General features: G+C 55.1%; 61 protein-coding genes and 1 pseudogene (1 of these 62 running past the window's edge). 20 read left to right on the forward strand and 42 right to left on the reverse strand.

Going from position 1 to position 55,885, the window contains the following annotated elements; all coding sequences use genetic code 11:
• Positions 1-91 precede the first annotated feature (91 nt).
• Positions 92-1,033: a metallophosphoesterase family protein gene (locus EV586_RS08620; protein ID WP_132944697.1), complete on the forward strand. Its 942-nt coding sequence runs from the start codon at positions 92-94 to the stop codon at positions 1,031-1,033.
• A gap of 27 nt (positions 1,034-1,060) precedes the next feature.
• Here EV586_RS08620 and EV586_RS08625 read toward each other — a convergent pair whose 3' ends face one another.
• Entirely contained in the window at positions 1,061-2,017 is a 957-nt protein-coding gene (locus EV586_RS08625) for an MBL fold metallo-hydrolase (protein WP_132944698.1), read from the reverse strand.
• Between the two features lie 167 nt (positions 2,018-2,184).
• Here EV586_RS08625 and EV586_RS08630 point away from each other — a divergent pair, with 167 nt between their 5' ends.
• Complete coding sequence (locus tag EV586_RS08630; RefSeq protein WP_132944699.1) at positions 2,185-2,550, forward strand: group I truncated hemoglobin; 366 nt, start codon at positions 2,185-2,187, stop codon at positions 2,548-2,550.
• A gap of 75 nt (positions 2,551-2,625) precedes the next feature.
• Entirely contained in the window at positions 2,626-2,808 is a 183-nt protein-coding gene (locus EV586_RS08635) for a hypothetical protein (protein ID WP_132944700.1), read from the forward strand.
• A 64-nt stretch (positions 2,809-2,872) separates the two neighbouring features.
• On the opposite strand, the gene EV586_RS08640 is transcribed toward EV586_RS08635, so the two are convergent.
• Entirely contained in the window at positions 2,873-3,082 is a 210-nt protein-coding gene (locus EV586_RS08640; RefSeq protein ID WP_132944701.1) for a hypothetical protein, read from the reverse strand.
• Between the two features lie 101 nt (positions 3,083-3,183).
• On the opposite strand from EV586_RS08640, the gene EV586_RS08645 reads away from it, so the two are divergent.
• Both EV586_RS08645 and EV586_RS08650 read left to right on the forward strand, forming a co-directional pair.
• Positions 3,184-4,989, forward strand: coding sequence for an AMP-dependent synthetase/ligase (locus EV586_RS08645; RefSeq protein ID WP_132944702.1), 1,806 nt, complete (start codon positions 3,184-3,186; stop codon positions 4,987-4,989).
• 54 nt (positions 4,990-5,043) lie between these two features.
• On the forward strand, positions 5,044-6,264 hold the full coding sequence (locus EV586_RS08650) for an MFS transporter (protein ID WP_132944703.1): 1,221 nt from the start codon (positions 5,044-5,046) through the stop codon (positions 6,262-6,264).
• A 52-nt stretch (positions 6,265-6,316) separates the two neighbouring features.
• On the opposite strand, the gene pepF is transcribed toward EV586_RS08650, so the two are convergent.
• Both pepF and EV586_RS08660 read right to left on the reverse strand, forming a co-directional pair.
• A complete protein-coding gene (pepF, locus tag EV586_RS08655; protein ID WP_207893876.1) occupies positions 6,317-8,125 on the reverse strand; it encodes an oligoendopeptidase F in 1,809 nt (602 codons plus the stop codon).
• 27 nt (positions 8,126-8,152) lie between these two features.
• Positions 8,153-8,359 (reverse strand): DUF3906 family protein, encoded by a 207-nt coding sequence (locus EV586_RS08660; RefSeq protein WP_132944704.1) that lies wholly within the window; start codon positions 8,357-8,359, stop codon positions 8,153-8,155.
• Between the two features lie 147 nt (positions 8,360-8,506).
• Here EV586_RS08660 and EV586_RS08665 point away from each other — a divergent pair, with 147 nt between their 5' ends.
• Entirely contained in the window at positions 8,507-9,862 is a 1,356-nt protein-coding gene (locus tag EV586_RS08665) for an MFS transporter (protein WP_132944705.1), read from the forward strand.
• A gap of 77 nt (positions 9,863-9,939) precedes the next feature.
• Here the strand turns inward: EV586_RS08665 and EV586_RS08670 are convergent, their stop codons facing one another.
• From EV586_RS08670 to EV586_RS08695, 6 genes are all read right to left on the reverse strand, one after another.
• Positions 9,940-10,368, reverse strand: coding sequence for a DUF6232 family protein (locus EV586_RS08670; protein WP_132944706.1), 429 nt, complete (start codon positions 10,366-10,368; stop codon positions 9,940-9,942).
• A gap of 146 nt (positions 10,369-10,514) precedes the next feature.
• A complete protein-coding gene (plsY, locus tag EV586_RS08675) occupies positions 10,515-11,096 on the reverse strand; it encodes a glycerol-3-phosphate 1-O-acyltransferase PlsY (protein WP_132944707.1) in 582 nt (193 codons plus the stop codon).
• A 137-nt stretch (positions 11,097-11,233) separates the two neighbouring features.
• On the reverse strand, positions 11,234-12,130 hold the full coding sequence (locus EV586_RS21305) for a C40 family peptidase (protein ID WP_207893877.1): 897 nt from the start codon (positions 12,128-12,130) through the stop codon (positions 11,234-11,236).
• Positions 12,131-12,266: 136 nt separating this feature from the next.
• Positions 12,267-12,701, reverse strand: coding sequence for a GNAT family N-acetyltransferase (locus EV586_RS08685; protein WP_132944708.1), 435 nt, complete (start codon positions 12,699-12,701; stop codon positions 12,267-12,269).
• A 12-nt stretch (positions 12,702-12,713) separates the two neighbouring features.
• A complete protein-coding gene (gene greA / locus EV586_RS08690; RefSeq protein WP_087457229.1) occupies positions 12,714-13,187 on the reverse strand; it encodes a transcription elongation factor GreA in 474 nt (157 codons plus the stop codon).
• Positions 13,188-13,279: 92 nt separating this feature from the next.
• Entirely contained in the window at positions 13,280-14,272 is a 993-nt protein-coding gene (locus EV586_RS08695) for a GNAT family N-acetyltransferase (protein ID WP_132944709.1), read from the reverse strand.
• A gap of 133 nt (positions 14,273-14,405) precedes the next feature.
• Between EV586_RS08695 and EV586_RS08700 the strand changes: the two genes are divergently transcribed.
• Genes EV586_RS08700 through EV586_RS08710 form a run of 3 tightly spaced genes read left to right on the forward strand, consistent with a single transcriptional unit; the run spans position 14,406 to position 15,487 of the window.
• Positions 14,406-14,633, forward strand: a complete 228-nt coding sequence (locus tag EV586_RS08700; protein ID WP_132944710.1) for a spore coat associated protein CotJA — start codon at positions 14,406-14,408, stop codon at positions 14,631-14,633.
• Positions 14,630-14,902, forward strand: a complete 273-nt coding sequence (locus EV586_RS08705; protein WP_132944711.1) for a spore coat protein CotJB — start codon at positions 14,630-14,632, stop codon at positions 14,900-14,902. Before EV586_RS08700 ends, EV586_RS08705 begins: the two co-directional genes overlap by 4 nt.
• Before the next feature lie 15 nt (positions 14,903-14,917).
• Positions 14,918-15,487: a manganese catalase family protein gene (locus EV586_RS08710; RefSeq protein ID WP_132944712.1), complete on the forward strand. Its 570-nt coding sequence runs from the start codon at positions 14,918-14,920 to the stop codon at positions 15,485-15,487.
• Positions 15,488-15,508: 21 nt separating this feature from the next.
• On the opposite strand, the gene EV586_RS08715 is transcribed toward EV586_RS08710, so the two are convergent.
• Complete coding sequence (locus EV586_RS08715) at positions 15,509-15,979, reverse strand: MauE/DoxX family redox-associated membrane protein (protein ID WP_165898446.1); 471 nt, start codon at positions 15,977-15,979, stop codon at positions 15,509-15,511.
• On the reverse strand, positions 15,930-16,418 hold the full coding sequence (locus EV586_RS08720; protein WP_165898448.1) for a thioredoxin family protein: 489 nt from the start codon (positions 16,416-16,418) through the stop codon (positions 15,930-15,932). The genes EV586_RS08715 and EV586_RS08720 overlap by 50 nt, the downstream gene beginning before the upstream one ends.
• Positions 16,419-16,621: 203 nt before the next feature.
• Here EV586_RS08720 and EV586_RS08725 point away from each other — a divergent pair, with 203 nt between their 5' ends.
• The 4 genes from EV586_RS08725 (at position 16,622) to EV586_RS08740 (ending at position 20,646) form a co-directional block, all read left to right on the forward strand.
• The gene (locus tag EV586_RS08725; protein ID WP_243652989.1) at positions 16,622-17,956 is read left to right on the forward strand and encodes a cytochrome ubiquinol oxidase subunit I; all 1,335 of its coding nucleotides are present in this window, start codon (positions 16,622-16,624) and stop codon (positions 17,954-17,956) included.
• The gene (locus EV586_RS08730; RefSeq protein ID WP_132944715.1) at positions 17,953-18,981 is read left to right on the forward strand and encodes a cytochrome d ubiquinol oxidase subunit II; all 1,029 of its coding nucleotides are present in this window, start codon (positions 17,953-17,955) and stop codon (positions 18,979-18,981) included. Before EV586_RS08725 ends, EV586_RS08730 begins: the two co-directional genes overlap by 4 nt.
• A gap of 173 nt (positions 18,982-19,154) precedes the next feature.
• On the forward strand, positions 19,155-20,033 hold the full coding sequence (locus tag EV586_RS08735) for a bifunctional 5,10-methylenetetrahydrofolate dehydrogenase/5,10-methenyltetrahydrofolate cyclohydrolase (protein WP_132944716.1): 879 nt from the start codon (positions 19,155-19,157) through the stop codon (positions 20,031-20,033).
• Positions 20,020-20,646: a cyclodeaminase/cyclohydrolase family protein gene (locus EV586_RS08740; RefSeq protein ID WP_132944717.1), complete on the forward strand. Its 627-nt coding sequence runs from the start codon at positions 20,020-20,022 to the stop codon at positions 20,644-20,646. Before EV586_RS08735 ends, EV586_RS08740 begins: the two co-directional genes overlap by 14 nt.
• A gap of 45 nt (positions 20,647-20,691) precedes the next feature.
• Here the strand turns inward: EV586_RS08740 and EV586_RS08745 are convergent, their stop codons facing one another.
• The 7 genes from EV586_RS08745 to EV586_RS08775 form a co-directional block, all read right to left on the reverse strand.
• On the reverse strand, positions 20,692-21,459 hold the full coding sequence (locus EV586_RS08745) for a hypothetical protein (RefSeq protein ID WP_132944718.1): 768 nt from the start codon (positions 21,457-21,459) through the stop codon (positions 20,692-20,694).
• 21 nt (positions 21,460-21,480) lie between these two features.
• The gene (locus tag EV586_RS08750) at positions 21,481-22,263 is read right to left on the reverse strand and encodes a hypothetical protein (protein ID WP_132944719.1); all 783 of its coding nucleotides are present in this window, start codon (positions 22,261-22,263) and stop codon (positions 21,481-21,483) included.
• 131 nt (positions 22,264-22,394) lie between these two features.
• Positions 22,395-22,625, reverse strand: coding sequence for a hypothetical protein (locus tag EV586_RS08755; protein ID WP_132944720.1), 231 nt, complete (start codon positions 22,623-22,625; stop codon positions 22,395-22,397).
• Positions 22,626-22,741: 116 nt separating this feature from the next.
• On the reverse strand, positions 22,742-22,954 hold the full coding sequence (locus EV586_RS08760; protein WP_132944721.1) for a hypothetical protein: 213 nt from the start codon (positions 22,952-22,954) through the stop codon (positions 22,742-22,744).
• A gap of 44 nt (positions 22,955-22,998) precedes the next feature.
• Complete coding sequence (locus tag EV586_RS08765; RefSeq protein WP_165898450.1) at positions 22,999-23,316, reverse strand: DUF4870 domain-containing protein; 318 nt, start codon at positions 23,314-23,316, stop codon at positions 22,999-23,001.
• A 101-nt stretch (positions 23,317-23,417) separates the two neighbouring features.
• Positions 23,418-24,797, reverse strand: a complete 1,380-nt coding sequence (locus EV586_RS08770; RefSeq protein ID WP_132944723.1) for a tryptophanase — start codon at positions 24,795-24,797, stop codon at positions 23,418-23,420.
• 151 nt (positions 24,798-24,948) lie between these two features.
• Complete coding sequence (locus EV586_RS08775) at positions 24,949-26,313, reverse strand: sigma-54 interaction domain-containing protein (protein ID WP_132944724.1); 1,365 nt, start codon at positions 26,311-26,313, stop codon at positions 24,949-24,951.
• Between the two features lie 105 nt (positions 26,314-26,418).
• Between EV586_RS08775 and EV586_RS08780 the strand changes: the two genes are divergently transcribed.
• Positions 26,419-26,688, forward strand: a complete 270-nt coding sequence (locus EV586_RS08780; RefSeq protein ID WP_132944725.1) for a hypothetical protein — start codon at positions 26,419-26,421, stop codon at positions 26,686-26,688.
• A complete protein-coding gene (locus EV586_RS08785; protein ID WP_132944726.1) occupies positions 26,661-27,485 on the forward strand; it encodes a Cof-type HAD-IIB family hydrolase in 825 nt (274 codons plus the stop codon). Before EV586_RS08780 ends, EV586_RS08785 begins: the two co-directional genes overlap by 28 nt.
• Positions 27,486-27,549: 64 nt before the next feature.
• Here the strand turns inward: EV586_RS08785 and EV586_RS08790 are convergent, their stop codons facing one another.
• The 5 genes from EV586_RS08790 to EV586_RS08810 all read right to left on the reverse strand — a co-directional run bounded on the left by EV586_RS08790 (position 27,550) and on the right by EV586_RS08810 (position 31,731).
• Complete coding sequence (locus tag EV586_RS08790) at positions 27,550-29,370, reverse strand: ATP-binding protein (protein WP_165898452.1); 1,821 nt, start codon at positions 29,368-29,370, stop codon at positions 27,550-27,552.
• Positions 29,371-29,490: 120 nt separating this feature from the next.
• Positions 29,491-30,573 carry a 5'-3' exonuclease H3TH domain-containing protein gene (locus EV586_RS08795; RefSeq protein WP_132944728.1) on the reverse strand — a complete coding sequence of 361 codons (1,083 nt, stop codon included), beginning with the start codon at positions 30,571-30,573 and terminating at the stop codon, positions 29,491-29,493.
• A 17-nt stretch (positions 30,574-30,590) separates the two neighbouring features.
• Positions 30,591-30,896: a hypothetical protein gene (locus EV586_RS08800; protein ID WP_132944729.1), complete on the reverse strand. Its 306-nt coding sequence runs from the start codon at positions 30,894-30,896 to the stop codon at positions 30,591-30,593.
• Between the two features lie 118 nt (positions 30,897-31,014).
• Positions 31,015-31,374 (reverse strand): hypothetical protein, encoded by a 360-nt coding sequence (locus EV586_RS08805; RefSeq protein WP_207893878.1) that lies wholly within the window; start codon positions 31,372-31,374, stop codon positions 31,015-31,017.
• An 18-nt stretch (positions 31,375-31,392) separates the two neighbouring features.
• Positions 31,393-31,731, reverse strand: coding sequence for a hypothetical protein (locus EV586_RS08810; protein WP_132944730.1), 339 nt, complete (start codon positions 31,729-31,731; stop codon positions 31,393-31,395).
• A 115-nt stretch (positions 31,732-31,846) separates the two neighbouring features.
• Between EV586_RS08810 and EV586_RS08815 the strand changes: the two genes are divergently transcribed.
• Positions 31,847-33,421 carry an amidohydrolase gene (locus EV586_RS08815; RefSeq protein WP_243652990.1) on the forward strand — a complete coding sequence of 525 codons (1,575 nt, stop codon included), beginning with the start codon at positions 31,847-31,849 and terminating at the stop codon, positions 33,419-33,421.
• 43 nt (positions 33,422-33,464) lie between these two features.
• Here the strand turns inward: EV586_RS08815 and EV586_RS08820 are convergent, their stop codons facing one another.
• Complete coding sequence (locus tag EV586_RS08820) at positions 33,465-33,992, reverse strand: acyl-CoA thioesterase (protein WP_132944731.1); 528 nt, start codon at positions 33,990-33,992, stop codon at positions 33,465-33,467.
• A gap of 182 nt (positions 33,993-34,174) precedes the next feature.
• Here EV586_RS08820 and EV586_RS08825 point away from each other — a divergent pair, with 182 nt between their 5' ends.
• Complete coding sequence (locus EV586_RS08825) at positions 34,175-35,707, forward strand: N-acetylmuramoyl-L-alanine amidase (protein WP_132944732.1); 1,533 nt, start codon at positions 34,175-34,177, stop codon at positions 35,705-35,707.
• Positions 35,708-35,823: 116 nt separating this feature from the next.
• Here EV586_RS08825 and EV586_RS08830 read toward each other — a convergent pair whose 3' ends face one another.
• Entirely contained in the window at positions 35,824-36,216 is a 393-nt protein-coding gene (locus EV586_RS08830; RefSeq protein WP_132944733.1) for a VOC family protein, read from the reverse strand.
• Between the two features lie 156 nt (positions 36,217-36,372).
• Between EV586_RS08830 and EV586_RS08835 the strand changes: the two genes are divergently transcribed.
• Positions 36,373-37,077: a Type 1 glutamine amidotransferase-like domain-containing protein gene (locus tag EV586_RS08835; protein ID WP_132945276.1), complete on the forward strand. Its 705-nt coding sequence runs from the start codon at positions 36,373-36,375 to the stop codon at positions 37,075-37,077.
• 51 nt (positions 37,078-37,128) lie between these two features.
• Here the strand turns inward: EV586_RS08835 and EV586_RS08840 are convergent, their stop codons facing one another.
• The 3 genes from EV586_RS08840 to EV586_RS08850 are packed head-to-tail and all read right to left on the reverse strand — an operon-like array spanning position 37,129 to position 39,228.
• Positions 37,129-37,692, reverse strand: coding sequence for a GNAT family N-acetyltransferase (locus tag EV586_RS08840; RefSeq protein ID WP_165898454.1), 564 nt, complete (start codon positions 37,690-37,692; stop codon positions 37,129-37,131).
• Position 37,693: 1 nt separating this feature from the next.
• Positions 37,694-38,305: a hypothetical protein gene (locus tag EV586_RS08845; RefSeq protein ID WP_165898456.1), complete on the reverse strand. Its 612-nt coding sequence runs from the start codon at positions 38,303-38,305 to the stop codon at positions 37,694-37,696.
• Between the two features lie 50 nt (positions 38,306-38,355).
• Complete coding sequence (locus tag EV586_RS08850) at positions 38,356-39,228, reverse strand: LysR family transcriptional regulator (protein WP_132944736.1); 873 nt, start codon at positions 39,226-39,228, stop codon at positions 38,356-38,358.
• Positions 39,229-39,345: 117 nt separating this feature from the next.
• Between EV586_RS08850 and EV586_RS08855 the strand changes: the two genes are divergently transcribed.
• On the forward strand, positions 39,346-39,705 hold the full coding sequence (locus EV586_RS08855; protein WP_243652991.1) for a rhodanese-like domain-containing protein: 360 nt from the start codon (positions 39,346-39,348) through the stop codon (positions 39,703-39,705).
• Positions 39,706-39,752: 47 nt separating this feature from the next.
• On the opposite strand, the gene EV586_RS08860 is transcribed toward EV586_RS08855, so the two are convergent.
• The 5 genes from EV586_RS08860 to EV586_RS08880 form a co-directional block, all read right to left on the reverse strand.
• Positions 39,753-40,067, reverse strand: coding sequence for a rhodanese-like domain-containing protein (locus tag EV586_RS08860; RefSeq protein WP_243652992.1), 315 nt, complete (start codon positions 40,065-40,067; stop codon positions 39,753-39,755).
• A gap of 173 nt (positions 40,068-40,240) precedes the next feature.
• Positions 40,241-41,770 (reverse strand): protein O-GlcNAcase, encoded by a 1,530-nt coding sequence (locus EV586_RS08865; RefSeq protein ID WP_132944738.1) that lies wholly within the window; start codon positions 41,768-41,770, stop codon positions 40,241-40,243.
• Positions 41,771-41,859: 89 nt separating this feature from the next.
• Positions 41,860-42,453, reverse strand: coding sequence for an HD domain-containing protein (locus EV586_RS08870; protein ID WP_132944739.1), 594 nt, complete (start codon positions 42,451-42,453; stop codon positions 41,860-41,862).
• 145 nt (positions 42,454-42,598) lie between these two features.
• A complete protein-coding gene (locus EV586_RS08875; protein WP_132944740.1) occupies positions 42,599-44,284 on the reverse strand; it encodes a methyl-accepting chemotaxis protein in 1,686 nt (561 codons plus the stop codon).
• A 142-nt stretch (positions 44,285-44,426) separates the two neighbouring features.
• Positions 44,427-45,704 carry a helix-turn-helix domain-containing protein gene (locus tag EV586_RS08880; protein WP_132944741.1) on the reverse strand — a complete coding sequence of 426 codons (1,278 nt, stop codon included), beginning with the start codon at positions 45,702-45,704 and terminating at the stop codon, positions 44,427-44,429.
• A gap of 251 nt (positions 45,705-45,955) precedes the next feature.
• Here EV586_RS08880 and EV586_RS08885 point away from each other — a divergent pair, with 251 nt between their 5' ends.
• Positions 45,956-47,227, forward strand: coding sequence for a helix-turn-helix domain-containing protein (locus EV586_RS08885; RefSeq protein WP_132944742.1), 1,272 nt, complete (start codon positions 45,956-45,958; stop codon positions 47,225-47,227).
• A gap of 708 nt (positions 47,228-47,935) precedes the next feature.
• Here the strand turns inward: EV586_RS08885 and EV586_RS08890 are convergent.
• The 8 genes and pseudogenes from EV586_RS08890 to istB all read right to left on the reverse strand — a co-directional run.
• Complete coding sequence (locus EV586_RS08890) at positions 47,936-48,811, reverse strand: copper amine oxidase N-terminal domain-containing protein (protein WP_132944743.1); 876 nt, start codon at positions 48,809-48,811, stop codon at positions 47,936-47,938.
• Between the two features lie 365 nt (positions 48,812-49,176).
• A complete protein-coding gene (locus tag EV586_RS08895) occupies positions 49,177-49,368 on the reverse strand; it encodes a hypothetical protein (protein WP_132944744.1) in 192 nt (63 codons plus the stop codon).
• Between the two features lie 582 nt (positions 49,369-49,950).
• Positions 49,951-50,412, reverse strand: coding sequence for a hypothetical protein (locus EV586_RS08900; protein WP_132944745.1), 462 nt, complete (start codon positions 50,410-50,412; stop codon positions 49,951-49,953).
• Positions 50,413-50,538: 126 nt separating this feature from the next.
• Complete coding sequence (locus tag EV586_RS08905) at positions 50,539-51,402, reverse strand: hypothetical protein (protein WP_132944746.1); 864 nt, start codon at positions 51,400-51,402, stop codon at positions 50,539-50,541.
• Between the two features lie 234 nt (positions 51,403-51,636).
• A pseudogene (locus EV586_RS08910) lies at positions 51,637-51,864 on the reverse strand (acireductone dioxygenase); the annotation flags it as partial.
• A gap of 259 nt (positions 51,865-52,123) precedes the next feature.
• Entirely contained in the window at positions 52,124-54,415 is a 2,292-nt protein-coding gene (locus tag EV586_RS08915; protein ID WP_132944748.1) for an nSTAND3 domain-containing NTPase, read from the reverse strand.
• Between the two features lie 187 nt (positions 54,416-54,602).
• Positions 54,603-55,145, reverse strand: a complete 543-nt coding sequence (locus EV586_RS08920) for a site-specific integrase (protein ID WP_132944749.1) — start codon at positions 55,143-55,145, stop codon at positions 54,603-54,605.
• Between the two features lie 415 nt (positions 55,146-55,560).
• Positions 55,561-55,885, reverse strand: partial view of an IS21-like element helper ATPase IstB gene (gene istB / locus EV586_RS08925; protein WP_132944750.1) — the 3' portion only. Its footprint extends 455 nt past the window's final position; 325 of the gene's 780 nt are visible here — the last part of the coding sequence; the start codon falls outside the window, past its right edge; the stop codon is at positions 55,561-55,563.

Genomic DNA, 55,885 nt, shown 5'->3' on the forward strand with positions numbered 1-55,885 from the left:
ACTCTTCTCCTCTGAGTGTAACATACTCCCTGTCAGATCGTGGCATACTAGCGGAAACTTTTTTTGCCGCGATCGAGGAGGGAACGGGAGGATGAGACAGTATTTCGCTTTTGCGCTCTGCATGCTGCTGATGGCTGTGCTCCTGATTCCGGGCACAGGCTTTGCCGGCCCCAGGCAGTTGGAGGAGCCGCTGCTGCAATTTGCAGTGTTCTCCGACGTGCATGTGATGGCCGAATGGAGCATCGACCACTACAAAAGCACCTTCAAGTTCACGCACGCCTTGCGAGACATTGCGCCGCTGAAGCCCGATTTTCTCGTCATCAACGGCGATCTGAGCAACGGCCGGCCGAAAGACCTCGAACTGGTGCGAAAGCTCCTCAAGGCAAACGGCAACTTCAAGCTCTACCCCACCATGGGCAATCACGAATACTACTACCAATGGGAGATGCCGGACTGGAATGATGACCGGGCCAAAGCGGTGTTCCGGAAAACGTTCGGGCTCGGCAAGCTCTACTATGACCATGTTGAGCAAGGAGCGCACTTCATACACCTGTCGCCGGAGCAATACATGGCCAAGCAAAAGGAGATCGGCGAAGCGGCCTGGCTGTCCGATGAGCAGCTCCGCTGGTTTGAAAAAACGCTCCTCGGTTCCAAAGCTCCCACTTTCGTCTTCCTCCATCAGCCGCTCGACAGGACGGTGGGCAAAACGGATCGCGGCATCTCCGCCGTCCAGACCCGGCAACTGCTCGCCATCGCCCAAAAACACCCGCAGGTGGTCTGGTTCTCCGGCCACTCCCACGTTTCCATCACAGCACCCACCGAGTTTCTCCGGCAGGACAACATCACGTTCGTCGGCCTCGGCTCCGTCTACCAGCCGATCGTCGGCATGAGCGCCGACCATTTCAAAAGCGAATCCCGCTTCGTCGAACTCTACCGCGACCGCATCGTCATCCGCGACCGCTTACACCACAAAAACAGTTTTGGCGCCGCGTACACGATCCCGATCAGCGACAAAAGCCTCCTCACACCTTGAGGAGGCTATCTGCTGTTCATGCCGTTGTTAGCGAAATACCCATACGCCCTGCTCGTTCAGTTCCCGCGTGATCTTGCCTTCTGCCGTCATCCAGTCGAGCTGACCGAGCGTCTCCGACATCACAAGCGGCAGAAGATTCATCGATTTCGGGAACAGAGTCTGGCAGATCTCGATCCCGGTGCGCTTGCCCGCCTTCACCGCTTCGACCGCGCGTGCGGCCCGCTTTTCCTGTGCGGCGAAACGCTTGTCGATCAGTTCCCTGTATTCGCGGATCTCCTCAAAATGGCCTGGCAAACCGACCTTCCACTCCATGTCATACACTTTGCGCAGCGCGTCGCGGTAGATCATCAGCGTCTTCGGACGCTCCTCCCCTTCGACGGCCGGCGGCTCGATAAAAGCGTTCGACGAGATGTTCTGCAACAGATGGTCGCCAAGCACCAGCACGCCGTCTTCCTCCCGATACAAGGACAGATGGTCCTGTGAGTGGCCCGGCGTGTAGATCACGCGCCATTTTTCATGCCCCGGCAGCAGATCGCCTTCCTGCAGCACCACATCGACACCGGCGCGGCCCATGTCGTCCTGATAGCCTTTGACCTCGGCGACGATCTGGCTGCGCGGCCCGGCATCGACCAGCCCCATGCGCAGATAGATCTCGTCAAAAAACGCCGCCCGCTTCTGCAACCCTGCCTCCGTCGGCAAGATCAGGTCGTGGGTCAGCGGATGCGCATACACCTTCGCGCCACTGCGCGCGACCAGCCGCTCCAAGAGCCCGGCGTGATCGGCGTGAAAATGGGTCAGCACGATCTGCGACAAGTCTTCCACCCGTACGCCGACCTCCGCCAGTCCCAGCTCCAGCGCCCGCTCTCCCACCCGGCTCTTCGTGCCGGTATCGACGAGCGTCAAACGATCGCCGTCGCCCAGCAAGTACACATTGACATCCCCGATCGCAAACGGTGTCGGGAGGGCGATCTTATATATGTTCATGTCTTCACTTCCTTTAGCACTTTTCCATGTTGCACTTCAACGCTTTGCACTCACGAGTCAGTTTCTTCTGACAAAATCGTATCACAGTGTGATATTTATCACAATATAAATCCGCAACATCGGGTATCCTGTTCCTGTACACAACATTTGGAGAGGATGATTATTCGATGCAACAAACCCAATCCCTTTACGAAAAGCTCGGCGGCCAAGACGCGATCGCTGCCGTTGTCGATAACTTCTATGACCGCATGATGAAAGACGACACCGTCAACGACTTCTTCAAGAACACCGACATGGAGAAACAGCGCCGCCACCAAGCCCAGTTCATCTCCTTCGCGCTTGGCGGTCCGAACCAATACTCCGGCAAAAGCATGGAGAAAGCGCACGAAGGCATGAACCTGCAGATGGAGCACTTCATGGCCGTCGCCAACCATCTGTCGGCCGCCCTGCGCGACTTTAACGTCTCCGAAGAGGACATCGACGCGGTGGTCAACCACCTGCTGACGCTGAAAGATGCCGTTCTTGGGAAGTAATAACCGAAATTGGACACAGTAAAACCTAGACCCCTGTCTGCGGGTCTGGGTTTTATTTATTGGGAGGTGGAAGGAATGAGTGTCGACGTGGAAGAGTTGAACAGCATGGGTGTCAAAGAGGTTCAGGCGCTCGCCAAACGGCTGCGAATTCATCCGTCCTACAAAGTCGGCGGGCTGCGCGTCCGCAAAAACAAAGCCGAACTGCTGCGCGACATCAGACGCCAAGTGGCAGGCACGGACAACGAAGTCGCGCAGTAACCCTTCCTTTTAAAGAGGAAAGACGGCGATGTGCGATCGCCGTCTTTCCTCCCCCACTCTGCTCCTACACGTTCAAATGGACCTGATACACGCCCGCTTCCGTCTCCTCCAGCCGCCGCGTCTGAATCAGCGCCCGCTGCTCGGGCTCGGACAGGCCCGCCTGGGACAGCTCCTCGGCCGTCACCACCTTGCCTTTCGCTCCGTGCAGCCGGACCAGCGTCCGCAAGACGTGCGGCGTGATGATCTCCAGCAATTCCGCTCGTGAAAAACGCATGTGCTCCGTCCTCCTTTTCCACTATCTATCATACGTACAAACCCTCGCGGCGTAAACATGAATCACCACACCTGCACCTCGGAAAAGGAGGACGTGAATTCATGCGCAATCTGCCCGCCATGCTTCATGAAACGGTATCCTCATACCACAACCGCGACGCTTTGCTCTGGAAAGAAGACGGCATCTGGCACCGCATGACGTACAGCGTGTTTTGGCAGCGCATCCAGTCGCTCGCATACGGCCTGCAAAAGCTCGGCATCCAAGCGCAAAGCAAAGTCGCCATCCTCTCCAACAACCGCCCGGACTGGACGATCGCCGACTACGCGATCCTGACGCTTGGCGCGATCTCGGTCCCGATCTACCCGACGCTGACCGAAGCGCAGATCGGCTACATCCTCGACAACGGCGACGTCGAGATCGTCTTCGCCGAAACGCCTGAGCTCGCCGAAAAAGTCCGCTCCGCCGCCACCGACAAACTGCGCTACATCATCCTCTTCCAGCCCGGTCCGCTCGCGAACAACACCAGCGTCCTCGCCTACCGCGACGTGCTGGAGACCGGCTATCAACTGCTGGAAGCCCAGGGACAGCTGGACACGTGGCAGGAAGTCGAGGAACAGGACATCGCCACGATCTGCTACACGTCAGGCACGACCGGCAACCCCAAAGGGGTGATGCTCACCCACGGCAATCTGATCACCAACATCGTGGAGACCGGCAAATACATCCCCATCACCACCGGCGACACCAAGCTTTCGCATCTGCCCCTGTCCCACATCTTCGAACGCACCTGCGGCCAGTTCACCGCCACGCTATCCGGCGCGACCATCGCCTACGCGGAAGACATCTCCACCGTTGCCGCGAACATCGTGGAAGTCAAACCGACCCTGCTCATGTCCGTCCCGCGCTTTTACGAAAAAGTCTATGCCGGCGTGATGAAAACTGTTCAGGACTCCTCCGGCTTCAAGCGCTGGCTGTTCCGCACCGCCATCCGGTCGGGCGTCAAGCATTCGCAAAAGCCAACGCTCGGCACCCGGCTGTTTCGCCCGCTGTTCGACAAGCTCGTCTACTCGAAAGTCCGCGCGAAGATGGGCGGCAACCTGCGCCTGCTCGTCTCCGGCGGTGCTGCCCTGTCCCCGTACATCGCCGAGTTCTTCCACGCGATCGGCCTGTCCGTCTCCGAAGGCTACGGACTGACCGAAACGTCGCCCGTCATCTCGACCAACCCGCTCGACGCGATCCGCATCGGCACCGTCGGACGGCCGATCCCCGGGCTTGAGATCAAGACGGAGGAAGACGGCGAAATTCTCGTCAAAGGGCCGAGCATCATGACCGGCTACTACAAGGACCCGCAGGCGACCGCAGAAGCGTTTGACGAAGCGGGCTGGTTCCGCACCGGGGACATCGGCGCGCTCCAAGACGGCTACCTGCGCATCGTTGAGCGCAAGAAAAACATCCTCGTCCTCACCACCGGCAAAAACGTCGCCCCGTTCCCGATCGAATCGGCGCTGTCCAGAAGCCCCTACATCTCGCAGGCGATCCTGTTCGGCGACCGCCGCAAATACGTGACGGCGCTGATCGTGCCCGATTTTCCCGCCTTGAGCGAGTGGGCCGACCGGCAGAGCCTGCCGCCCGGCAGACACAAGATGCTGCAGCAGCAGGCGGTGACCGAACTGTACAGCCGCGAGATCGAGCGAACGCTGCAAGACTTCGCCCCTTTTGAGATCCCGAAAAAATTCAGCTTGCTCGCCCGCGACCTGACCCTTGAAGACGGCGAGCTGACCCCTTCCATGAAAGTCCGCACCCACGTCCTGCAGAACAACTACCGCGCCGAGATCGACTCGATGTACGAAGAGAGCGAAAACAGCGAAGAGATCGAAAAAAAGGCTGACAACCTCGCCTCCATGTAGTACACTACCTAGAACATTTGAAATTCCTGTCAGTGATTTGGAGGTATACCGATCATGCTCGGCTATTTGCGCTCGATCTTCGCTCTGCCGCCTGCCGTCCTTCTCTATCTGCTGTCCGAAATGCTGTTCGGCGTCGGAATCGGCATGGCGGTCATCTTAAACTTTCACTATCTCGAACTCGGATTCACCACCGCGACGATCGGCCTCTCGGTCGCCTGCTACACGCTGACCGTCGCTGCCGTCTCCTACCCGGCCGGGATGATCACCGACCGTTTTGGCTCCAAATTTACCATGCTGTTCGGCTCTGCGTTCGTCGTGTTCGGCTATGTGCTGATCGGCTATGTCGACACGCCGTTCGAGCTGTTTTTGGCGCAGATCGTATCCGGCTTCGGCTTCTCGTTCGTCATCGCCTGCGAGTTCCCCTACATCATGTCCTTGTGTGAGAAAAAAGAAGACGAGACGACTGCGTACAGCCTGCTCGTCTCCGCCTTCACGCTGGCGCTGGCGCTTGGCAACATCCTCGGCACCAAGCTGCCCGCCCTGCTCCCGTCAGGCACCACGATGTATCAGAGCACCGTCTTCTTGATCGCGGTCGCTTTTGCCATCATGCTCATCATGCGCTGCTTCCTGCCCGCGAAAAGCAAGCGGGTCGCCGAAGAAGAGTCGAAGCGAACGAAAAAAGTCAGCTGGAAAGTGATCCCGAGCAAGCAAGTGATGATCTATGTGCTGTTTGCCACCACCAACGGCTTCATCTTCCAATTGCTCGGACCGTTTGAAAACATCATTCTGCGCGAACGTTACGTCTTGAGCGATGACACGATCGGCTACATGCTGGCCGTCAACTCGTTCCTCCTGTTCCTCGCCTCGCTGTTCACGCCGTACCTGATGAAGACATCGTGGCGGCGCATCGGCTTGTACAGCGCCTACGCCCTGATGCTGATCTGCATGCTGCTGATGGGCTTCAACGTGATCGTCTACGCGTTCTACCTGTTCCTGCTCGGCAAAGGGTTCAGCGGCACGCTGTTCAACTCGTTTATCGACTCCTCGATGATGAAAGCGACAGCAGACGACGAGCGCGGCCTGCATTCCGGGCTGCGCAACCTGTTCCGCTCGGCGGCAGGCGCTTTGTCCTCGACGTTCGCCGGCTACCTGCTGCTCGGCGGTGACTACAACTCGATCTATTTCGTCACCTTCCTCATCCTGGTGGTGCAGGCGATGCTGTATTTCTTCCTCGTGCGCCATCAGTTGCAGAAAGACCTGAACGAAGCGTTTTAAAAAAGGAGTCAAAAAAGGAGTCCCGTCAGCGGGACTCCTTTTTGTGTGAGGCTTATTGTTCGTTGATCAGCTTTTCCAGTTCGTCCAGACGCTCGACAAACACTTTGAACGAGTCGTGGATCGGCTGCGGGGAGGACATGTCGACGCCTGCGCCTTTGAGCAGGTCGAGCGGATCTTCCGACGAGCCTTTCGTGAGGAAGTTCAGATAGCGTTCCACCGCCGGAGCGCCTTCCTCTTGGATCTGACGAGCCAGTGCGGCTGCGGCTGCGAAGCCGGTCGCGTACTTGTAGACGTAGAACGCATCGTAGAAGTGCGGGATGCGCGCCCATTCGTTTTTCAACTCGTCGTCAACCTTCAAGACCGGACCGTAGTACTTGATGTTCAGGTCGAGGTAGATTTGCGACAGCAGGTCGGCGTTGAGCGGCTGCCCTTCTTCGACGAGGCCGTGCACGATCTTCTCGAACTCGGCGAACATCGTTTGACGGAACATCGTCGAACGGTATTGGTCGAGCGAATGCGTCAGCAGGTACATGCGCTTCTTCTTGTCGGTCTCCTCGCGCAGCATCTTGGAGAGCAGCAGGTTCTCGTTCAACGTCGAAGCGACTTCGGCGACGAAGATCGTGTAGTTGCCGTAGACGAACGGCTGAGACTTCATCGTGTAGTAGGAGTGCAGGGAGTGGCCCAGTTCGTGCACGGTGGTGAACACGTCATCGAGCGTATCGGTGTAGTTCAGGAACAGATACGGATCGGACGTGTAGGTGCCCCAGGAGTAAGCGCCGGTGCGCTTGCCAACGTTCGGGAAGACGTCGACCCAGCGCTCATCAAATGCGCGCTGGACGGTGGTGACATACTCTTCGCCCAGCGGCTGCAGCGCGTCGAGGGACATCGCCTTGCCTTGTTCCCACGGGATCGTCATGTCGACCGACTCGACCATCGGCACGAAGAAGTCGTAGTAGTGGAGCTCGTCGAGGCCGAGCACCTTCTTGCGCAGTTCGAGGTAGCGGTGCAGGTGCGGCAGGTTGTCGTGGTTGGCTTGGATCAAGTTGTTGTACACGTCCACCGACACGTTGTCGCCCGACAACGCCGCTTCCAGTGTGGTGTTATAATGGCGCGTCTTCGCGTAGAAGACGTTTTTCTTGACATTGTTGTTGTAAGTCGCGCCGAGCATGTTGCGGAACTGGCCGTATGCGCCAAACAGCGACTTGAACGCACGCTCGCGCAGCACGCGGTCTTTCGATTCGAGCAGATTGCGGTAGCGGCCTTCGTTGACTTCATGCTCATTGCCTTCCGAGTCCTGCACGGACGGCATTTTCAGGTCCGCGTTGGAGAACATCGAGAAGATCGAGCCCGGCGCTTCGGCGATCTCGGCGACTTTGGCCAGCACTTCTTCCACTTCCGGAGTCAGCACGTGCTCTTTTTCGCGAAGCAGGCGAGTGAAGACCATCTTGTACAGGCGCAGGTCTTCGTTTTCTTCCATGAAGCGCTCAAGGGTGCCGTCCGGCAAGCCGAGCAGCTCCGGGTTGACGAAAGACAGCTCGCTCGACACTTCGGCGGCCAGCATCGACGCGCGATCGGAGAGCCCTTGGTAGAAGGAGTCGCCGGTGTTTTGATGGTAGCGCATGTGCGCATAGACGAAGACGTTGTCGAAGGTCAGTCCGATCTTTTCATTCAAGCGCATCCATTCGAGCAAGGTGGATGCCCCTTCGCCCAGACGGCCGCGGAAATTCGCCACTTCCGGCAGCAGTTCCTGCACTTTTTTGAAATCAGCTTCCCACGCATCGTTGGTCGCGTACATCGCTTCCAGGTTCCATTTTTCATGTTCCGCAACTTGATCGCGGGTCAACAGTTTGTTGGTCGACAAGGTATGGTTCCCCCTTTGGTTATGTAATCAGTTCGCTTCCACCACATAGCCGGAGCCTTTTTCCGGCCGCTTTTTCTCCATGATGGCAAACTCGTCGATCGTGATCAGGCCCAAGGCGTTCTTCTCGAGCAGAGCTTCTCCCGCGGCAAACGCTTTCTCCTCATCTTCGGCGAATACAATCACTTGTGAATCAGGGAATCCTTTCCCTTTGGCTTCGAGACGGTACAAGAACATCCAGACTCCCCCTTTATCTGCAATTATACCTGATTCTTTATTTTTCTGTAAAATTCTAGTTCTGGGGGCAGGTTTTATTGCGTACATCCTTGAACAAGTACCAAGATTTAAAAAATTCATTCTCATCCCCGCTAAAGGAGGATTCGCATGGAACCGCAGATTCAACGCGGCACCGCCCGCAACGCCGGTCTGTTTTTCTCCTTGCCGATTCTGGCTTGGGCCATGTACGACCTCGCCAACACGATCTTCTCGATGAACATCGTCTCCCGCTATTTCCCGCTGTTTGTAACCGAAACGCTGGGCCAGGAAGACATCATGTTCTCGGCGGCGGTGTCGATCTCGATGATCTTCATCGCGCTGCTCTCGCCTTTGTTCGGCGTGCTGATCGATGTGCGGCAAAAAAAGCGTCCCTATCTGATCACCTTTACCTTGCTGTCCATTCTGGCCACAGGTGCCATCGGAGTAGTCGGGCAGATGCTTGGCACTCATCCTTCCATCTTATATGTAGGATTGGGACTTTTTATCCTCGCGAACTTCGCGTATAACGCTTCGCTGATCTTCTACAACGCGCAGATCACCGACCTCGGCTCCCGGGCGGAGATGGGGCGCATCTCCGGCTTTGGCGTGGCGCTTGGCTATGTCGGGACGATCATCGGGCTGCTCGCGATCACCCCGTTCGTCACCGGCGGCGTGCCGGACTGGGTGTCAACGCTGCTCTATCTGGCGCCGGTCGAACCGGGGATGGAAGGCGGCGTGAACCTGAACGCCTTTGTGCCGACCGCCTTGATGTTCCTCGTGTTCTCGCTGCCCTTGTTCTTCCTCGTCAAAGACCGCCGCACTGCTGCGGTGGACGGGCAGGCGTTTCAGGGTTCAATTATCAAGGAAGGCTACAGCCGCGTCTGGCGGACGTTCAAGTCGGCGCGAGAGTACAAAGGGCTGTTCCGCTTTTTGATCGCCTACTTCTTCTTCACCGATGCGATCAACACGGTGATCGCCTTCATGTCGGTCTATGCGCAAGGCGTGATGGGCTTGTCGGCATCGCAGTTGACCCTGTTTTTGCTGGTCGCGACGGCGTTTGCGGTGGTCGGGTCGTTCATCATGGGCTTTGTGACCGACAAGATCGGCTCGAAGCGCTCGATCTACGTCGTGCTCTGGCTGTGGGTGGTGGCGCTGATCATCGCCTCGGTGGCGAACACGATGCCGCTGTTCTGGGTGACCGGCATCCTGATCGGGATCGGCATGGGTTCAACGTGGGTCTCGACGCGCACCTTGATCGTCGAGCTCTCCCCGGTCGAGAAGCGCGGCGAGTTCTTCGGCCTCTTCTCGCTCTCCGGCAAAGTCTCGGCGATCGTCGGTCCGATGGTCTGGGGCGTGATCACCTACCTGCTCCGCGACTACGGCGACCTCGGCTCCCGTATCGCGATCCTCTCCCTGCTTCTGTTCGTCCTGATCGGCATGTGGCTGATGCGCAAGGTGCCGGACGGTTCGAAGGAATTGGTCTGAACATGAACAGAATCACGGTGTGGGCAGGGTTTCGAACCCTGCTCGTTCTTTTTTCGGCATTAAAAAAGCAGGGCTTACTAGCCCTGCTCCTGTTCGCGATTGGACACCACCAGATTCATCTCTTCAAGCAATTGCATAGCACTTCTTGCATTCCGGGTCATGTACACATCGACAACGCCTGAGGAGCTGCCAACGCGCACCGTATAGTCGATCTGCTTGCGTCCGAGCAGCCAGATGGCGAGGATGCACACGGTCGCGATCACAAAGCCGGTGATGCGCAGAGATTCAGGGATTGCATAGGTGAACAGACTCTCCCGCATGGCAAGAAACGATCCCAGAAATACCAGGAGATAATAAAACAGCACGTTCTTCCGCGTGACCTGTTTCTTCAAGTCCACAGTGGTCACTTGCTCGGCAACGAACGTTTTCGTGCCAATCTTGAAGCGTTTATCTGAAAGCAAGACATCCGTTTCGCCGATCTTGTCTTCAAAATAGATTTGTTCCATCCTCGCTCCCCCCTCCCTGATACATACTGGGACAGGCACGAAAAAATGCCAACCTTCACCCCGCAGGAAACTCCAAGAGTCCGGGAGTTAGAAAGCAAGAACTTAAAAACCTCAATCCTACACAAGGACTGAGGTTGGGATTCTCACTACATCCACGAGATCTTTCGCTCGGAGCCGTTCACAATCCGCTCAATGTTGGCGCGGTGCATCCAGAGGATGAAGACGACGAGGGCGAAGGTGACGATGGAGAGGATCTTGTCACCGTAGAAGATCGCATAAGTATGGGCGAAGATCACGGCCAGGATCGAGGCCAGCGAGACGTACTTGGACAGATACAAGCTTCCAAAGAAGCCGACCGCCGCCACAGCGAAGCACAGCGGGCTGACCAGCAGCAGGACGCCTGCCGACGTCGCCACCGCTTTGCCGCCGCGGAAGCCGGCAAAGATCGGGAAGCAGTGCCCGACCACGGCGGGAAGACCTGCGATCATCGGGTGCAGATCGACGTTCATCGTATACGGCAACGCCGCAGCGGCCGTCCCTTTCAACACGTCGATCACCGTCACGATCAGCCCTGCCGTGAAGCCGAGCGACCGGAAGGTGTTCGTGCCGCCCAGATTGCCGCTGCCTACGGTGCGGATGTCGACGCCGTAGCCCAGCTTGCCGACGATCAAGGCGGTTGGGATCGAACCGAGAAGATAGCTGATGATCAGTAACCATAACACTGTCATGAAAACGTGTGCCTCCTTCATCTCATCAAGGCATGTCCATTTTTGGAACTCTTACCGCTTATTGTAGCACAAAACCGGCCGGGAACTCATCCGGCCGGTCAAGTCGCTGGCTTCCTCAACAGATGCCTCATATTCGATCAGATGCGCACCGCCGTCTGGTATACGCCCGACCAGTACGGATTGTCGAGCGCTGCCACCATGATCCCGCGGTCCGCATCCGCATGGATGAACTGCCCGTTGCCGATGTAAATTCCCGCATGCGACGTCGCCACACCGCCGCAGGAGAAGAAAATCAGGTCGCCCGGCTGCAAATTCGCCTGCGAGACCTGCACCCCCGCGCCCAGCTGCGCATACGTTGTACGGGGCAGCTCGACGCCCAACTGCTGATAAACGAATTGGATAAAGCCGGAACAATCAAATCCACCAGGCGTCGTGCCCCCGTATCGATACGGCACGCCCTGGTACTGCATCGCCACTGCCACCGCCTTGCCGCCCTGCGGCGCGACCGCTCCCGAACCGGGCTGCAGCGTCGGCGCCGGACTGCTCACCGGCTGACTGCCCTGCGGAGCTTGCGGCTGCACCTCCTGCGCAGGCGCTGGCCGCTCCGCGACCGCTTCCTGCATGTTCGGCGGCACCAAAGGCGGCAACTTCACCCCGCTGCGGCTCGCCAGCTTCGGCAGCTGCGCGTCGGCGAGCACCGCTTCCTCAGCTTCCTCCTGCTCCCCGATCTCGTGAACATCCAGCTCGGCCAGCACCAACCGGCTGGCAATCCCTTCTGACACGTCCGCCTCCGGAGCGGGCACAAACGGCTGCCACGCCAGGGCCGCCCGCTCTTGCCAAAGCTCTTCAATCTTTGCCGTCGCCGCCGGATACGGCGGGACCTCTTGCAGAGCCAGCAACGGCATCGCCAGCCCGGTCCTGTGCTGCACCGTGGCATCTGCGCGCTTCAGCCCGACGCTGGCCGCGACGGCGTGCTGCTCAAGCAGCATGGACGAGAAGAGACCGATGACCAGACCTTTTTTCCAATTCTCCATTCTCGACCTCCCCGAAACCTAAAATGGAACTACCAGAGCATTCGTAACAAGATATTCAGCCTCTGCGGGCGGACTAGCCTGCAAATTTGCGAATCACAAAAAAACGGCCTGGCTGCACCTGCAGCCAAGCCGTCCGTTACTTGGTGACCATACTCTTCTTAAACGCGCAGGAAACGTCGCCGTCATACCCTTGCTTCACAAAAAACAGGTGTGCATCCTGACGATGCTTCCGGCTGTTCAGCATGATCTTCGTCGCCCGCTGCTCACGCGCCAGGTTGTCGACCTCTGCCATCAGGCGTCGGCCGATGCCGTTCCCCCGCTGCTCCGGGTCGACGATCAGATTCTCCACCACGGCGTACGGAAGCGTGCCAAACATCGGGTCCGGGCAAAAGTTGACAAACACGCTGCCATCCACCATACCGTCCGTCTCATGCACGAGGAGAAAATGGTGCGGGTCTTCAGAAATCGCTTCGATGCGGGACGCGATCACGCGAACCGGTTCCTCCGGGCACAGGTGTTCATACAGTCGCTGGATAGCCGCTCTGTCCTCGGCGGTGGCTCCTCGAATCAAACCTGAGCGCCCCTAAACGATCTCGACAACTTCGAATTCGATCTGGCCGCCCGGCGTGTTGACCGTGATCTTGTCGCCGACAGTGCGCCCGATCACCGCCGACCCGATCGGAGATTCGTTGGAAATCTTGCCGTCAAACGGATCAGATTCGGTGGAACCAACAATCGTATAGGTTTCAAAATCGCCGTCCGGCAATTCTTTCAGCTTGACAGTCGAACCGATCGCAACCATCGACTTGTCATCGCCACCCGGCTCGATGATCCGCACGTTGCGCATCATTTTCTCCAGCTGCACGATGCGCGATTCGACGAACGCCTGCTCATCTTTAGCTGCATCATATTCTGCGTTTTCACTCAAGTCACCATAAGAAACTGCGATCTTGATCCGTTCCGCAACTTCTTTGCGCTTGCTGCTTTTCAGAAAATCCAGTTCTTCCTCTAATTTCATGAGCCCTTCGCGGGTCAGAAATACCTCTTTGTCGCTCATTTCGTTCCTCCTCTGGAAATTGTTACTCCCAATAGAGTGTTACAGGAGACGATTCCTAATACACGTACTCCATTATATCTTGCAAGAAGCCGCTAGACAAACATTGTTTCATTCTCCACTTCTTGGCGCAGCAGCTTGATCATCCGGTACGTTCCGGGCGCAGCTGCATAGCCGAGCTTGCGGTTGACGGCGAGCATCGGATGGTTCTCTGCGTCGTTGTCGGTGAGCAGATAGGTCACTCCGCCCCGCTTCGCCTCCGCCAGCAAGAGCACTTTCAGCGCCAGAGCGATCCCCCGGCCGCGATACGCCGGGTCGACGCCCGTGTATTCGTTATACAGCCCGCCATCTTCCAACGGCAGCTGCTGCGTCAGCCCGACCGGACGGCCGCCGTCCAGCGCGAGGAACAGATACTGCGGCGGACAAGCCCGCACCGCTTCCTGCCACTCGTCGAACGTCGGCGGGGTCAGCATCGCCGGGTTGTCGCGGCAGGTCAAAGCAAACAGCTCGTACAAGGCCGCTTGGGACACCGTTTCCCAGACGGCCGCACCCGTCACGAAGCGGATACCGCCTGTGAGAGCCCGCTCCACGCTCTCGGCAAAAGGCACTTCCGCACCGGCCGCCAACTCCAGCCGCGACTGGAACAGATGGCGGTCGACCGCAAAGCCGTGCTGTTGCGCGAACGAGACCGCAGCGCGGTCGGTCTCTGCAATTTCCGCATACAAAACGTGTGCTGCGAGCCCCTCGCTCCAGTCGGCCAGATGTTCCCACAGCTTCGTTCCGATCCCTTGGCCGCGCAGATTCGGGTCGACCACCAGATGGCTGCCCAGCGTCCCCGGCACCGCCCACGGCGCACGCCATGACGCCACATAGCCGACCACTCGGTCTGCAAGGTCTACCGCCACTATGCGCGTGCGGTAAAAGCCGCAGATCCGTCCGTGTTCATCCACCTTCGGCAAGTCCGCTTTCGGGGTCTGCCGGTCCCCTTGAGCCAAATCGTCGGCAGTCGTTTGCATCAGGCGGGCCACCGCCTCGTAATCATCAGGCACACGCATCGGGCGCAACGTCACATCGATCAATGAATTCATCCTCTCACTTTCTACCTGTTCTGGCTAAGTAGGATCATTTTACCAGTTCCGCCCAAATTCATCTAGACCTGTGTCCTGTGCGTCTGTCCCTGCATACTGTGTGGATAACACGACAACGGGAGGTTGTGTCCGCATGTTTACCCTTCGTAAAGTATACGAACCGTATGTGTCGCCATTTGATCCCTGCCCGCCGATCACGCCCAAGACCTACCAGACCCCTCCTCAGCTCTATGTGCCTGTGCAGCCGCCCAATCTCCCGCAATTCGACCCTTACACAGCGCTGATGAAAGGAACGCTCTGGCCGATGTACTACGACCCGTATCACGGGCGCGTAGAAGGAAAGAAGGTGGAGAAGCGATGACACATCACCAACATCAGATGCCGGAGGAGTACTACAAGCTCCTGCTGGATCTGCAGGCGGTCGACTTCGTGCTGGTAGAACTCAACCTGTACCTCGACACGCATCCCACCGATCGGAAGGCGATCGAACAATATAACTTGTATGCCCACAAGAAGCAGCAGCTCAAACAGCAGTTCGATGCAAATTTTGGCCCGCTGCAGGGTTTTGGCAACTCCTACTCCAAAGATCCGTTCGAGTGGGGAAAGGCACCCTGGCCGTGGCAAGTGTAGGGAGGGAACGACCACGTGTGGATTTATGAGAAGAAACTGCAATACCCGGTCCACGTGTCGAAATGCGACCCGCGCATGGCGAAACTGCTGTTGGAGCAATACGGCGGCGCAGACGGCGAGCTCGCCGCGGCGCTGCGCTATCTGAACCAGCGCTATACCGTGCCGGACAGAGTCATCGGTGTCTTAAACGACATCGGCACCGAGGAATTCGCCCATCTGGAAATGATCGCCACGATGGTCTATAAACTGATGAAAGACGCCACCCCGGAACAGATCAAAGAGGCCGGACTCGATCCCCATTACGCCGATCATGACCGCGCTCTCTTCTATGTCAATGCGGCCGGTGTCCCCTTCTCCGTGCGTCATATCACGGCCAAAGGCGATCCGATCGCCGACCTGTATGAAGACATTGCAGCAGAAGAAAAAGCGCGCGCGACCTACCAATGGCTGATCGACCTGACCGACGATCCTGATCTCAAAGACGGGCTCGCCTACCTCCGCGAACGCGAAGTGATCCATTCGCTGCGCTTCCGCGAAGCGGTCGAGATCCTCAAGGAAGAGCGCGACCGCAAAAAAGTCTTCTGATCACATAAAAAGCCCTTGCGACTAGGCAAGGGCTTTTTTGCGGTTCAAGACCAGCAACAGCACAGCTCCGGCGATAAACAGCACGTCTTTGCCGACATCCCAGATGCCGACCGCCGCCGCTTCCTCCGGTCCGAAGCAGCCGCACCCGTAAGGCAGCACTTCACCGTAGTTGAAAATGAGTCCGATCATGAACGCCAGCGACAGCGCGATCACGCCCCAGGCGGCATAGTTCACCGCCGGGCGGATCAAGAGGCCAACGCCTACGAAAAACTCGGCGATCGGCAGCAGGATCGCCAGCGGCTTGATCAGCGCAGCGGGCAGCAGCTTGTACGAGCGCAAGATCTCGCCAAAGGTGAAGATGTCCATGAACTTCGACACCGCCGACCAGAGGAAGATCGCAGCGAGCACGAGCTGCAGGGCAAGAATCACCCACTTGACGGTCTTACTTCTTGAGGAATTCTTCGAAGGTTGCTTTCGGTTGTTCGCCGACAACTCGTCCAACCTCCTTGCCGTCCTGGAAGTGGATCAACGTCGGGGTGCCTTGGACGGAGTATTTGCTCCAGACTTCGCTCTTGTTGTAAATGTTGACCGGGAACAGGGGCTTCTTCAGCTCTTTGGCCAGCGGCATCAGCATCGGAGACACCACTTTGCAGTGTTCGCAGCTCGGCTGGTAGAAGTAGGCGAAGAAGTCTTCCTTGTTCGCGATCTTTTTCTCCATCTCGCCGGTCACGATCTCATTTTGGTACAGCGATTCCTGCTGCTGACGGTTCTCGTCGTACATGTTGGACAGCACGACAGCGCCGATCAGCACGATGATCACGGCGACGACCGCGCCGAAGATGATCGGCATGCGCTTTTTCTTTTTCAACTCGCGCTCGCGGCGCAACGCTTTCAAATCGCGTTTTTGTTGATTGCGATCTTTTTTGCTCATGGGATCAAGAACCTCCTCTATTTTAAAAAGGACACTCATATACTTCGATGAACTCGATCCTTCGTCCTGCTTGCAGTTTCTATTTGTGATTCATTTCACAAAGTGTTCATTCCGCACTCTCCAGAGGCGTTGTTTGCCCCCAGCGGCTGGCGTAAGCTAAAGGCAGATGGGCTTCTAATAGAGAGAGAAAGGGTGTGGCTTTGATGATCGATCTGCTGTTCAGCCGCATTTTGACAGGTACTACACTCGGGTTTCACATCTTTTTCGCCACGCTTGGCGTCGGCATCCCGGTCTTGATCTCCTTGGCCGAGCTGATCGGGATTCGCAAGCAGGACCCGGAATACATCCTGCTCGCCAGACGCTGGTCGAAAGGCTTCGTCATCCTCGTCGCCGTCGGCGTTGTCACCGGCACGACGATCGGTTTTCAACTGAACTTGCTGTGGCCGTCCTTTATGGAGCTGGCCGGCGAATTGATTTCCCTCCCTTTTATGATGGAAGCGTTTGCGTTTTTCCTCGAAGCGATCTTTCTTGGGATCTATCTGTATACGTGGGGACGCTTCAAGAACCCCTATCTGCACTGGCTGTTCTCCTTGCCGGTGATTATCGGCTCGTCGATGTCGGCCGCCTTGATCACCACCGTCAACGCTTTTATGAACGCGCCGGCCGGCTTCCGCATCGAGAACGGCCACTTGGTCGACATCGACCCGCTGGCAGCGATTCTGAACCCGGCAACACCGAGCAAAGTGTTTCATGTGCTCTCGTCGTCCTATTTCACCACCGCCTGCGCCTTGGCTGCGCTGACCGCCTTTTTCATCCTGTTCCGCAAAAAGCGCATCTCCTACATGAAGAAAGCGCTGACCTTGACGATGAGCCTCGCCCTCGTCACGGGGATTCTGACCGCGATCGCCGGCGACGTGTCGGCCAAATACATGGCCGCCTACAACCCGGAAAAGCTGGCCGCTGCCGAAGCCCTTTTTGAAACGACAAAAGGCGCTCCGCTGCTCGTCGGCGGGCTGGTCGACAAGGAAACGCAGGAGATTCACTACAAGGTCGAACTGCCAAAACTGCTGTCCTTCCTTTCTTTCGGCGATTTTGATGCCGAGGTGCGGGGGCTGAACGCTTTCCCGCAAGAGCTGCAGCCGCCGGTGGAGATTCACTACATGTTCCAAGTGATGGTCGGCGCCGGGGTGTTCGGCATCCTGCTCTCCGCCCTGTTCCTCTGGGGGCGCTATACCTTCTCCAACTGGATGCTCCGGCTGGCGGTGCTGCTCGGTCCGGTCGGCATCGTCGGGATGGAATGCGGCTGGATCTTCACGGAGATCGGCCGCAAACCGTGGATCATCTACGGCGTGATGAAGATGGAAGACGCAGTCACTTCGATGACCGGGATTCGTGAGTATTTTTTCCTCTTTGTGCTGATTTATCTCCTGATCGCGCTGGCGACCGCCTTTGTGATGATCCGCTTCTTCCGCAAACGGCCGGTTGAGCAAGATCCGCACTACCTGAAGATCCACGGCGGAGGAGGGCTCCCGCGATGATGACGACACCTGAACTGGCGATCTCGCTGCTCTGGCTGTTTCTGTTCTCCTACATCATCTTGGCGTCGGTGGAGTTCGGCGCCGGGTTCCTGCTCTTCTGGGCGCGGCTGCGCAAGTGGCCGCACGAGGTGGAAGAGGTGATCGAAAAGTACCTCTCACCGTTTTGGGAAGTGACCAACGTCTTTCTGATCGCTTTCGTCGTCGGGCTGGTCGGCTTCTTCCCGCGCAGCGCTTACGTGTACGGGACGGTGCTGCTCTTGCCGGGGACGATCGCCCTGCTCTTGCTGATCTTGAAAGGCACGTTCTTCGCCTACTTCCACTACGCGAAAGTGCGCAGCAAGCTCGCCGTGTTTTTGCAGGCGGTGACGGGGCTGTTGCTGCCATTGGTGCTGGTCAGCATCATCCCCGTCTCAGAAGGCGGGTTTGTCGTCGAGCAGGACGGGAAGCTCCGGCTCTTGTTTGGCGAAGTGCTGAAAAGCCCGCTGCAGTGGACATTTGTGCTGTTCGCCCTGCTCAGCGTCCTGTTCGTGTCGGCCGTGTTCCTGCACTTCTACGCCGCCCGCGCCGGCAACACGGTCGCCCGGGAAAAATTCCGCCTGGTCGCCTTGAATACCGGACTGCCTGCGCTCGGCGCGGGGGCGTTCATCCTGCTCCCGCTCGCCAATCACCGCCCGGAACACTTTTTGGCGATGTCGACCGACTATTCGTGGCTTCTGCTGCTCTCCGGCTTCCTGTTCGTCAACGCCTACATGCTCCTGCAGCGCGGCAAATGGCCGGGGCTCAGCTTCCTGCTCGTGATCGGGCAATACGCGGCGGCAGTGGCGGCGTACGGGTATTCGCACATGCCGTATCTGCTCTATCCGATCCTGAACATCGAGGAGGCGTTCGTCAACCCGACGATGGCCACCTATCTGTTCTGGACGCTCGGACTCGGCTATCTGGTGCTGATCCCGGGTCTTTGCGTCCTCGCCTGGCTGTTCCTCTTCTCCGACACCTATGTCAAAGGCAAGACCAAAAACGTCTGACAGGACGAAAAGCGACCTCTCTTGGAAAAGCTATACGAGATTGAGGTCGTTTTTCGTTTTTAGAAGGGTCGACAAGCAGAAAATGGACGTGTATAATCGGTTACAACAGAAAATATCGAACATTGCTTCGTACCACATAATAAATCGTTCGCTATTTCAGGAGGATCGAGACGATGGCACAAGCATTCAAAGGCAAGCCGGTGGCAGACGCCATCCGGGCAGAAGTTACAGAAGTTGTGAACACCTTGAAAGCGCAAGGCCACACCCCAAAGATGGCGGTGCTGCTGGTGGAAGGCGACCCCGCTTCCTATCACTACGCGCAGGCGAAAGGCAAAGCGGCGGAGAAGCTTGGCATCGACTATGAACTGCACTCCTTCCCAAGCGATGTGAGTGAAGACGAGCTGCTCACCAGCATCCGGCAACTGAACGACGACCCGACAGTACATGGCATCATGCTGGAGCTGCCCCTGCCCAAGCACATCGATACGAAAAAAGCGACCTCGGCGATCACACCCTGCAAAGACGTGGACGGGCTGCATCCGCAGAACCTGCTCGCGACTGTCGCCGGCACGCCGGGCCTCTACCCGGCTACGCCGCAAGCGTGCATCCTGCTGCTCAAGCACTACGGCCACACCCTCGCCGGCAAAAACGTCGTGCTGGTCGGCCGCGGCGAAACGGTCGGGCTGCCGCTGATCCACCTGCTCTTGCGGGAAAACGCGACGGTCACCGTCTGCCACTCCCGCACCCCGGACATCGGCGCGCATCTGCGCAAGGCGGACATCGCCTTTGTCGCGGTCGGCCGCAAGAACCTCGTCACGAAAGACATGGTGCACCCTGACTTGCTGATCATCGACGCCGGCATCAACGAGACGGACGACGGCGGCATCACCGGCGATGTGGCACCGGACGTGATCGATGTGGTCGCCGGCATGTCCCCGACGCCGGGCGGCGTGGGGTCGGTCACCACCGCCCTCTTGTTCGCCAACCTGATGCAGGCGATGCGCTTGCAGAACCTGGGCACCAAGGAGGTCAACCTCAATGGCAACGTTTGATACAACCATCCGCTCCTTCCTCACCCAAGCGGCATCCAACTCCCCGACGCCGGGCGGCGGTTCGGTCGCCGCGCTGGTCGCGGCGCTCGGCGCCTCGATGACCTCGATGGTCGGCAACCTGACCCAAGGTGCCAAGTTTGCCGACGTCGAAGCGAACATGACGGCAGCAGTTGAACGGATGACCGCAGCGATCGGCCAGTTTGAGCAGCTGCTCGAAGCGGACATGGCTTCGTTTGACCGCTACATGGCCGCATTGAAACTGCCGAAAGACACCGATGAGCAAAAAGCGGCCCGCTCGCAGGCGCTGCAGGAAGCGTCGATCCACGCGACCGAAGTGCCGATGCGCCTCGCCCGGCTCTGCCTCGACGCGCTGCAGATTTCGGCGACCATTGGAGAGACGGCGAACAAAAACGTCATCTCCGACCTCGGCATCGCCGCCCTGCTGCTGGAATCGGCGGCGCAATCGGCACTGCTCACCGTCGACATGAACCTGCCCGGCCTGAAAGACCTCGAACGCAAATCGGCCTACGCAGCGGAGCGCGACGCGCTGTTGAACAGCATCACCCCGCTGAAAGACCAGATCGTCACCACCGTCCGTAAGCGTTTGGCTTAACAACAAAAGCCGCCTCTTCCTTGGGAAGAGGCGGCTTTCTCTTGGTCAGTAGAGGACCGTGTGCACGTCGGTCATGAAGCTCCAAGCTGCAAAGCCCATCACCAGCACGAACAGTCCCCCATAGAGCAGCGCATAGATTAGAAACGGCCCCCAGAACGCACGCGCTCCGGAGATCCCGTACAACTTCTGAATCGCCATCACGCGCACGATGACCATGTAGATGTGGCTGCCGAACGGAACCACATAGTTCAGGAGCGCAAAGATCAAGATCAGAATCGTCCAGAGCAGCGGCGGTTCCAGGCTGGGTGACACCGACTGCACCAGCACGCCGCCGAAAAGGGTCGCCAAGTACAGCAGTTGGACCGCTTGAGAGGGAATCCAGCTGATGCCGGCCGTATAAGGATGGATCAGCTGCAGTTGACGGCCTTTTTCCCGCCGCTCCTCAGTGTCGCGCGGATAGTAGGCGCCCGCAGACACTCGCAGCCCGAGGCGCACCATCCCGGAAAACCAATAGCGGGACACCGCATGGACGAGCCAGGATAGCAGAAACACCACCGGCACTGCCAACACGAGGAGCAAGGCCACGATCGCCTTCGGGATGCCGACGTTTTCCAGCGGGTCTTCGCGAATTTCCGGGACGGCCAGCACGAGGATGACCAGCCCGAGCACGACGAGCAGCATGATCAGCGCATCCAAGCAGGCGAGCAGGCCGGTCGCCCGCCAGGATTTCCTGAGATCGCCTTCAAACAGCAAATCATCCAACACGGCATGGGGCCGGAACAAGATCTGAAACAGGGAGGACAACGCGTTCAATGTGTACGCCTCCTGCGCTGCTTAGACCATGCTCGGATCGACGATCGCCGGGATCAACGCAAGCGCGGTCACAAACACGATATACAGTACAAACAAGACAACGTAGACGATCATGTAAGTGATAAACGGGCCGAAAAACGCTTTGGCAGCGGAGATGTTGTAGATCTTCTTCAGCGCAAACACGCGGACGACGATCATGTAGATGAACAGCCCCAAGGAGATCAGCTGCACGACCCCGCTCCAGATAAAGAAGCCGATGAACATCGTGATCATGTCGGTGGTCGGTTCACCGCCCATTTCGCTCATCTCGATCATTTCGATGAACGAGCTCATATCGAAGAACAGCGGCAGGAACAGCAAGCTGACCACCGACGCCAGCACGTAGATCCACATCGTGTACGGCTGGATCATTTCGACGAGGCGTCCCTTTTCACGGCGCTCTTCCGGGTCGGTCGGATACTCGCGGGAGGCGACCATGCGAATGCCCAGCACGACCAGCCATTTAAAGAAGAAACGGGACAAGATCAGGCTGACCACCGTCGAGAGAATCGCGACGACGCCGCCGATCACCCAGATCAGCATCAGCGCCGACGTGTCGATCCCTGCTTCGCCGTACGGATCGATCAGTTCCATCATGTCGTTGAACTCGCCGGTCATCCAGACCCCGACCCCGAGCAGCACCACCAGGTTGATGACGATCAGAAACCAGGTTGCGCCCCAGGACTGGCCGAATCTGCGCTCTTCGAGCAGCCGGTCGACCGTCTGTTGCGGGCGGAACAAAATGCTAAACATATTTCGCAGCAAGAAAGAATCCACCTTTCAGAAAATGAGTAAAAAGCATGATTTCAAGCTCAGTTTAGTATAGCATGAATTTTCTTTGACAAAAACGTAAAAAACCGCCTCATCCCCCAAAAGGTTGATGAGGCGGTACTTTTTTACATCCGCTGTGCGGCTTTGACGAACAGGAGCTCCGCGCCGTCCAGCCCGCAGACGGCGCACTCGACCAGGCGCGACTCCCCTTTGTAAGGGTGCGCCATCAAATCGTTTTGGTCGATGTACGCCAGCACTTCGCCAGTTTGCGGGTTCAGTTTGACCGACACCGGGTTCTGATCGCAGATGTGAAACCTCATCTTGTTGCGGCAATTCGGACATGCGTAAGGATTCAACTCGCTGCACCTCCATAGCAACTTCGGTACAGGTAGTATTTAGCAGCCGCTGCCGACCTATGCAGTTGTGTGCAAGCGCAAGAAAAAAGAGGGCCGCACGGCCCCCTTCCCCCGTGCTACGCCCGAACCAACTGCACCACTTCACCTAATGTGTCGTCGTCCAGGCGGGTGGCAAGACCGAGGAACATCTTGCGCGCGTCCTGATCCTCGAGTTTGGCATACATCGATTTGGACAGACCGAGTGTCGCGAACAGCTGGTTGAGCTCCATGCGCGGCAGCTCTTGCAGCCCGTCCCAGATCGCGTCCAGCGTGTTCTGCCTGTTGTCCATCATGCAGCACCCCTTTTCGCACAGGATGCTAGTTAGCTTTGCCTTTACTTCACCCAATTACCCGCCAGCGGGTAGCGGTAGTACTCGCCGTCAACGGCGCGGATGATCGCGATGATCGTGTAGACAAGCCCGGCGATCCAGATCACCGGCAAGAGCAGGAAACCGATCAGCAGGAGAGTCAAAATCCATGCGATCAGCGTCGCGACGATGATCGCAGCATGGAAGATGAGCGACTGTTTGGCATGGTGTTTGACATACGGGTCATCCTGTTTCACCAAGAGGACGATCACCGGGAGGATGATCGGCAAGAAGAAGTACGATACATGCGATAAGACCGCTAATACTTTGCTTTCGGTAGACACTAACAACAACGCCCCTTTCTGGTATGGTAATACATACGAGTCGGGGGCGTAAAAGTTTCATCTTTTCGTCAAAGTTAGTCCTGTTTCGCCATTGCGTCCGCTTAGGCTTCGACCGGTGCGAGGCGCGAGGTGAAGTGGCGCAGAATCTCCGGCTCGTACGTGAAACGCACGCCGCGGATCTGGTCTTTGCGCGCCATGATCTCTTTGAACGTATCGACGATAAAGTCCATGTGGTTGTTGGTGTACGTGCGGCGCGGGATGGTCAGGCGCAGGAACTCCATCGGCGAGATCAGTTCTTCGCGCGTCTCCGGGTCGCGGCCGAGCAGGAAGGAGCCGACTTCGACGCCGCGGATGCCGCCTTCCAGATACAGTTCGTTGGCCAGCGCCTGTGCCGGGAACTGCAAGTTCGGGATGTGCGGCAGGAGCGCTTTCGCATCGACAAACACAGCGTGTCCGCCGGTCGGATACTGGATCGGCACGCCGATCTCGCGCAGCTTCTCGCCGAGGTATTCGACCTGGCCGATGCGGTGTGCGAGATAGTCTTCTTCGACGCCTTCGCGCAGGCCTTGCGCCAGCGCTTCCATGTCGCGTCCGGACAGCCCGCCGTAGGTCGGGAAGCCTTCGAACGGCACGACGTAGGACTGGCATTTTTTGAACAGCTCTTCGTCCTCTTTGATCGCGATCATGCCGCCCATGTTGACCAGACCGTCTTTTTTCGCCGACATGGTCAAGCCGTCCGCGTAAGACAGCATTTCGCGGACGATCTCCGGCACCGATTTGTTTTCATAGCCGGTTTCGCGCTGTTTGATAAAATACGCGTTCTCCGCAAAGCGCGCCGCGTCGAAGAACAGTGCGATGTTATGCTTGCGGGCGATCTCGTGGACGCCGCGGATGTTCTCCATCGACACCGGCTGGCCCCCGGCCGAGTTGCAGGTGACGGTGATCAGGATGAAGGCGATGTTTTCGGCCGACTGCTCGGCGATGAACGCAGCCATCTTCTCGAGGTCGAAATTGCCTTTGAACGGATGGTAGGTCGAAGAGTCGTACGCGTCCTCGATGACGAAGTTGACCGCGCGGCCCTTGGCCAGCTCGATGTGCGCTTTCGTCGTATCGAAGTGCATGTTGCCGAGCACGTATTGCCCGGAGTGCTTGATCACCAGCGGGAACAGCACCTGTTCCGCCCCGCGTCCCTGATGGGTCGGGATCAGATATTTATAGCCCAGCACGTCCTGGACCGATTTTTCCAATTTATAAAAACTTTTCGAGCCGGCGTACGATTCGTCGCCGAGCATCATCGCGCCCCATTGCGCGTCGCTCATCGCTCCGGTGCCGGAGTCGGTCAGCAAATCGATATAGACATCTTCAGAACGCAGCAAAAACGGGTTGTATCCCGCCTCTTTCAGTTTCGCCACGCGCTCCTCTTGCGGGATCAAACGAATCGGTTCTACCATTTTAATGCGATACGGTTCTGCTGTGCGCATCTGTGTGATCTCTCCTTCAGCCCTATTCTGTTCACTGCCCCATAGTTTTTGCAAAAATCATGCCAACTACTTTGCCTTGATCTAGCGGGGGTGGGAGATGGTGTCTGCGCAGTTTTTGTATCAAATTGAGACGCATCGTCTCATTATGAGATTAGATATCCTCGGTCAGGTGGTATTTTTCTAATTTGCGATACAGCGTCGCGCGGGAGACGCCGAGGGCGACGGCAGCTTCTCCTTTGGTGACATACTTGCGCAGAGCATGGCGGAGCAGCTTTTCCTCCATCTCTTCGAGGGTGGGAAACGCGTCGCTGCATGTGAGACAGATCGGCTCTTCGCTGTGGCGGCCGGCGCGGTCGCCGAATCGTCTGGGCAGGTCATTCTGCTCGATCACGCCGTCCTCATCGAGGATCGCCGCCTGCTCCAGCACGTTTTCCAGCTCGCGGATGTTGCCGGGCCACGCGTAGCGTCGAAAGGCTTGCATGGCGCTCTGTCCGATCTTAAGTGGAGGCAAGCCGAGTTTCTTGGTGATCTTGCTCAGCGCGTGCACGGCGAACACCGGGATGTCCTCTTGCCGTTCGCGCAGGGACGGGAGGTGGATTGAGACCACTTCCATCCGGTAGTAGAGGTCTTCGCGGAACGTCCCGGCGGCGACGCTTTCGCGCAGGTTGTGGTGGGTGGCAAACAAAAAGCGCACGTCGACCTGCTTAGTGCCCGTTCCGCCGACGCGGCGAATCTCCTGAAACTGAATGGCACGCAGAAGTTTGGCCTGCAGGTGCAGACTCATATCCCCGACCTCATCGAGGAACAAGGTGCCGCCGTCGGCGAGCTCGAACAGGCCGGGGCGGCCGCCTTTCTTGGAGCCGGTGAAAGCGCCTTCTTCGTAGCCAAACAGTTCGCTTTCGAGCAACTGCTCCGGGATCGCCGCGCAGTTGATCGGCACGAACGGCTCCGACTTGCGCGGGCTCTGGTCGTGGATGTAGCGGGCGAGCACTTCCTTGCCGGTGCCGCTCTCGCCTTGGATCAGCACCGGAGACGAGACGCGGGCCGCTTTCGTGGCGAGGGCGAGCGCTCGTTGCATCGCTTCGCTTTCGCCGGTGATCATACCGCCGCGCCCTTCCGGATCGACGAGGCGGGCGAGTTGTTCGATCGTTTCGTTCGCTTGTGACAGCTGGCGGGCGAGGTTGTGCAGCTCTGTCTCATCTCGAAACACCGACACCACGCCGAGCAGCCGGCCGGCCTCCCGCACCGGCACGATGTTCGAGACGACCGGCCGTTCTCCGACTTTCGTTCGCACGCCGATCGCCGGTTCCCCGGTGACCAGCACGTCGAGGATGTGGGCGCTGGGGATCGCGTCTTTCACCTGCCGCCCGACCAGCTCTTCCCGCTTCAGCCCGGTGATCCGCTCATTCGCCGGGTTCACATAGACGATCTTCCCCCGGTCATCGATCGCCGCCACCCCGTCGTACACATGATCCAACACCGCAGCCGCCGTGTGCATCAGCTCGTTCATTCCCATGTCCGTCCCTCCTTCTCACTTCTGTTATTGTAGCAGATTCCTCAGCTGTATCGGGTACCAACGCGCACAGGGAAGTGGTATCATGGACAGCGAGGTGAACCCGAAATGTCTTATCAGGCGACAGTACACATCCAGCCGCGCGGGGAGCGGGCCATGCAGGTGGCGACCGCGCGGGTGGCGTTTTTGAATGGCGGGATGCAGTTGTTTGACGTGGAGACGCTGGACGGAATGCGCTGGGAAGGACCGATCGAAGCGGACGACATGGGGCGGATGCTGGAAAGCGCGTATCTCGTCCTGCTCGAAGACGGGCGCAAATACCGCGTGGCGGCGCAGGAGTTTAGCGACAGATGGTACACGCAGAGGCTGCCGCAATGATCCGTATCGTCTTCTTTGATGTTGATGGCACGCTGATGACAGACAAACAGATCCCGGACTCCGCCCGCCAGGCGATCTCTTTGCTGAAAGAGCATGCGATCATCCCCGTCCTCGCCACCGGACGTCCCGAATATGAGATGCATGCGGTCCGCGAGCAGCTCGGTATCGACTGGGCGGTCACCTGCAACGGCGCCCATGTCGGCCGGCACGGCCAAACGGTGACCGGCACGCCGTTTGCCAAAGAGCAGATTCGCGAGTGGGTCCGCCTGGCGCAGACCACGCCCGGCCACACCCTGCTGCTCTACGGCGGGCAAAACATCTACTCCACGCGCGCGATCGCCGACTGCCCGCACTTCACGGCGGCGGACCGCGAAATTGGCTTTTTGGAACCTTTGCCTTTCGAACAGGCGGAGACGCTCCCGGAGATCTACCAGTGCATCCTGTTCGCGCCGCAGGAAGAGGAGGCGCCTTATACGGCGCACCTGCAAGAGCAGCTCTATCTGCACCGCTGGCGGACTTCGGCGCTCGATCTCAACCCGCTTGGCGTCAACAAAGCAACCGGAGTGCAGAAGCTGCTCGACCACTTGAACATCCCGGTTGAGCAGGCGGCCGCGTTTGGCGACGGCAACAACGATCTGGAGATGATCGGGCATGTCGGACTCGGCATCGCCATGGGCAATTCCACCCCGGAACTGCTCGCCGTGGCCAAGCAAGTCACCCGGCACGTCCGGGAAGACGGCATTTTGCATGGCGTGCAGCAGTTCATCCTGAACCGGTCCTGCAGCCTGCGCACCTGACCAGACCAGCGCCACGCTCCTTCACAAAAAAGCCTCCGCGAAATATGCGGAGGCTTTGCTGTCTCTATTGCGCAAACGGAATCCCGATCGCAAACGTCGTCCCGACCCCTTCGGTGGAGCGCACGGTGAGCATGCCGCCGTGCCCTTCGATGATGCGGTGCGAGATCGGCAGTCCCAGACCGGTGCCGTGCTCTTTCGTCGTATAGAACGGCTCAAAGATATGCGACAAGTCTTCCGCCAGAATCCCCGGCCCCTCATCGATCACTTCGAACACCACCGCCTGGTTCTCCACCTTCACACGCAGCATCAGCGTGCCGCCCGGCGGCGTGACGTCAAACGCATTTTTGCACAGGTTGAGAAACACCTGCTTCATCTGTTGCACGTCGAGGTTCAGCCGCGGCAGATCGTCCGGCACCTCCACTTCGAGCATCACCCCGCGCAGGTTCGCTTCCGACTCGACCAGCCGCAGCACATCGGCCAAAAACGTCTCCGTGCAGACCGATTGCCGCTGCGGAGCCTGCGGGCGCGACACCATCAGGAAGTCTGACAAAATCGTATTTGCCCGGTCCAGCTCCGGGATCAAAAGCTTCACGGTCAGATCATGAAAATTGTCCGGCTGCACCGACTTCGAGGCAAACAGCTGCAAAAAGCCGAACACCGTCGTCAGCGGGTTGCGAATCTCATGGGCGATCCCGGCCGCAAACTGGCCGATCAGGGCGAATTTTTCATTGCGCATCATCGCCTCGCGCATCGCGAGCAGCTCGGTCTGGTCATCGATGATCAAAATGTAGCCGACCGGCTGACCCTGCGTGTTTTTGATCGGGTTGCCGTCGATGCGGATCGTCAGCGAGCGGCCGTTGATTTCGATCTTATATTCCAGATCGCGAATCGGCAGCCCGCGCTTCATCGCCGAGTTCAGCTTGGATTCGCTCATATCTTTGCCTGTGTAGCGGTTGTACAGATCGAGCAGCGACGTGCCCAGCACCTGCTCGGCAGCGAGGCCGAAGATCTCCTCCGCCTTTTTGTTGTAGGCGGTGAGCGAAAAGTCCTGATTCAAGATCAACAGCCCGCTGTTCATCGAGTTCAGCACGAATGAAAACTGCTTGTGCAGGTTATACAGGCGCTCTTTTTCTGTGACCGGCGAATAGAGAATCGTCATCGAGCCGTCGACTTCGCCCGTCTCGTCGAACAGCGGGATCATCTCTTTGTCGACCTGCTCCAAATCGTTGACCTTGCTCGGCACGTTGGCCCGCCAGCGGATGCGCTCGCCGTTCATCACCTTGCGCCAGATGTTCTCCGGCTCCGAGGAGCGGCTGAACATCTGCTTCAGCTCCGAACGCGTCTTGCCGATCACCTGGTCATACGACAGCCCGGTCGGATCGAGCGCGACCGAGTTGGCAAACTGCAGGCGGCCCTCCTTGTCATACACGACGATCGAAAACGGCAGGTGGTTCAGCACCTGATGACTGCGCGCAGCAATGGCCTGCTCGGCTACCTCCTGCTCGGCGCGATGAAAGCCGAGCACAATTTTGTTCATATACGTATTGATCTTAGCGGATATATAGAGTATTTTTCCAAACGCATCTTGTTCATGCAGTTTCAGCTGATGATTATGAAAGACGTGGTTCAAGATCGATTCCCGGAACATGTTGCCCATTTCCAACATGATCTCCAGTTGCAAACCGCGAGTTGCCAGCCGATGGCCGTACGCCCGTCCATATTCGAAAAACGGCTCCCAAGCCCCTTCGTTCCGCTCGCCGGTCGCGATGATTTCATCCACATAACCGACCAATTCCCGAATGTGTTGGGAGTATGTGAAGTACTCATCTTCATGCAGATAAGCACCCAGATCCTTCCAAAAAATTTTTAGGATTGATTCAACCACCATGTCTCCCCCCACACTTGGAAGAATTTACTCTTCTGTTAAATTTGACGCACAGCATATCAAATCCTTCCTGTAATGAGTAGGGATTAAAAAATCCCGTGTCCATTTAGGACCGGGATCTTACATTTGATCGCTGGTGCCAGCCGCAGGTTTGCGCTTGCGGGAGCGGCGGCGACGCTTTCTTTTTTTGGTTTCTGCTGCTGCCGGTGCGCCGTCCGGAGCCGACGTTTCTGCAGGTCTTTCCGCCGGGTCTGCTGGCGGCAGATCGGCCGGCTTGGCCGCCTCGGCAGGAGCTTTGGCTGCTGATTTGGCTGCAGAGGACTTGCGGCGGCGGGACGGTTTGTTCGCACCGGTGGCTGCCGGCGCGCTCTCCGGCTGCTTGCCGCTGTCCATCCACGCGCTGACCAGATAGTCCTCCCAACGCAGGTGGAAGCGCATGTCGCAGATGATGCGGGCGAGGCGCATGTTGTTTTCCACATGCTCACGGTGGCGCAGGATCAGCGCTTCCGTCTTGTTCTTGCTCTTTTCGATCTGCAGGAACTCCTCAAGATCCGGGTACTTCTCGATCACGCGCAGCACGTTCGGGCGGCGCAGGCCGGAGATGCCCTTGATGTTGTCGGTGCGGTCGCCGAGCAGCGACTTGATCGCCGGGATCTGCTCCGGCCCGACATCGAGCAGACTCTTCACATTGCGGTCGGTCACCCAAGAGCCGGTGAAGATGCCGTTGTTGATCAGGTAGAGTTGCGTTTTGGGCGTGACCAGCTGCGCCAAGTCCATGTCGCCCGACAGCAGGATCACTTTCTTGCAGCGCGGCAGTTCTTCCGCCCGCGCGGCGAGCGTGCCGATCAGGTCGTCGCCTTCGTGGTTCGACGCGTACAGGTAGGGGATGTTCTCCTCGCGAAACTGCGCGTAGATGCGCTGCTTCAGCGGATGGACTTCCTTCGGACGCTCGCGGCGGTTCGCTTTGTAGATCGGGGACAGCTGATGGCGGAAGTTGGTCGCATCGTTGTCAAAGATCACCACCATATGCGTCGGCCGAAAGCGCCTGGCCAGCTTTTTGATAATCTTGGTAAACTGCGAGGCGGTCTTCTCAACGATCTCGTCGGTCGCTTCCTCATAGTCCCCGCGCTTTTTCGCCTTGGCGATAAAGCGGTAGAGGACCGAGTACATGATATGATTGCCGTCAATCAGCAAAAGTTGCAATAGTATGGCCTCCAGTCTTACAGTTCGTCTTCAAGGTCTTCTAACATCATCAAGAGATCGGCGCGCAGCACATGGCCGACTTCTTCGATCGTCAGCTCGCGCACCGGCGTCGCCGCACCGTTCTGCACCACTTGCAGCAGCGCCTGCTCTCCTCGCAGCACCGCTTGGAACTGCACATCTTCGCTCAGGTGGCTGTATTCCACAAAGACCAGGCCGCTCCCGGTCTCCTCCGTCTGCTGCGGGGAACGGGTGCGCTCAAAATTCCCCATGCGCTCCGGCAGGGGCGTGTGCTGCATCACGGCAAGCAACTGTTCGTGTGTCATCTGTCTCGCGCTCCTCTCAAGCTTGGTCCGCTCGAATTCTCTCTCCCTCATTATGCGCCATTTATGTAAAAAAAGACAGCGTTTCATGACGCTGCCTTTCTCGTGTCATTTCCCAGGCTTATTTTTCCCGGTTCGTATGCTCTTCGGAGATTCCCGCGGTGTGCTGTTCCTGATGGGACAGGTACTGCTCGACGTTCTTCCAGATGTTCAGGTCGTTGATGATGCTGGCGATCTCGTAGATCTTCTCATACAGATCGCAGACGGTGTCCCAGTCGTCTTCCTGCGAAGCCAACAGCTGCTTCTCGTTGATCACCGCTTCCAGTACCTGCACGCGGTCGGGGATGCGTGCTTTGACGCGCTCCCATGTTTCGATCATCAGGGCCTGTTCATCGCGGCTGTACAGCGACCAGTCCTGCGCGAGCTGCGGCAGGGCGATGCCGAGGCGCTCATCGGGTACAAACTCCCATCCTTTGCTCATCCTTGTGCCTTCTCTCTTTTAGAAATGCGCCTTCGCCAAGTCGTCATAGACTTTGCGCGCCAGGATGTTCAGATCGCAGGCGATGCTGGCGTACTCCATCATCTCGTTGTTGAGTTGATGCATCTCCTCTTCATCCTTCGCGGAGTACATGCGCTCCAGCGCGTCCATCATCTGCACTTCCAGATCGGCCACGCGGTCGGTCAGTGCCGAGCAGATCAGCACCCATTTCGATCCGATGCGCTTCTGGTCCGCTTCCGAAAACTGCCCCCAGTGCAGATCGGGACGCAGCACGTAGATGCCAAGTCGTGTATCATAAGCAAAAGCCTCGGTAAACGGGCTTTGGTTAAATTCGTTCATCTAAAATCGCCTCCTGCCTCCTAGTATTTTAGAACTTACGTCGGCAGGGGTCAACGGTATCTATTACCGCCGGTTGATATTTTCCTGTACAATGATGAAAAAGGGGGCTGGAGTTATGAGAACGATCTATACCAACGGCACGATCTACACGATGGACGCGCAAACGCCGCAGGCGACCGCCTTGGCGATTGAGAACGGCCGCATTCTCGCGGTCGGCGATACGGAAGATATCCGCCTGCAGTACGGGCGCGCGGACGTCGAGGAGATCCACCTCGGCGGCGCGACGGTGCTGCCCGGCCTGATCGACAATCATTTACATGTCTCCAACCACGGCATCAAACTGTCCACGCTCGACTTCACGCCCGCGCAAAGCACCGCCGAGATGCTGAAGATGCTCCGCGAGTGGGTGATCAAGATTCCGCAGGGCGAATGGGTGGTCGGGACCGGCTGGAACGAAAACCAATTTTCCGACCGCCGCATTCCGACGCTCCAAGAGCTGAACGAAGCGGCGCCGAACCACCCGGTCTTTCTGACCCGCGTCTGCAACCACGCCTACCTCGCCAACACGCGGGCTTTTGAACGCACCGGCATCACGGCAAGCACAGCCGACCCGGCGGACGGCTCCTACGGCCGCGACGCGAACGGGGCGCTGAACGGCATCATCTATGAAAACGCGTCCCGCCCGCTGCAGAACGCGATCCCGAAGAAAAGCCGCGCCGAGTTGAAAGACGCCTTGCGCCGCGGCATCAAGCACGCCTTGGCCAGCGGTCTGACCGGCGTGCATACGGAAGACCTGCGCTACCTGAACGACTTTGAGACCACGTGGAGCCTGTACCGTGAGCTGGTGGTCGAAGAAGACCTGCGCCTGCGCAGCAACCTGCTGATCTACTACCCGCACCTCGACGAGCTGAAAGCGACCGGCCTGACCACCGGCGACGGCGATGAGTGGGTGAACATCGGCGCGTTGAAAATCTTCGCCGACGGCGCGATGGGCGGACGCACCGCGTTGATGACCCTCCCGTACGGCGATGCGCCAGGCACCTATGGCACGGCGATCCTGTCGCAGGAAGAGCTGAACCGGATCGCGGCAGCAGGTGCAGCGTACGGCATGCCGATCGCCGTGCACGCCATCGGCGACGGCGCAACCGACATGGTGCTGGAAGCGATGGAGAAACATCAGGTGCTCGGCCACCGCCACCGCCTGATCCACGCCCAAGTCCTGCGTCCGGAGCAGATCACGCGCATGCAGCAGCTCGGCGACCGTCTGGCGCTCGACCTGCAGCCGCGTTTCGTCACCTCCGACTATCCGTGGGTGCTGGAGCGCATCGCGCCGGAGCTGCACAAGACTTCCTACGCGTGGAAGACGCTGCTCGACGCAGGACTCCTGTGCGGCGGCGGATCGGACGCGCCGATCGAGCCGATCGAACCGCTGCTCGGCCTGCATGCGGCGATCACCCGCAGCGGCTACCAGCCGGAGCAGCGCCTGACCGCGCAGGAAGCGGTGCATCTCTTCACCGTTGGCGGCACCTACGCCACCCGCGAAGAGGATGTCAAAGGCACGATCACACCGGGCAAATTCGCCGACCTGACCATCCTCGACCGCAACATCATGACGGAGCACCCCGATGTGATTCTCGAGACGAACGTCATCCGCACCGTCATCGGCGGCACAACCGTATACGAAAAATAAAAAGTCCGGGAGGCAGCTCCCGGGCTTTTTTTGTTTCCTCTGTTTATCGATCCCAAGGTTTCTTCGGGTTGAACATCTCGGCATGCTTCTTGCTCTCCGCACGGCGGGCGCGGCGTGCATCGGCGCGTTGTGGAGCGCTGTCGTAGAGGTCTTTCTCCTCCGGGGTCTCCGGGATCACATGCGGCACCGGGGCGGGACGATTGTCCGGGTCGAGCGCCACAAATGTCAAAAACGAAGTTGCGCACAGCACACGCTGGCCGGTCAGCAGGTCTTCGGCGACGACTTTCACAAACACTTCCATCGATGTCTTGTGCGTCCAGGTGACGAAAGACTCCAGGCAGATCGAGTCGCCTTCTTTGATCGGGTTCAAAAAGTCCACCGAGTCGGTCGACGCCGTCACGACGCGCTTGCGGCAGTGGCGCATCGCCGAAATGGCGGCGATGTCGTCAATGTAGGCCATGACTTTGCCCCCGAACATCGTGCGGTGGGTGTTGGTGTCGGGAGGCAGCACGATACTTGCTTTTACCGCGCGGGATTCGCTTATTTTTTTTGCAGACAAATGCTCAGTCATCTCTATCTCCTCTTTTCCATCTCGACTCCTTTCCATTATATCCAATGCGTAGTATCCTCTGCATCTTTCTTATAATTCCAAACTTATTAGAGAATAACTAGTACATTTTAATCATAGACAAACCATGAATCTGTACTTAAACTTATTATATATTACTAATAACATAGAGGGGTGCATTCAAAATGAAAAAAACATGGCAAGCGGTGCTGGCAACGACCGCGCTCACATTGGCCCTCAGCACGACGCTGACCGGGGCAACGCAGGCAACCTCTGCACAGAATCTGTCCAAAGCGGACCATCTGGCCGATCTCGACGCAGCGTTTGCACAGGCGGCCGAAGAGTTTCAAGTGCCAAAAGAACTGCTGATGGCGCTGTCCTACTCCTTGACCCGCTGGCAGGACCACAACGGCGAACCGTCAAAAGACAACGGCTACGGCCTGATGCACATCGTGGAAAACGACAAGCAACAAGCGCTGGGCAAAGCGGCGAAAGGCCTCGGCCTCGCCAAGGCGGAGATTCAGAAAAACAAGCTCGGCAACATCCGCGCCGGCGCTTACCTGCTGGCCCAGTACCAAAAAGAGCTGAAGAAACCGCTGTCCGGCGATGTCAACGAGTGGTATGAAGCGGTCGCCAGCTATTTTGCCTCGCAGGACAAGGAGCTGGCCGTGCTGTTCGCCGACGATGTGTATCGCCTGCTCAAAGAAGGTGCAGCGCTGAACAAAGACGGCGAGACGCTGTCTCTGCCGGGGGACGCTGCGGTCGCGCCGGACAAAGGCGCGTATGCGGGCATCGTCTATGACGGCGTGACCACCGAGTCGGCCGATTATGCGCCGGCGATCTGGAATCCGGCGTACTCGGGCAACTACCAAGCGGCGTCCCGTCCCACATCGCATCCGATCAAACACGTCATCATCCATGACACGGAAGGCTCGTACGCGTCGGCGATCAACTGGTTCAAAGACCCGGCTGCCGGCGTCTCCGCGCACTACGTGATCCGCTCCAGCGACGGGCAGATCACGCAGATGGTCGCCGAAAAAGACATCGCGTGGCATGCCCGCAGCGCCAACTCGAACGGGATCGGCCTGGAGCATGAAGGCTATGCGAACCAGACCGGCTGGTACACCGATGCGATGTACCGCGCGTCGGCGGCGCTGGTGCGCAACATCTGCCAGAAGTACGGCATCCCGATGACCCGCGACTACATCCTCGCGCACAGCGAGTGGTACGGCAACACGCACACCGACCCGGGCAACAACTGGGATTGGAACTACTACATGTCGCTGATCACCGGCGTGGCGAAAAACTACTCCGTCGTGATCGTTGACAACCCGCAAGCGACCTTCTACGGCCCCGCCGAGTACTGGCGTTCCGTGACCGGCTACGGCCTCGGCAATGCGATGCGCTGGACGAAAGGCAACGGCACGACCGAAGTGAACTATTCCGTCTACCGCCCGAACATCCCGCAGGCGGGCAACTATGAAGTCAAAGTGTTCGTGCCGTCCAACTACGCGACATCGACGAACGTCAAATACACGATCACCTACAACGGCGGCTCGATCGTGAAAACGGTCAATCAAGCCAACTACGCCGACCAATGGGTCTCCCTCGGCACTTACAGCTTCGCCGCCGGCACCACAGGCACCGTCAAATTCGGCGATGCCACCGGCGACAACCTCTACATCGCCGCCGATGCGGTCAAGTTCATGGCCCGCTAAACGGCAGGCAGCAAAAAGCCGCTTCCGATTGGAAGCGGCTTTTTTATTCATGCACGCGGATCACGTGCTCTGTCCTTAGACGTACTACTCCACGATTGCCTTGATGTTCATGCGGACTACCCTTGGTTCACCTCAAACAATTCCAGCCACTCACCATCCGGACCCTCGAAGAACTTATACCGCGTGCCGTTGGGCAGGGTGGTGATCTCTTCGTCGATCCACTTGACGCCGTGCTTCTCAAGGCGCTCGATCTCCGCTTCGAGGTTGTCCACATTCAAGGCGAGATGATGGACTTTGCCTTCGCGCGGCAGGTCGGAGTTGTAGCCTTGGATCAGTTCCAGTTCCGTCTGCTCCGCCCCTTCGAAACCGAGGAACGCCAGCTCAATCACCCCGTTGGTATGCGTCAGCCGCCCGTTCAGCTCCATGCCGATCACTTCGGTGTAAAACTTGATCGATGCTTCAAGATCACGCACCATGATGCCCACGTGTTCAATTTTGCGAATTGCCATGTTAACGCCTCCTGCATTCGTTTAGCGATAAACTTCATTATAAGCCAAACCCTTCCTCCGTTGCCAGCCATTCCAGCCTCTCTCCTTCCCAAACCTGCCAATTCTCGTTAAAATGAAAAAAATCAGAAAAGCAAGGAGCGATCCCCTATGCAACCGATGAAACAGCTGATCGCCATGGGCGGCGGCGGGTTCTCGATGGAACCGGACAACCTGCTGCTCGACCGCTATGTGCTCCAGCAAGCGGGGAAAGACAAGCCGAAAGTCTGCTTCGTCCCGACCGCCAGCGGCGACTCTCCCGACTACACGGCGCGCTTCTACAAGTCGATGGGCGAACTGAACTGCGAGCCGTCACACCTGCATGTCTACAGACCGCCGTCCGCCGACCTCGAAGCGTATGTGCTGGACAAAGACATCATTTATGTTGGCGGCGGCAGCACCCGCAACCTGATCGTGCTGTGGCGCGAATGGGGCCTCGACCGCATCTTCAAGAAAGCGTGGGAAGAAGGCAAGATCCTGACCGGCCTCAGCGCCGGGATGATCTGCTGGTTTGAGCATGGAATCACCGACTCCAACTACGGCAAGCTAAGCCCCCTCCCCTGCCTCGGCTTCCTGCCCGGCAGCGCCTCGCCGCACTATGACGGCGAAGCGGAGCGCCGCCCGTCCTACCAGCGCATGATCCTCACAGGTGAACTGCAGGACGGCCTCGCTGCCGATGACGGCGCCGCGTTTCATTTTATCGGCACGAAGCTGCACCGCGTCGTCTCCTCGCGCCCGAAAGCAAAAGGCTACCGCGTCCAGAAAATCGGCGGCGCGATTCAGGAAACGATGCTCGACACCCAATACCTCGGCCACGGCTTCTAATGGTAACAAAACAACCCCGACTCCCTTGTTGCGGAGCGGGGTTGTTGCTGTTTACGCCTGATACTCACGCTTGAGCAGCGCGAGCATCACCGCATCATGAAAGCGATCATGAAAATACATATACTCTTTCAGCACGCCTTCCTTCTGAAAGCCTGCCTTCTCCAACACGCGAATCGAAGCGGGATTCTCCGGCGAAGCGAGCGCTTCGATGCGGTTGAGACCCATCTCGCCAAATCCGCAGTGCAGCGCCGCCCGCACCGCTTCCGTCGCCACGCCCGTTCCCCAATACTCTCGGTTGATCTCGTAGCCGATCTCGGCGCGAAACGTCTGCGGTTCCCAGTGGTGGAACCCGATCGAGCCGATCAGCCGGTCATCCTCTTTGCGGGCGATCGCCCAGCGCAGCGAGCGATTCTCCTGACGAGCCAGCTCCCGGCTCTTGATCATCTCTACCGCTGTCTCCAGCTCCGTCAGCGGCGTCATCCCGTAATAGCGCATCGTCTCTTCATCAGACAGATTGGCGAAAAAATCTTCTGCGTCGCTAAGACGCAGTTCCCGCAGCCAAAAGCGCTCCGTCTCGATCAATGGCATGGCTTTTAATATCGTCTCTGTGCTCATTCTACTTCCCTCGTTTTCGTTGTAACATCCAGAAAGCGGCTCCGGCCGCCAACAATACGGCAAGCGCAGCCCAGACGCCTGTTGCCCCGAAGTCGATGACCGCATTTTGCTTCTCAGGTTCGAACGGCATCGCCTGCTGCTTGGCCGGCTCGGAGCGCTCGACGCGCTGCTCCACAAAAGACGTCGCCAGGAAATGGGTTCCGGTGCCCAGCGCTTTCAAATCTTCGTCCGCCTGCTGCAGCTCCTTCGTCCGGCTGCACAGAGAGGCATGCAGCCGTCCGTCCTCGGTGGTGTTCGAATAGATCAGGTATTCCTGTCCCGGCTGAAACTTAATCCCGCAGCTCGCTTCCCCGCCGATCGCCGTCAACACCGCGCTCTCGGCGTTGTCGATTCCTTTCCAGGCGGTGTTTACAGCGAATGTCACTTTATAATACGGCGATTGCGCCTCGACTTGCTGCACCTTGCCCGCAAAGACGGCCTTGGCCTCGGCGAGGGCTGCTTGCGGAGACGTCGGCGCCACACAGGAACAGGCATACCCGGGCGTCGGTGCGGCCAGAAACAGCACTTGCAGCATCAGCAAAAATGAAACGGACAACATCAGCGTTTTTTTCACGATTTCCCCTCCTTGTTGTACTGTCAGACGCAAACAAGGGCGGAAGGGTTTCATTTCGATTCGACAAGAATTCCCAACATTTCCTGCAACGGCTCGGACAGCCATTTTTTCTTGTGCCGGATCAACTGCACCAAAAAGTCAGGCTGACCGGTCAGTGGGCGGGCGATCAGCTTGCCGCTTTCCAGTTCCGCCTGCACCGCCATCTGCGGCAACAGCGCCACGCCGAGCCCTTGGCTCACACAGTGTTTGATCGCTTCCAGGCTGCCAAACTCGCAGGTCAGGCGGTACGACACCCCGGCCGCCTGCAGCCCTTGCAGGAGCAGCGCGCGGTAGGTGCAGCCTTCCTCCGTCAGAATCAGACTTTCCTGCTCCAGATCGGCGTACTGCACCTCCCGGAGCCCGGCCAGCCGATGGCCCGGCTGGGCGGTGATCATCAACTCGACCGGCTGCACCGTCTCCACGTGCAGATCCGGATCGGCAAACGGCACGTCGAGGATCAAGCCGATGTCGCAGTCGCCGTCTTTGACGCTTTGGATGACGCCAGGCTCCAAGCCGGGTTTTAACTGCAAGTTCATTCGCGGATACCGCGCTTGGAACGCCTGCAAGAGCGGGGGCAGGAAGTAGGCGGCGAGCGATTCGATCGTGCCGATCGTAAGCGTCCCTGAAGCTTCGGTCGCGAGCGCTTCCTTCGACTCCTGCTGCAGGCGGATCATCTCCGTCGCATAGCCGAGCAGCGTTTCCCCGCTGTGGGTCAGCCGCATGCGCCGCCCGAAGCGTTCGAACAGCACAGTGCCGTATTCCTGCTCCAGCTTTTGGATCTGCGTCGTGACGCTCGACTGCGCATAGCCCAATTCTTCCGCCGCCCGCGTGAAGCTGCCCGTTCTGGCCACCGTGCAAAACGTACGCAAATACTGCAAGATCACAACCCTTCCTCCTCTATCTTCAAAATGATTGATGACTATCATCAATTCCTATCGATAACTGTGATGCTAATCCCCATGATACTGTAAAAACAACCCCAATGAGAAGGAGCGATGTTCTTGAATCAGGAACAGTACCGTCATTTTGCCAACAAGCTGGCCTTTGAGACCGACCCGGCCGATGTGCGGATCGAACTGGAGAGCGGCGAGTGCGATTTTGTATTGCTCGACGCCCGGAGCCGGGAAGCGTATGCCGGCGGGCACCTCCCCGGTGCCGTCTCCCTGCCGTACCGGGAGATCTCGGCAGAAAGCACCGCCGCGTTTGACAAAAACCGCCTGATCGTCACCTACTGCTGGAGCCCGGCCTGCAACGCGGCCGCCAAAGCAGGGCTGCGCCTGAGCGAACTGGGTTTTGCGGTCAAAGAGATGTTCGGCGGCGTCGAGTATTGGCAAAAGGAAGGCGGACAACTCCACTCGTAACGCATGAAAAAACCTCCCCGGCCGGGGAGGTTCCTGTTTTCTTTCCGTTAGATGGCCGGGTAAGCGAGCATACCGCCGACCATGTTTTTCACATTGCGGAATCCTTCGAGCGTCAACACTTGACACACAGCCAAACTCCGTCTGCCCGAACGGCAGACAAAGATGATCTCTTCCCCGCGATCCCACTCCCTGTACCGGTCGATGACTTCGAACATGGGAACGTGCACCGCTTCCGGGATCTTCCCTTCTTCGATTTCCAGATCGGTACGAACATCGATGATCTTGACCGGTTCCTTGTTCTTCAGCCGCTCCGCCACTTCGACAGGCAGGATCTCCTGGATTGTGGACATCACATGTTCCATGTCGTCATCACGCCCTTTCTCAACCCCATAATGCTTTAGTCTATATTGCAGGTTCCTTTTTGAAAGTAATGAAACTCACATTTTAGACTTGCTCGTAGAATATGCCGAGCCGAGGGGTGATTGTGACTGAAGAAGTCGAAGCCAGATGCTTGCACAGCGCCCATTCCACCGCTTCAGCGCTGAGCCGCTTGTTGCAGGAACTCCACGATCTCCCCGCCGATCTGCAACGGGTTGCCTTTGATCTGTCCGAGCAGCGCCCGGAACGACTCCCCGCGGTCGGCAGGGTTCTCCAGATATTGCATGGCCAGCAAACCCGCTTGTCCTTCCTCGCCGAGCTTGGTCAGCCAAGGGCTGATCTCGAGCAACAACTCGGGATTCGCCGTCCCTTGCCGCACGCGATCCGGCAAGGCGGCCAGCGCCTGAAACTCCTCCCGCAGCGCAGCCGGGTCGCCGCCTTGCCAATAGTCAGCGGCAAGCTTGGCAAAATCAGGGTTGCCGCCCGGGCGCAGCGTGCTCTGGGCCGCGTATTGGGAAAACAGCAGCAGCGCCTCCTCATCCTGCACACCGGCCGGGCCATGCATCGCTGCCTTCCAAGCGGTTGCAGCCTCATAACTGTGCGGGTCGCGGAGATAGTCGCCGATCGTTGCCAGCGAGATTTTGGACGCTTCCGGCTGGATCTGAGGATTGGTCAGATAGCCGGACAAATGCTCGCCGAGATCTGCCGAACGGTTTTCCAGCGGCCCCATGATCAGCTGCGGGCGCTTGTTGATCGCGTACGTGTAGTCGTTGACCGGGTAGTTGTCCCAGAGCATCGGCTTGCGGCCCAGCAGTTTGGCCACCTGATCTGCCTGCTCCGAGGTCACCGCCCGATTCAGCACCCACTCTCCCGTCCAGATCACCGGGATCGCCGGATCGAGCGAATTGCGGATCGTCTGCCAGTAACCCGAATCGCCCAGCCCGTAATAGTCGGTCGGCGCAAACCAGAGCTGGAAATCAGGATCTTTGGCACGCTCCGCCCGATACACAGCATTCGCGAGATCGACATGCGCCTTGGCATAGTCGCTGCCGTACACCGCCTGATCTTCCGGCTTAACGATCTCCTGAACATCATCAAACGACAGCATAAAATCATGCACACCATATCCGCGCAGTTGGTCAATCTTCGCCAGTAAACGCTGTCGGTCATCCGGCGAGGAAACGGTGATCGAGTTGGCCACCCACTCGGGGGTCGCCTGTTCGCTCGGCAAAGGCGCCGGGATGCCGGGCGAGATCGAATAGACCAGCTCGATGCCGTTTTGCTTCGCGGTCTCTGCAAGCGACCGCATCTGACCGCCCAGCTCCGGCGGGTACAGCTCGCCCCACTGCCGCCGCTGATACGGGTCATCTTTGGGCGCATAGACGTACGTAGTAAAATGGTGCTGCCCCATGAACGCCAGCATCTCCAGCCGCTGTGCGTGTGTCCACGGCTCGCCGTAAAACCCTTCAATCACGCCCCGCACAGCAAACTCCGATTGCCGCTCAGGCTCCTGTTCTGGCTCCGGCTGCTGTTGTCCCGGCTCCGGCGTTGGATTGGGAGCCGGAGCCGGAGCCGGAGCCGGGTGCGACTGCGGCGTCGGCCACAGGTTCTCACCCCGTACCGCCCACCAACCGGCCGCGACGATCAGCAAAAGGAACGCGAGCACCAGCCATCCTGTTTTCTTCATGCGAACCCCTCCCTGCCTTTCAGCAAGTAGACGTCTCAGTCCGCCCCTTGTTACAAATAGGCTGCCCAATCTCTTCGGCGGCAGACGATCTACCGCTGCGGCAAGTATCCTTTCTCCACCGATTCGCGAATGAGTTCCTGCGCATACTCCCACAGCCGCTCCGACCCTTGCGCGATCTGGCTGTTGCGCGCCAGGACCATCTCCAGCGTAATCCCGTGTTCCTGCCAGGTCTGGCCTTCCGTCTGATAGTTGTGCAACAGCGGCGCCAAACGATCAAGTGCTGCCGCAAACTTCGCCTCTGCCGTCTCGCGCTCCTCAAACTCCAGCCACAGCGCCAGCAGTTCCGCCCCCTGCTCCGCAGGCAGCAGGCCAAAAATCCGCTTCGCAGCCGCCCGCTCCCGCTCCTCTTTGCCGGCTTGTCCTGCCGCGTCATACGCCGACACATCACCGGCATCGATCTCCACGATGTCATGCACCAGCACCATCTTCACCACGCGCAGCAGATCGACGGACGGTTCATTCGCATGCTCCTGCAGCATCATCACCATCAAGGCCAGATGCCAGGAGTGCTCCGCATCGTTTTCATTTCTCGAACCGTTCATCAAGTAGGCTCTGCGAGATACGCTTTTCAACTTGTCGATTTCCACAAGAAACTCCATCTGCTGCCGCAACCGCTCTATCATCGGCACCCCGTCCTCTCAGGAGTAAAATAATTCCTCCTCCTCATCATAAACAATGAATAATCACCAGAAAAGGGGCACGGAAAAAAACCTCCCGCACACACATGCGGGAGGTCTCGACCGTTCCTTCAATTGTCATTCTGCTGCCCTATACTTTAAACTTCCCGACCTTCTCCTGCAGTTCCAGCGCCATCTGGCTCAGCGCTTCGGCCGAGCGGGAGATCTCTTCAATCACCGCCAACTGCTCTTCCGACGAAGCGACCACCAGCTGTGCGTTGCCCGCCGAACCGCGTGCGATCCGGGTGACCTCTTCCACCGCCTGCGCCACTTCCTGTGATCCGGCGCTCATCTCCTGCGACGAAGCTGTCACATCCTGCACTTGCTCCGACACCTGCCGGGCTGCCGTCAAAATCCGATGGAACGCATCGCCCGCCACATGCACCACTTCCGTGCCGGACTTGACTTCCCGGATCACGACTTCCATCGAGCTCATCGCGCGGGACGTCTCTGCTTGAATCGCCTGAATCAACTGCTCGATCCGGCCTGCCGAATGGCCCGACTGCTCGGCCAGCTTGCGCACTTCATCCGCCACGACAGCAAAGCCTTTGCCATGCTCCCCTGCCCGTGCCGCTTCGATCGCCGCATTGAGCGCGAGCAGATTCGTCTGTGCCGCAATGCCGGTGATCACTTCCACAATCGCGCCGATCTCCTGCGAACGCTGCTCCAGCATGTTCACACCGGCTGCAAATTCATTCACCGTCTCCACGATCATCCGCATCTGATGTGCGGCCTGCTCGATCGATTCGGTGCCCTGTTCCGCTTCCAGCGCCGACTGCAGCGAAGTTTCCGCCACCATCACCGACGTGTCCGCGATGCGCTGGATGCCGACGGTCATCCCTTCGATGGCCAGTTCCGACTCCTGCGTGCGCTGCAGTTGCAACTCCGCGCCGGTCGCCACTTCCTGGATCGTCTCCGTCACATGCCCCGTCGAGATCGCCGCCTGCTCCGTGCTTGCCGACAGCTCCTCCGAAGAGGCTGCCACCTGAGTTGCCGTCGCGCTGACATTGCCGATCAGTTCATACAGATTGTCGACCATGCCGTTGACAGAGCGCGACAGGTCCCCGAGTTCGTCCTTGCGATTCTCCGGCAGTTTTTCCACGCGCAGATCGCCGCTGGCCACCTGATTCGCCACCTGCGTCAAACGGCGCAGCGGGCGGGCATTGAAGTGCGCCACCAGATAAGACGCGACTACCGCCACCACCAGCCCGGCCACACCGAACACCACGACTTGGTTGCGGAACTTGTCCACAATCTGATCATAGACAGAGTTCGGCACGCCGACGTAGTACATCCCGATGACTTGTCCGCCCGCATTTTTGATCGGTTCATACGCAGTCTGGCTCATCATGTTCACCACCTGCGCCTCGCCAAAGTAAGGCTCACCGTTCTTGAGCGTCTGTTCTGCAACAACGTCCGCCACCTTGGTGCCGACCGCGCGCGACCCGTCCTCTTTTTTCACGTTGGTCGTCACCCGGGTGTCGCCGAGGAAAATCGTCACCGTACCGCCCGTCAATTCCCCGATCTCATCGACGATGGCCGTATTGTCATTGACCAGCGTATCGCCTTTATACAGCTTGTCCCCTTGCACCTGCCAGTCGCCCGGGAACTTGCTTTCGATCAGCGATCGGCTGAGCTTCATGTCCGACTTCAGCTTATCCACAGCCGCATCTTTAATCTTGCTGCTCAGCGTATACGTCGCAAACGTCCCCATCGCAGCCGTTCCCAACACGATCACCAGCGTAAACAATAGAACGATCTTAGCTTTTAATTTCAAATCGCTCACCCCTAAGTCTATTGCATGATGTTTATATATTGAATTCACCTCTCATTATGCCATGACATCGGGGTAAATCGTACCGAACTTTTTTTGAATATCGAAAAATCAAGACTCAAATGCGTGGCGAACTTGTCTTCACTTACAGCACAATTCCGCGGTGTCCCAATGCTTGGAGCAGATACTGGTGATAGTTCTCCAACTTCCGAAAAGCTTCCTGAAAATCACCTTTGCTGCTCAAATGTCGGCACATGACCAGCACCGCCTCTTCCAACTCGGCAGCCATCCCGTGCTGTTCAAATATCTTGACCGCATCATCAAGATGCGTTTGGCCCTTCCTGTCATCATGCTTGTAAAAAGAGACGTCTGCCAGCACACGATGGACTTTTCCCATCGCCGGGTCGGTGTCGGGAAGCGCTTTCCGTGCTTGCTCAGCATATGTCCGAGCCTCGTCAAACGATTGATGCTCTCTGCAGATCAGAGCGATGTCGGCGTACACTTTTCCTGCTCCCGCTCTGTCTGCTTCTCGCTCACACCGTTGCGCCAGGCTCAACAACTGTTGCACAGCACTCTTCCAATCTCCCGACCCGCGAAGCAGCATGATCGAGCGGTGCTGCAGCTCTTGCCTGATCTTTTCATTCGATTGCTCTTCCAATAATACGGCCGCCTTTGAGGCGTAGTCTTCGGCCTGCTCATACTTCTTTTGACGATCAAACATCTCCGCCAGCCGGAGATAGGTCTTGGCCCGTTCTTCCCTGCTGCCATGATCCAATTGCAAAGCCTGCTCGTAGTATCTGACCGCTTCTCCCGCCTTGCCGACCTTTCCGAGCAGCGCCGCCAACTGCATGAGAAACTTCACATGCAGATCTGCGTCGAGCTGCTCTGCCTTCAGTACTTCTTCCAAGGCACGCTTCGTCAGGAAGAGGGCGATCGGAAGCTCACTCTTCAACTCCGCGGCCTTTCCTAATAGCAGCAAGACCTGCGGAAGCATCGCCGCACTCTGCTCGTGGTTCGCCAACTGATTCAAGTTGCTTTCCGCTTCCGTCACGTTGCCCACCTCAAGCTGACAGCGGGCCAATTCCAGCAACACGTTTCCCTTGGGAATTTTGAATGGAGCATATTCCACAAGACTTTCTAACAATGGAATCGCAGTTCCAAACTCATTCGCCCGCACCATGCCCAATGCCAACTTGTATTTGCTCGAATATTCCAGATCGAGGTTCACGCCTTTTAACAGCTGCTCAAGCGGCACCTCGAGACGCGCTGCAATCTCTGCCAATACCTTATACGACGGGCGAGCCCGGTCTGATTCGATTTGCGACACCATACTTGGCGTGATCAGACCTTCCGCAAGTTCGATCTGTGTCATGCCTTTTTGATTGCGAAACTTTCGTACTCGTTGACCTAACGTTCGGTCCATAAACACGCCCCCTACTTCTTGCACAGTGGTTGTGTAATTATTGTAACCGCAACATTAAGAACTTCTATGTTTTATAAATAAATTGTACCACCAAACAAGAAACAGGCTAATATTAACAGAATAATCTGACAACGTTTCGGGTAATTGGTTTTTCTCGTGAAACATTTACAGAAGGCTCTTGTTTACTTATAATGATAACGATTTCTCTACTTGAAGAATAACTGCAACTCTACTTGAGGTGGTTATGTTCGATGAGTAATTTTGAACCATACACGGAGGGTCTCACACTCTCGCAAACTACATATCGAAGAATCTCTGAAATCATGGAAGAGCGCGGAAAAGCCTATTCTCAACAAGCGATTGCGATGCGGATCAACATCAGCACAGATACGCTTCGCATGAAATTACGAGGCAAAAGAAAGATCTACTCCTTCGAACTGGAACGCATCGCCGAGGCCCTGCATGTTTCTGTAGAACGGCTGATGCAGAGCGATACGAGCGAATTGGAGCAAGAATTGGACCTGATCTTCTCCGCTTTACAAGATCCCGAACAATCAAAATCTGTCGCCCAAAAGCTCTTTTGGTCAGAAGCGACAAGCGATGCTTTTGCGGAGAACCAATATGCAGACCTGATGAAACAAAGGGCGCTGACCATTGCGGAACAGCTCACCCAATGTGCACTCGGAGTGTCAGAAAAAAGCAAGTCTTTTAACCAGTTAGGACGAGCCTATTATTACCTGCACCGTTACCAGGAAGCACACGATGCCTGGCTGCTCGCCTATGGACATGCCAAAAAGCTTGCCGACAAAACCATATCTGAGAAAGAGCCGCTTTTCAACGTCATTACGAACCTGATGATCTCGTACTCCAATCGGAAAGAGTACTCTGAATTGTCTAAAATCCTGAATGACATCGAGTCTTTTTTCATATCTGATCCCAAACGAAAAGGGATCATCAACTACTCACTGGCTAAAATCTCCGAACAGAAAGGAGAGACAGAAAAAGCAAGCCAGTACTACTATGCTTCCCTGAATGCCTATCGCGAGACAGAAGCACCGTTTTTTATCTCGAAAGCTTTGCATAATACGGCATGCTTTGAGTTCAGGTGCGGGAACTTTGCCACATCCAAGGACCTGTTCGAGCAAGCACTTCCCGATTTGTCCGACCATACCTTTCATCGATTCGTCTGTACGAAAGAATACTGCAAAACACTGATCAGTCTCGGTGAAAACAAACACGCTGCGGAACTGATTGCCTCTTCGCTCCGCAAGATTGGCTCCAAAGAGATGCAGCATCTACATGACCAATTCACGTTGATGTTATCGCTGGCCAACGACAACCCCGAACATGCTGAACAGTTGCTTGACCGCGAATGTGATCCGGGAATCAAACAATTAGCTTATCGTCTGTTAATGGATCTCTATGACAAACGGGGCGATTCATATTCGCTAATGAAATACTATAGAATGGCAAAAGATATTGGTTTTTCGAGTCACAATATACTCTTCGAGGAGGATTTGTAATGAAAAAAGTGTTGCTTGGCAGTCTGCTTTTCGTTGTCATCATCGCTCTCTCCTTCACAGGCACCAGTACAATAACAGCTCAAGACCTTCCGCTTGACCCTGTCGGCATTCATTAATTCGTTGATATAGGTATGCGACCTATGCTCGAACGAACATCGGGCTTAGGTCGTTTCTTTTTCTGGAGACGTTCTGTCCCTGCCTTTCGAACCAGTTACCCGGGCGCTCTTTTGACGGAAGGACAGGAAATCGTCTATTGGAACACCAGAATCGAAGATCAAACCGTGCCTGTCTATTTGACAGGAGAGCGCATCACCCTCTGGCAGCGGCAGTTTCAAGACTTACTCAAGTATAAATTAACGGAGTAGACTGGTCTGTCCCCTCTCAAGCAGACAGTGATTGATCTATGTGAAAGGAACGCTTCGAAGCAGACGTTAACTGGACAGTTTTCTTTGCGAGGGTTACAGCCCATCACTTTCACATGCTAATTTCTAGTTATTGTTGTGGCCAGAACCACATTGACCAACCTACTTTTACACAAAAGCGGTCATGAATCCCTTTACCTAAGGATAAAAAGGCTACCCAATTCGATGGGTAGCCTTTATTAACCCCTTTCAAGCGGGGACTCCAATTCTCACCACTTCAGGTGAGTGGCTTTTCACAATGAAGATATATTATTGCGATATGCCCTGCTAAGTTGATGCCGCTTTCTTATTGCTCGAAATTGAACTCTTCAAGGAAAGCGAACTCATTTTCATACGCGGTCTGAGCGAGCATCAGTTGCTTGCTGTCATCGGTCAACTCTTGTACTCGAGTCACGCCTGTTGTTTCGCCCAGGACGATGCCGCGCAGTTCACAGACGCTGTACAAGTTTTCAAACAGCGTAATCGTCTGGTTCGCATAACGCTGCGCCAGTTGATCATCCGGCACCTTGACAGCCTTGATTTCGGCGGTAAGGGCAGCCATTTCCTTCAAATTGGCTTTGTGCTGAGAACGGAACTGCTCGAGGGTGATCTTCTTGTTGAGATAGTTATTCAGGATCGTATCCGACTCTACAGCTGCATCACTTAACGCAGTCAACTTCTCTTCGATCAAACTCACATACTCGCCCAATTCCACGATCGACATAGCCGGATATTGCGAGACAAAAACAGAGACGGTTCCAGCATCCCAGCCCACGTGTGCGTCAAGCGCTTCACTGACAAAGCGAACCGGTACCATGGTGCGGTAGTTGATCGACTCAGCCGGAACGTCAAGCGTTACCGTTTTGCCATTTACAACGGCATTTTTCGATTTCAATTGAAGTTTGATGACGGTGTTCTCGCGCTTGGCCGTGACCGTCTGTGTCTTTTCATCCCACAGAATCTCCGCGCCCAATGCCTCGAAAATTGCACGCAGCGGCACCAGTGTGCGGCCGTTTTTCACGATCGCGGGCTGGTCAACCTTCAAGGTAGCTCCATTCACGTAGACGTTGACTTTGCTGTTCTTCCCCTGCGTGTACATCGGCTGAACTTCTGCAGATGCCACCGATGCCATGCTGCCTGCCAGCATGCCGGTCACAATCAGCGCTGATAAAAACTTTTTCATTAGGCAAATATGCCTCCTCTCAAAGATCACCCCTAATTTCGATAATTTGTGACAATATCCTCCCTATGTGACAAATAAATCCATTATATTAATCTGATGTAATGGATTTAGTCTCACTTTTACAATTCGATTCCTTCTAGTAACTTATGATTCCACTCATTGCTTCACATACTTTTCATGAAGCGCTCGCATCGCATAACATATATACCCAACTCAACAGAAGAAATCGAACTGCGCGGTCCAATTTAATGACGAAGACCTTCGTCTCAGCTAAAAAAGTCGCTTGTTTTCTGGAAAACAAAAAACCTCCAATGATTTTATCATCGGAGGATCGAACTATTTTTTCGTCATAACGCACACGCTCTTTAAGCCTGCTTCTGCAACTCACTCTCATCATACACCGCAACCCAGCCGTCCTTGCTCTCGAAAATACGGATCGCTTTCACCTTGCGCAGTTCCGTCAAGGTGAACCAGTGGCGGGTGTTGGTCGGCACCGAGATCAGGTCGCCCGGGTACAGGAACACGTCGTAGTACGTGTCATCGTTCGGCCCTTTCACGCTTTAGAGCTTGGTAAATTTCTGCAGAGACAAAGCCAAGCTGTACACTATGAAATGTATCATTCGTAAACCGTCCAGCGTGAAGTGCCATCCCCTTTTCCTCTAATTAATATTCAAATATTGGAGATAATGTAACAAGTAATGCTCAAAAGGGAGATTTGGTGTGCCAATCAGCCAGCATTTGTTGAATAGACTATAATCGTTTTTTCCCACGAGGTTTCCGTACCAATTGATGACTACCTGCTCCCCTCCGTACACTTTTCAGTTTTTCGGCATTTTCTTTATGACAGATCAGAAGGGTCCGGTCTTCAGCTTGCAAGTTTAGTTGAATTTTTTGCACAACTTCAGATAGCATGTGTTCCTGATTTTTACGGATGTTGCTCTTATGGGAGATTTGCTCAAGAATTAAGTGTTGAAGCGGATGTTGTAGCTTTGCACGCCGTTGACCTGCTTCCTGTTCAAAGTGGCGTAAGCTGTCCCCTGCTTTGATCACCTGCATGTGTATAACAAATGATAGCGTCTTGCCAGCCTAATTCGTTATGAAGACTTACTTTTCGTGAGATAAAGGGCGTAATACACGCCTCAATCTTTAAAAGAATTTACCTTAATCTCTTCGACATGATAGCTAGTTTTAAACCAACCTTTTTCTGTTGTAACAACAAACAACCGAAACTTGTCAATTTCCACAGGACCGTCTTGTTTTTGTAAATGAAACGTTGTTTTTGCCTTTCCTGGATGCGTAATTCCGGTAGATAAATAGAGCCCCGCATCCTCTTTACTCATGTGACTCGCACGCGCGATGTGATCTTTCAGTTTATCTGTCCGCAAGTCATTCCCAAAAATAGGGGATTCAGCAGTTGTATTCCCTAGTGAATAGAACGCATGAGGTGTATAAAGATATAATATCGCATCCTCGATTTCTAGGAGGTCAGAAAAATCTGCAGTTATCTCAATTTTTTTTTCAGTAAGTAGAGCTTCAGCATGTACTGAATAAAATGGATCATCGTCATAATTTACAATAATAAATGAAGATACAGCGAACAATATAATTACCACCGAAATCGAAAACTGTACAATCTTCTTTCGAACCCATATCATTAAACGTCCACCTCATCTCACAAAATTGTAAGACGGGAGATCTGAATCCCCCGTCTCCTTTTTAAAGTTTCGCTACCAAATCAGTCGATAAGGGACCGAAACAGTATCCCAACCGTAGCTCGGGTTTGAATACCCGAAGCCGAAACTGTCTAAACCAAACGAGAAGGAGTTGATCACAGTTGTACTCCAAGTATGAGCAAACTGGGTACGAACATCCACATCTACTTTCTGAGTTGTGTTTCGCTTTTCCATATACATATATACCCATGCGGTGTCAAAGTTGTAATCAACATTGTTCCAAGTATAACCGCAACCACTGCCTATTCGGTTAATGACCGTATCCTGGGCTTTGTGTAGTACCCCTGTGTCACTTTCATGATGGCGCGTATAGGGGGACCCTCCGTGGTAGTACACACTCCCACAACGATCTTCCGATTTCATACTTGAGTCAAAGACGCGAATGTTATCTTTTGCTCCATTCGACAGGTACAATCCAATTTCATCTTCACCGCCCATATTGCCAGCGATACTTTTATCGTATGCCCAGTAAGGTTTTCCTGTGCTGTCACTATACCAGGTCATCTGTCCGGTAATTACACGCTTTCTTCCACTATCGTATGTGAAAGTTGTAGGGGCAGGCATGTACACTTGACCGCGTAAACTTTCAATGCCTACATTAGTTTTATACGGTGCAATCATCGGTTCTTTCTTCATGCCGTATTTAGACAGCGCTTGATTAAACTGATGATCCGTCCATTTCTCTTTCATCCCTGATGAGATGATTGCTTCCACTTCATGCTTTTGTGATTCGTCGAGATCTCCGACTACTGTAGAATGCTGACTCGCAATGATTCCCTCAGAATCATTGGCAAACGCAGGGCTCATGAGCACAGAAGAGATTAGCAAAGCTGAAATACTCGTCTTCAAAACTTTCATATTTTCCCCTCCATTTATATTTTCACGTGGCCTTAACCACTATACATTTAGACGAAAATAACTGGAAAAAGTTTCATATATTATAAAATAATCCAAAATAATATGTTCACTTTCATCCATCTGGTATTGCAAAACAGCGCTATTGGTAAAAAAGGAAAACCTCCTGTGATCGCTCAGGAGGTTTTCCGTGACTTGCCACTATAGAGTGAAGCTCTAACCATTAGCGCATTACCCTTACTTCTGCAACTCACTCTCATCATACACCGCAACCCAGCCGTCCTTGCTCTCGAAAATACGGATCGCTTTCACCTTGCGCAGGTCGGTCAGCGTGAACCAGTGGCGGGTGTTGGTCGGGACGGAGATCAGGTCGCCCGGGTATAGGAACACGTCATAGTACGTGTCATCGTTCGGCCCTTTCAGGGTGAAGATCGCTTCGCCGTCGACGATAAAACGCACTTCGTCTTCGGTGTGGGTTTATGGAGTCACGTTAGAGTGTTATAACCATTGATGCTATTGAGTTTTCGCATGTTGAAGTGACAATCGGACTTTTGACGATACACCGAACTATCAACTTCATACAGTGCGATTTAACTCAAATTACCACAGAATTTGGTGTATGTCTAATATGAAATTCAATTTGGTGACATTACGAAATAACTCCACTTTGGTATCTGTACCAGAAAATAAAAAACCGCATCCACAAAGGACACGGCTTATGACCTCAAATAAGATCAAACATCATTTCGATTTGTTTGTCTTCTGAATCATCACTATTATCGCTACCTCTATAGTCCCAATAATCATCATCATCCGGCTCATGCTCACGCTCAATATTATCAGCTTCTTCCCTAAAAACTTCATAGTCTGGTTCAAGTGAATTTATTTCCAGATATGCTGTGATTTCTTCTACTACGTCAGCATATTGTCTTAATATAGTGGGGTCTCCTTCGCCCAAAACCATATCATAATTTCCTTCATAAAATTCAATGAATTCTTCCCGGAGTTCTGCAATCTCATCCACGGAAAAATCTGAAGGAAATATTTCTGATAGTGAAGCAACGTATAGAAAGTCTTCAACCTCACTGTACCGATTTGTATAGTTATCCTTGGACAGTCTCCGCAAATCCAATAACTTACTCTGTTCCATACTACTTTCTACTGTACTTCGGCTTATTTTCCGCAGCATACTCAATAATGATTCATAACTTAACTCCCTTTTCTGAATTCTTTCTATTTGATCAGTGATTAATCGATCTAGTAATTCAATAATCTTTTGACAGTTTTGTTCCTCGGCTACGTCAATAACAAAAGATACCCTTTCTTCAAAAGGAGTATGTTTTGTTATTAGTCTACCGTTCGGAAGCTTTTCATAGAGAACATCTTTTGAATTAATCGTACGAGCAATACTATCAACAAAATTAGAAATAAAGTCCAGAACTAATCTAGGAGAATCCTTATCGATCTTCTTTCTTATTCCCCAGATGACAGCACACTGATAGAAAAAGATAGTAGAGTCAAGAAGATCCTTCAACTCCCCCACATTAGCTTTCAAGTAGTTCTCCATAAAATCACGGACAGAAGGATTGTGAAAACTTACCAATGTCTCATCCCCATGTCTAAATATCCTTACAAAGGTGCTCTCCACCTCTTTTAAAGCGTCTCTAAAGTCAGTTGACTTAAATGACGTGCGATATTTGTCAGAGCGGAGGTTGTGAAATTCGTCAAATGCTTTCTCCAAATCAGCCAAAGTTACTTCAGGTGGAAGACTTACCATTATTATTAATATGTGTTGAGCAGCCTTCGAGATTTGTCTTTCAAATGCGTGTGTCCATAATGATGAAGGGTTGTTGAGATTTGATAAAAAAGTAACGAAATAATTTTTCGTAGTTAAATCAGGGTTTCTTGTAAGATCAGTCATCCATTCAATAATACGAGGACTATAATTATCATGGTTAATAACTTGCCAATAATTTCTATTCTTCACTAATTCCCTCTTATATTCCAAAGGTAAGTTTGAAAAATGTAAATGATTATACAGTATCTTGGCACGATCAAATTTAGTGTAGTCCGATAAATCAACGATACATTTTCTAATATCAAATTTTGACCGTTCCAATTTTTCATATGTTGTTTTCGCCTGGTTCAAAATATACTCTCGTGTAGTCAAGATGAACTTAGTATTCTTGGATCTTCTTACCGCCTCGATAAAATCCAGTAAAAGCTGGTCTTCGTTCTTTCGAAGTTTCTCGGTTAGGTTAGTTTGACCTAGAAAATCGTCATAATAAAACACTTGTTTCTTCGAAGAATGATATACATCAAAGGCTTCCGAAATCGAATGGGACACTTTCACAATTTGATAATCACGAGATAGATAATCTACTAACAAAATCTCAGCCAATGTGGTTTTTCCAATACCCGGTATACCGGAGATTACACAATAATTTTGTTTAGCCAATATATCCTTCGCCACTTTATAGCTTTCGTTTTGTACATAATTCTTAAGCTTCGTAATTATATTTTCTTTTTGTATTTCACTGTTATTATAAATTGAATTATTCAAAATTTTGTCCAGTACAGTTGCACTAGTTAGCCATAATTTGAAGTTTTTCTTTTCTATTTCGGTGAATTTAGTTAGTAGATTATTCAGGTCATCTTTCCCAAAAATGTCTCCGGTAGTTTTGCAATATGGTTTTAGTGTTTCTAATAATTCATCCTTATTTGCTGGTGTCAAACCGAGGGATGTTACAAGAATATATCTCTTGGGATTAAGTTTTCGTACTTTTTCAACCTCCTTATTCACAGCTTGCTTAAGTTGACTATATCCAGACCCTGAATAATGTTTGCATTGGATGATGATCTCGTTCTTTTTTCTCCTACTATATCGAAGATCAATACCATTATCTCGACCGTTCTTAAAACTTTCCAAGGTTAATTGCAGTTCGCATTGCAAAAGATCTCTAGTTAAAATTTCGAAATCAAAATCCGACAGCGAGGTAAAATCATATTTCGACATTATAGCACCCCTCCTGAATAATCTAACATCATAATTTTATACTACCTAATTAGAACACTCAATAAAATGTTCATTTCATTTTTCTAACCCGGTTATGTAAATAGAAGTGCTCTCTCTCTTTTCGCCGTTTGATACGCGGAAAGGGATGTTTTCCCACCCCCCTACAAAAAACCACCCTCTCGGATGGTTATAGGCTGAACTCTTCAATTGATGCGTCCATTTCATCTTGTTCAATACCAATGTAGCGAAGCGTCACGGACGGGGCAGAGTGATTAAAGAGCTTCTGAAGCATGACAACGTCTTTGTTCTGTTTATAATGGTGGTAGCCGAATGTCTTCCTCATGGTATGAGTCCCGATCTCTTCCACCCCGACCTTCTCTGCAGCAGCATTCAGGATTCGATATGCCTGTACCCTCGAAATTGGTTTGTCACCCTTCCTAGAGGGAAACAGCCACGCTTCATCTACCATCCCCTCAACATACTCGTCAATGCACTCACGCAATGCCCCGTTGATTCTAAATCTCTTGTCTTTGTCTGTCTTACTCTCTTTGATGGTGATGTGTGTTTGATTGCGTACATTCTTAACCTTCAAGGTAAGTTCGTCGCTTACACGTAATCCTGTATTGATCCCAAGGACAAACAGAAACCAGTCACGAAGCGATTGTTTTCTGAGTACCTTCTTCATCTCCTCGATCTGCTTTTTGTCACGAATAGGCTGTACGAATTCCATTTCTATACCCCTTTGATATACGTTTTGTTACATTCAATGTAACTCAATCATACAATATGTTACATTATGAAGCAACAAATTTTTCTATATTTGCTTAAAACCCTTATATATCAAGGGTTGGCGGCATTTCCTTGAATGTAACTCTTTATCTATTGTGTTACATTCAATCTATGACGTGCTTATGAAATCGAGTTCGGTAAATTCCCTATTCCTTAACGATCTAAGCTCAAAACATCCTCAAAATGCCCCCGATTATCGGAATCGGTGAAAAACAAATTACTGCAAATAGAAGTGTTCTTTTGCTACTTTTGACCTCTACTCCGATCTCCCTCCCGCTAAATTGTCAACATCAGTTGAAAATTCCTCAAAAACACCGTTTGAAAATTCCCCAGTTTCGCCGATCTAGCGCGAACGATTACGCATGCTGATCCGCTTGATTCTCAGACCTAAAGAACCCCGCTTTTTTCTTTTCCTTCACTCGATAACTCTCCCCCTTAATGTTGATGGTGCTGGAATGGTGGAGGAGGCGGTCTAGAATGGCTGTCGCCAAGACGGTATCGCCAAAGATATCTCCCCACATTCCGAAGGACTTGTTGGAAGTGAGCACAATGGATCCTTTTTCATACCTCTCCGACACGATTTGAAAGAAGAAGTGGGCAGCTGTTTCATCCATTTTTCGATACCCAATTTCATCAATCAAGAGCATGTCAGGCTTGGTGTAGGCACGCACCTTCTGCTGA

The organism is Tumebacillus sp. BK434 (assembly GCF_004340785.1).
GTDB lineage: Bacteria > Bacillota > Bacilli > Tumebacillales > Tumebacillaceae > Tumebacillus_A.

What these genes read in the sequence shown, in the direction of transcription:
- EV586_RS08620 (WP_132944697.1), top strand. Translation starts at nt 92, where the DNA reads ATGAGACAGTATTTCGCTTTTGCGCTCTGCATGCTGCTGATGGCTGTG.
- EV586_RS08625 (WP_132944698.1), bottom strand. Translation starts at nt 2,017, where the DNA reads ATGAACATATATAAGATCGCCCTCCCGACACCGTTTGCGATCGGGGAT.
- EV586_RS08630 (WP_132944699.1), top strand. Translation starts at nt 2,185, where the DNA reads ATGCAACAAACCCAATCCCTTTACGAAAAGCTCGGCGGCCAAGACGCG.
- EV586_RS08635 (WP_132944700.1), top strand. Translation starts at nt 2,626, where the DNA reads ATGAGTGTCGACGTGGAAGAGTTGAACAGCATGGGTGTCAAAGAGGTT.
- EV586_RS08640 (WP_132944701.1), bottom strand. Translation starts at nt 3,082, where the DNA reads ATGCGTTTTTCACGAGCGGAATTGCTGGAGATCATCACGCCGCACGTC.
- EV586_RS08645 (WP_132944702.1), top strand. Translation starts at nt 3,184, where the DNA reads ATGCGCAATCTGCCCGCCATGCTTCATGAAACGGTATCCTCATACCAC.
- EV586_RS08650 (WP_132944703.1), top strand. Translation starts at nt 5,044, where the DNA reads ATGCTCGGCTATTTGCGCTCGATCTTCGCTCTGCCGCCTGCCGTCCTT.
- EV586_RS08660 (WP_132944704.1), bottom strand. Translation starts at nt 8,359, where the DNA reads ATGTTCTTGTACCGTCTCGAAGCCAAAGGGAAAGGATTCCCTGATTCA.
- EV586_RS08665 (WP_132944705.1), top strand. Translation starts at nt 8,507, where the DNA reads ATGGAACCGCAGATTCAACGCGGCACCGCCCGCAACGCCGGTCTGTTT.
- EV586_RS08670 (WP_132944706.1), bottom strand. Translation starts at nt 10,368, where the DNA reads ATGGAACAAATCTATTTTGAAGACAAGATCGGCGAAACGGATGTCTTG.
- plsY (WP_132944707.1), bottom strand. Translation starts at nt 11,096, where the DNA reads ATGACAGTGTTATGGTTACTGATCATCAGCTATCTTCTCGGTTCGATC.
- EV586_RS21305 (WP_207893877.1), bottom strand. Translation starts at nt 12,130, where the DNA reads ATGGAGAATTGGAAAAAAGGTCTGGTCATCGGTCTCTTCTCGTCCATG.
- greA (WP_087457229.1), bottom strand. Translation starts at nt 13,187, where the DNA reads ATGAGCGACAAAGAGGTATTTCTGACCCGCGAAGGGCTCATGAAATTA.
- EV586_RS08695 (WP_132944709.1), bottom strand. Translation starts at nt 14,272, where the DNA reads ATGAATTCATTGATCGATGTGACGTTGCGCCCGATGCGTGTGCCTGAT.
- EV586_RS08700 (WP_132944710.1), top strand. Translation starts at nt 14,406, where the DNA reads ATGTTTACCCTTCGTAAAGTATACGAACCGTATGTGTCGCCATTTGAT.
- EV586_RS08705 (WP_132944711.1), top strand. Translation starts at nt 14,630, where the DNA reads ATGACACATCACCAACATCAGATGCCGGAGGAGTACTACAAGCTCCTG.
- EV586_RS08720 (WP_165898448.1), bottom strand. Translation starts at nt 16,418, where the DNA reads ATGAGCAAAAAAGATCGCAATCAACAAAAACGCGATTTGAAAGCGTTG.
- EV586_RS08725 (WP_243652989.1), top strand. Translation starts at nt 16,622, where the DNA reads ATGATCGATCTGCTGTTCAGCCGCATTTTGACAGGTACTACACTCGGG.
- EV586_RS08730 (WP_132944715.1), top strand. Translation starts at nt 17,953, where the DNA reads ATGATGACGACACCTGAACTGGCGATCTCGCTGCTCTGGCTGTTTCTG.
- EV586_RS08735 (WP_132944716.1), top strand. Translation starts at nt 19,155, where the DNA reads ATGGCACAAGCATTCAAAGGCAAGCCGGTGGCAGACGCCATCCGGGCA.
- EV586_RS08740 (WP_132944717.1), top strand. Translation starts at nt 20,020, where the DNA reads ATGGCAACGTTTGATACAACCATCCGCTCCTTCCTCACCCAAGCGGCA.
- EV586_RS08760 (WP_132944721.1), bottom strand. Translation starts at nt 22,954, where the DNA reads ATGGACAACAGGCAGAACACGCTGGACGCGATCTGGGACGGGCTGCAA.
- EV586_RS08770 (WP_132944723.1), bottom strand. Translation starts at nt 24,797, where the DNA reads ATGCGCACAGCAGAACCGTATCGCATTAAAATGGTAGAACCGATTCGT.
- EV586_RS08775 (WP_132944724.1), bottom strand. Translation starts at nt 26,313, where the DNA reads ATGGGAATGAACGAGCTGATGCACACGGCGGCTGCGGTGTTGGATCAT.
- EV586_RS08780 (WP_132944725.1), top strand. Translation starts at nt 26,419, where the DNA reads ATGTCTTATCAGGCGACAGTACACATCCAGCCGCGCGGGGAGCGGGCC.
- EV586_RS08785 (WP_132944726.1), top strand. Translation starts at nt 26,661, where the DNA reads ATGGTACACGCAGAGGCTGCCGCAATGATCCGTATCGTCTTCTTTGAT.
- EV586_RS08800 (WP_132944729.1), bottom strand. Translation starts at nt 30,896, where the DNA reads ATGACACACGAACAGTTGCTTGCCGTGATGCAGCACACGCCCCTGCCG.
- EV586_RS08805 (WP_207893878.1), bottom strand. Translation starts at nt 31,374, where the DNA reads ATGAGCAAAGGATGGGAGTTTGTACCCGATGAGCGCCTCGGCATCGCC.
- EV586_RS08810 (WP_132944730.1), bottom strand. Translation starts at nt 31,731, where the DNA reads ATGAACGAATTTAACCAAAGCCCGTTTACCGAGGCTTTTGCTTATGAT.
- EV586_RS08815 (WP_243652990.1), top strand. Translation starts at nt 31,847, where the DNA reads ATGAGAACGATCTATACCAACGGCACGATCTACACGATGGACGCGCAA.
- EV586_RS08820 (WP_132944731.1), bottom strand. Translation starts at nt 33,992, where the DNA reads ATGACTGAGCATTTGTCTGCAAAAAAAATAAGCGAATCCCGCGCGGTA.
- EV586_RS08825 (WP_132944732.1), top strand. Translation starts at nt 34,175, where the DNA reads ATGAAAAAAACATGGCAAGCGGTGCTGGCAACGACCGCGCTCACATTG.
- EV586_RS08830 (WP_132944733.1), bottom strand. Translation starts at nt 36,216, where the DNA reads ATGGCAATTCGCAAAATTGAACACGTGGGCATCATGGTGCGTGATCTT.
- EV586_RS08835 (WP_132945276.1), top strand. Translation starts at nt 36,373, where the DNA reads ATGAAACAGCTGATCGCCATGGGCGGCGGCGGGTTCTCGATGGAACCG.
- EV586_RS08840 (WP_165898454.1), bottom strand. Translation starts at nt 37,692, where the DNA reads ATGAGCACAGAGACGATATTAAAAGCCATGCCATTGATCGAGACGGAG.
- EV586_RS08860 (WP_243652992.1), bottom strand. Translation starts at nt 40,067, where the DNA reads ATGGAACATGTGATGTCCACAATCCAGGAGATCCTGCCTGTCGAAGTG.
- EV586_RS08865 (WP_132944738.1), bottom strand. Translation starts at nt 41,770, where the DNA reads ATGAAGAAAACAGGATGGCTGGTGCTCGCGTTCCTTTTGCTGATCGTC.
- EV586_RS08870 (WP_132944739.1), bottom strand. Translation starts at nt 42,453, where the DNA reads ATGATAGAGCGGTTGCGGCAGCAGATGGAGTTTCTTGTGGAAATCGAC.
- EV586_RS08880 (WP_132944741.1), bottom strand. Translation starts at nt 45,704, where the DNA reads ATGGACCGAACGTTAGGTCAACGAGTACGAAAGTTTCGCAATCAAAAA.
- EV586_RS08885 (WP_132944742.1), top strand. Translation starts at nt 45,956, where the DNA reads ATGAGTAATTTTGAACCATACACGGAGGGTCTCACACTCTCGCAAACT.
- EV586_RS08890 (WP_132944743.1), bottom strand. Translation starts at nt 48,811, where the DNA reads ATGAAAAAGTTTTTATCAGCGCTGATTGTGACCGGCATGCTGGCAGGC.
- EV586_RS08905 (WP_132944746.1), bottom strand. Translation starts at nt 51,402, where the DNA reads ATGAAAGTTTTGAAGACGAGTATTTCAGCTTTGCTAATCTCTTCTGTG.
- EV586_RS08915 (WP_132944748.1), bottom strand. Translation starts at nt 54,415, where the DNA reads ATGTCGAAATATGATTTTACCTCGCTGTCGGATTTTGATTTCGAAATT.
- EV586_RS08920 (WP_132944749.1), bottom strand. Translation starts at nt 55,145, where the DNA reads ATGGAATTCGTACAGCCTATTCGTGACAAAAAGCAGATCGAGGAGATG.